The organism is Bacteroidota bacterium, assembly GCA_039821555.1.
In the GTDB taxonomy this organism is placed as follows: Bacteria; Bacteroidota; Rhodothermia; order Rhodothermales; family Rubricoccaceae; genus JBCBEX01.
This window is the reverse complement of record JBCBNX010000016.1, coordinates 1-57,671: the sequence shown is the minus strand read 5'-3', so window position 1 is coordinate 57,671 and position 57,671 is coordinate 1. Positions and strand designations below refer to the sequence as shown.

Annotated in this window: 44 protein-coding genes (1 of these 44 running past the window's edge); 19 read left to right on the top strand and 25 right to left on the bottom strand. The window is 66.3% G+C overall.

The genetic code is table 11. The features are described 5' to 3' along the window. From AAFU51_15095 to AAFU51_15085, 3 genes are all read left to right on the top strand, one after another. Positions 1–1,107: the 3' portion of a hypothetical protein gene (locus AAFU51_15095; GenBank protein MEO1572581.1), read on the top strand. It extends 897 nt beyond the left edge of the window; the window shows 1,107 of its 2,004 coding nt (coding positions 898–2,004); its start codon lies beyond the left edge, outside the window; the stop codon is at positions 1,105–1,107. A 20-nt stretch (positions 1,108–1,127) separates the two neighbouring features. Then, positions 1,128–2,300, top strand: coding sequence for a phosphopentomutase (locus tag AAFU51_15090; GenBank protein MEO1572580.1), 1,173 nt, complete (start codon positions 1,128–1,130; stop codon positions 2,298–2,300). A 222-nt stretch (positions 2,301–2,522) separates the two neighbouring features. Next, on the top strand, positions 2,523–3,566 hold the full coding sequence (locus AAFU51_15085) for a HAMP domain-containing sensor histidine kinase (GenBank protein ID MEO1572579.1): 1,044 nt from the start codon (positions 2,523–2,525) through the stop codon (positions 3,564–3,566). Here the strand turns inward: AAFU51_15085 and AAFU51_15080 are convergent. Then, positions 3,563–4,552, bottom strand: coding sequence for a DUF368 domain-containing protein (locus tag AAFU51_15080; protein MEO1572578.1), 990 nt, complete (start codon positions 4,550–4,552; stop codon positions 3,563–3,565). The genes AAFU51_15085 and AAFU51_15080 overlap by 4 nt on opposite strands. A gap of 345 nt (positions 4,553–4,897) precedes the next feature. Between AAFU51_15080 and ccoN the strand changes: the two genes are divergently transcribed. The 4 genes from ccoN to AAFU51_15060 all read left to right on the top strand — a co-directional run bounded on the left by ccoN (position 4,898) and on the right by AAFU51_15060 (position 8,230). Beyond that, entirely contained in the window at positions 4,898–6,427 is a 1,530-nt protein-coding gene (gene ccoN / locus AAFU51_15075; protein MEO1572577.1) for a cytochrome-c oxidase, cbb3-type subunit I, read from the top strand. Between the two features lie 162 nt (positions 6,428–6,589). Then, positions 6,590–7,324: a cytochrome-c oxidase, cbb3-type subunit II gene (gene ccoO, locus AAFU51_15070; GenBank protein ID MEO1572576.1), complete on the top strand. Its 735-nt coding sequence runs from the start codon at positions 6,590–6,592 to the stop codon at positions 7,322–7,324. Positions 7,325–7,382: 58 nt separating this feature from the next. Further along, entirely contained in the window at positions 7,383–7,583 is a 201-nt protein-coding gene (locus AAFU51_15065) for a hypothetical protein (GenBank protein MEO1572575.1), read from the top strand. After that, entirely contained in the window at positions 7,580–8,230 is a 651-nt protein-coding gene (locus AAFU51_15060) for a cbb3-type cytochrome c oxidase N-terminal domain-containing protein (protein MEO1572574.1), read from the top strand. Before AAFU51_15065 ends, AAFU51_15060 begins: the two co-directional genes overlap by 4 nt. 105 nt (positions 8,231–8,335) lie before the next feature. On the opposite strand, the gene AAFU51_15055 is transcribed toward AAFU51_15060, so the two are convergent. Next, complete coding sequence (locus AAFU51_15055; protein MEO1572573.1) at positions 8,336–10,807, bottom strand: prolyl oligopeptidase family serine peptidase; 2,472 nt, start codon at positions 10,805–10,807, stop codon at positions 8,336–8,338. Positions 10,808–11,077: 270 nt separating this feature from the next. On the opposite strand from AAFU51_15055, the gene AAFU51_15050 reads away from it, so the two are divergent. Together AAFU51_15050 and AAFU51_15045 are read left to right on the top strand one after the other, a co-directional pair. Then, complete coding sequence (locus tag AAFU51_15050) at positions 11,078–11,599, top strand: hypothetical protein (GenBank protein MEO1572572.1); 522 nt, start codon at positions 11,078–11,080, stop codon at positions 11,597–11,599. Between the two features lie 353 nt (positions 11,600–11,952). Further along, positions 11,953–12,474, top strand: coding sequence for a hypothetical protein (locus AAFU51_15045; protein MEO1572571.1), 522 nt, complete (start codon positions 11,953–11,955; stop codon positions 12,472–12,474). Positions 12,475–12,533: 59 nt separating this feature from the next. Here AAFU51_15045 and AAFU51_15040 read toward each other — a convergent pair whose 3' ends face one another. From AAFU51_15040 to AAFU51_15020, 5 genes are all read right to left on the bottom strand, one after another. Next, on the bottom strand, positions 12,534–13,646 hold the full coding sequence (locus tag AAFU51_15040) for a quinone-dependent dihydroorotate dehydrogenase (protein ID MEO1572570.1): 1,113 nt from the start codon (positions 13,644–13,646) through the stop codon (positions 12,534–12,536). A gap of 96 nt (positions 13,647–13,742) precedes the next feature. Continuing rightward, positions 13,743–16,964: a peptidase S9 gene (locus AAFU51_15035; protein ID MEO1572569.1), complete on the bottom strand. Its 3,222-nt coding sequence runs from the start codon at positions 16,962–16,964 to the stop codon at positions 13,743–13,745. A gap of 479 nt (positions 16,965–17,443) precedes the next feature. Then, positions 17,444–19,225: a T9SS type A sorting domain-containing protein gene (locus AAFU51_15030; GenBank protein ID MEO1572568.1), complete on the bottom strand. Its 1,782-nt coding sequence runs from the start codon at positions 19,223–19,225 to the stop codon at positions 17,444–17,446. Between the two features lie 68 nt (positions 19,226–19,293). After that, entirely contained in the window at positions 19,294–19,704 is a 411-nt protein-coding gene (locus AAFU51_15025; protein ID MEO1572567.1) for a response regulator, read from the bottom strand. A 241-nt stretch (positions 19,705–19,945) separates the two neighbouring features. Further along, positions 19,946–24,172 (bottom strand): ATP-binding protein, encoded by a 4,227-nt coding sequence (locus AAFU51_15020; protein ID MEO1572566.1) that lies wholly within the window; start codon positions 24,170–24,172, stop codon positions 19,946–19,948. A 289-nt stretch (positions 24,173–24,461) separates the two neighbouring features. On the opposite strand from AAFU51_15020, the gene mrdA reads away from it, so the two are divergent. From mrdA to rodA, 3 genes are all read left to right on the top strand, one after another. Continuing rightward, positions 24,462–26,300: a penicillin-binding protein 2 gene (mrdA, locus tag AAFU51_15015; GenBank protein ID MEO1572565.1), complete on the top strand. Its 1,839-nt coding sequence runs from the start codon at positions 24,462–24,464 to the stop codon at positions 26,298–26,300. Then, positions 26,301–26,645, top strand: a complete 345-nt coding sequence (locus tag AAFU51_15010) for a hypothetical protein (GenBank protein MEO1572564.1) — start codon at positions 26,301–26,303, stop codon at positions 26,643–26,645. 228 nt (positions 26,646–26,873) lie between these two features. Further along, a complete protein-coding gene (gene rodA / locus AAFU51_15005) occupies positions 26,874–28,130 on the top strand; it encodes a rod shape-determining protein RodA (GenBank protein ID MEO1572563.1) in 1,257 nt (418 codons plus the stop codon). 19 nt (positions 28,131–28,149) lie between these two features. Here rodA and AAFU51_15000 read toward each other — a convergent pair whose 3' ends face one another. The 5 genes from AAFU51_15000 to AAFU51_14980 form a co-directional block, all read right to left on the bottom strand. Then, positions 28,150–28,344 (bottom strand): hypothetical protein, encoded by a 195-nt coding sequence (locus tag AAFU51_15000; protein MEO1572562.1) that lies wholly within the window; start codon positions 28,342–28,344, stop codon positions 28,150–28,152. A gap of 111 nt (positions 28,345–28,455) precedes the next feature. After that, positions 28,456–28,677 carry a hypothetical protein gene (locus AAFU51_14995; protein ID MEO1572561.1) on the bottom strand — a complete coding sequence of 74 codons (222 nt, stop codon included), beginning with the start codon at positions 28,675–28,677 and terminating at the stop codon, positions 28,456–28,458. Positions 28,678–28,869: 192 nt separating this feature from the next. Beyond that, the gene (dnaK, locus tag AAFU51_14990) at positions 28,870–30,804 is read right to left on the bottom strand and encodes a molecular chaperone DnaK (GenBank protein MEO1572560.1); all 1,935 of its coding nucleotides are present in this window, start codon (positions 30,802–30,804) and stop codon (positions 28,870–28,872) included. Positions 30,805–31,018: 214 nt separating this feature from the next. Beyond that, positions 31,019–31,465, bottom strand: coding sequence for a hypothetical protein (locus tag AAFU51_14985; GenBank protein ID MEO1572559.1), 447 nt, complete (start codon positions 31,463–31,465; stop codon positions 31,019–31,021). Between the two features lie 18 nt (positions 31,466–31,483). Further along, entirely contained in the window at positions 31,484–31,765 is a 282-nt protein-coding gene (locus tag AAFU51_14980) for a hypothetical protein (protein ID MEO1572558.1), read from the bottom strand. A 189-nt stretch (positions 31,766–31,954) separates the two neighbouring features. Here AAFU51_14980 and AAFU51_14975 point away from each other — a divergent pair, with 189 nt between their 5' ends. From AAFU51_14975 to AAFU51_14955, 5 genes are all read left to right on the top strand, one after another. Next, on the top strand, positions 31,955–32,836 hold the full coding sequence (locus AAFU51_14975) for a glucose 1-dehydrogenase (GenBank protein ID MEO1572557.1): 882 nt from the start codon (positions 31,955–31,957) through the stop codon (positions 32,834–32,836). A 91-nt stretch (positions 32,837–32,927) separates the two neighbouring features. Then, a complete protein-coding gene (locus AAFU51_14970; GenBank protein ID MEO1572556.1) occupies positions 32,928–35,666 on the top strand; it encodes a glucosidase in 2,739 nt (912 codons plus the stop codon). 47 nt (positions 35,667–35,713) lie between these two features. After that, a complete protein-coding gene (locus AAFU51_14965; GenBank protein ID MEO1572555.1) occupies positions 35,714–35,917 on the top strand; it encodes a type II toxin-antitoxin system HicB family antitoxin in 204 nt (67 codons plus the stop codon). A 1-nt stretch (position 35,918) separates the two neighbouring features. Further along, entirely contained in the window at positions 35,919–36,131 is a 213-nt protein-coding gene (locus AAFU51_14960; protein ID MEO1572554.1) for a type II toxin-antitoxin system HicA family toxin, read from the top strand. A 461-nt stretch (positions 36,132–36,592) separates the two neighbouring features. Beyond that, entirely contained in the window at positions 36,593–36,829 is a 237-nt protein-coding gene (locus tag AAFU51_14955; GenBank protein MEO1572553.1) for a hypothetical protein, read from the top strand. Between the two features lie 154 nt (positions 36,830–36,983). Here AAFU51_14955 and lon read toward each other — a convergent pair whose 3' ends face one another. Continuing rightward, positions 36,984–39,515 (bottom strand): endopeptidase La, encoded by a 2,532-nt coding sequence (lon, locus tag AAFU51_14950; protein MEO1572552.1) that lies wholly within the window; start codon positions 39,513–39,515, stop codon positions 36,984–36,986. 188 nt (positions 39,516–39,703) lie between these two features. Then, entirely contained in the window at positions 39,704–39,964 is a 261-nt protein-coding gene (locus AAFU51_14945) for a hypothetical protein (GenBank protein MEO1572551.1), read from the bottom strand. 150 nt (positions 39,965–40,114) lie between these two features. Here AAFU51_14945 and AAFU51_14940 point away from each other — a divergent pair, with 150 nt between their 5' ends. Both AAFU51_14940 and AAFU51_14935 read left to right on the top strand, forming a co-directional pair. Further along, positions 40,115–40,555 (top strand): hypothetical protein, encoded by a 441-nt coding sequence (locus AAFU51_14940; protein ID MEO1572550.1) that lies wholly within the window; start codon positions 40,115–40,117, stop codon positions 40,553–40,555. Positions 40,556–40,792: 237 nt separating this feature from the next. Beyond that, positions 40,793–41,659, top strand: a complete 867-nt coding sequence (locus AAFU51_14935; GenBank protein MEO1572549.1) for a phasin family protein — start codon at positions 40,793–40,795, stop codon at positions 41,657–41,659. Between the two features lie 162 nt (positions 41,660–41,821). Here the strand turns inward: AAFU51_14935 and AAFU51_14930 are convergent, their stop codons facing one another. The 11 genes from AAFU51_14930 to AAFU51_14880 form a co-directional block, all read right to left on the bottom strand. Next, a complete protein-coding gene (locus AAFU51_14930; GenBank protein ID MEO1572548.1) occupies positions 41,822–43,042 on the bottom strand; it encodes a bifunctional alpha/beta hydrolase/OsmC family protein in 1,221 nt (406 codons plus the stop codon). A 95-nt stretch (positions 43,043–43,137) separates the two neighbouring features. Next, the gene (locus AAFU51_14925; protein MEO1572547.1) at positions 43,138–44,442 is read right to left on the bottom strand and encodes a T9SS type A sorting domain-containing protein; all 1,305 of its coding nucleotides are present in this window, start codon (positions 44,440–44,442) and stop codon (positions 43,138–43,140) included. Between the two features lie 113 nt (positions 44,443–44,555). Continuing rightward, positions 44,556–48,224, bottom strand: a complete 3,669-nt coding sequence (locus tag AAFU51_14920; GenBank protein ID MEO1572546.1) for a S8 family serine peptidase — start codon at positions 48,222–48,224, stop codon at positions 44,556–44,558. A 145-nt stretch (positions 48,225–48,369) separates the two neighbouring features. Continuing rightward, positions 48,370–49,980, bottom strand: a complete 1,611-nt coding sequence (locus tag AAFU51_14915) for a hypothetical protein (GenBank protein ID MEO1572545.1) — start codon at positions 49,978–49,980, stop codon at positions 48,370–48,372. A gap of 30 nt (positions 49,981–50,010) precedes the next feature. Next, complete coding sequence (gene mltG / locus AAFU51_14910) at positions 50,011–51,063, bottom strand: endolytic transglycosylase MltG (GenBank protein MEO1572544.1); 1,053 nt, start codon at positions 51,061–51,063, stop codon at positions 50,011–50,013. Between the two features lie 63 nt (positions 51,064–51,126). Further along, positions 51,127–51,549: a chorismate mutase gene (pheA, locus tag AAFU51_14905; GenBank protein ID MEO1572543.1), complete on the bottom strand. Its 423-nt coding sequence runs from the start codon at positions 51,547–51,549 to the stop codon at positions 51,127–51,129. A gap of 247 nt (positions 51,550–51,796) precedes the next feature. After that, positions 51,797–52,885 carry a tRNA (adenosine(37)-N6)-threonylcarbamoyltransferase complex transferase subunit TsaD gene (tsaD, locus tag AAFU51_14900; GenBank protein MEO1572542.1) on the bottom strand — a complete coding sequence of 363 codons (1,089 nt, stop codon included), beginning with the start codon at positions 52,883–52,885 and terminating at the stop codon, positions 51,797–51,799. Positions 52,886–53,011: 126 nt separating this feature from the next. Then, positions 53,012–53,611 (bottom strand): ribonuclease HII, encoded by a 600-nt coding sequence (locus AAFU51_14895; protein ID MEO1572541.1) that lies wholly within the window; start codon positions 53,609–53,611, stop codon positions 53,012–53,014. A 121-nt stretch (positions 53,612–53,732) separates the two neighbouring features. Further along, a complete protein-coding gene (locus tag AAFU51_14890; protein MEO1572540.1) occupies positions 53,733–54,629 on the bottom strand; it encodes a YARHG domain-containing protein in 897 nt (298 codons plus the stop codon). Between the two features lie 135 nt (positions 54,630–54,764). Further along, a complete protein-coding gene (locus AAFU51_14885) occupies positions 54,765–55,793 on the bottom strand; it encodes a hypothetical protein (protein MEO1572539.1) in 1,029 nt (342 codons plus the stop codon). 170 nt (positions 55,794–55,963) lie between these two features. Next, positions 55,964–57,058 carry an ATP-binding protein gene (locus tag AAFU51_14880; protein ID MEO1572538.1) on the bottom strand — a complete coding sequence of 365 codons (1,095 nt, stop codon included), beginning with the start codon at positions 57,056–57,058 and terminating at the stop codon, positions 55,964–55,966. Positions 57,059–57,671 lie beyond the last annotated feature (613 nt).

The window sequence follows — 57,671 nt, the reverse complement described above, 5'->3', positions numbered from 1 at the left end:
AAAATAGAGGCGCTCAAGAGCGACCACCCCGCCGTGGGCTTCGTCGACGAGTTCGCGTCGGCAGGGAGCGCACTGCGCGGCATTCGGGGGCAGCAGGCCGACCTGCTCCCGATGCTGCTCAAGGGCGCGGCCCTCGACGCGCTGGGCTACTACTCTGACCTGAGCGCTGTGGGGCGCGCCTACGTGCAGCCGCTCACCGAGGCCGCGACCCCCTCGCTATTACTAGTCGTGGACACGGCCCCGGACGCGAAGTCGTACTCGCCTGCGGAGAAGACGCTGCTGCGGCAGTTTGCCAGCATGCTCGCCCACCTCGCGGCGAAGGAGGTGCCGGCCTGGTTCGAGGCAGCCCCGCCGACAAGAGCCCTCACCGACTTGCCCGTGGAGACTGCGTCTGCTGAAACTGCTCTCGACGCAGCGTCCACTGAGACTATCGTAGACGAGCCTGTTGACGTGGAGCCAGGGCACGCCGCACCGGAGAGCATCGCACCGGAGAGCATCGGGCCGGAGAGCATCGGGCCGGAGAGCATCGGGCTGGAGACCGCAGTGGGCGAAGAAGAAGCCCCGGCGGATGAAGCGGTCGAGGAGGAGGCACCCCCGGGTCTCGCTGGGAGGTTGAACCTCGGTGGGAACGCTACCGACGAGACTACGCTGGGGGGAGGGCACGCGCACAGCGTGCCCGTGGCCCGGCGCGTGATCGTGGCGGAAGAGATGGCGCGGTCACGCGTGAAGCAGCACCCGCTCGCGCTTGCGCTCGTCCACCACACCGAGGCCGAGGCCGTCGCCCGCGCGGGGGGCGAGGCCGTCGCGACCACCGAGGCGGTCCTCCAGCAACACCTCGACCACACGCTCGCCCTCGCAGACGGGCGCATCGAGCCGTTCGGCGAGCTGCTCTACGGCGTCTTCTACTACGGGCGCGCCGCCGACGTCGAGGCGTGGGTCGAACTCGTCCGCACGACGCCCGCCTCGACGGGGGAGACGCTCCCGCTGACCATCGGCGTGGCGCTCTACAGGGAGCGGCACACGACCTCGGAGCAACTCCGCGGCGACGCCGTGCAGGCGCTCTCCGACGCGTACGACGCGCAGGTCGGCTGCGTCATCCTGGAATAACCCGCCCCTCCGGCTGCCTCATGGCTCCTCCGCTCTTCGTCACCATCGTGCTCGACGGCGTCGGCATCGGGCGCGCTCCAGACGCGGCGCTCTATGGCGATGCCGGGACGCACACGCTCGCCCACGTGTGCGCCGTGGCCCGGCCCGCGCTTCCGAACCTGACGCGGCTCGGCCTGGGCAACCTCGACCGTCTGCCCGGCGTGCCGCCCGTCGAGGCACCCGCTGCCAGCACCGGCGTGATGGTCGAGACGTCGGCCGGCAAAGACTCCACGACTGGGCACTGGGAACTGGCCGGGCTCCCACTCGACGCGCCGTTCCCGACCTACCCGGAGGGCTTCCCGCCAGCACTCGTCGACGCCTTTCTTCAGGCGACGGGGTGCGCAGGCATCCTTGCTGGCGTGCCCGCCTCCGGCACCGCCATCATCGACCAGCACGGGGCGGAGCACCTGCGCACAGGCCAGCCCATCGTCTACACGTCCGCGGACAGCGTCTTCCAGATCGCCGCGCACACCGATGTGATTCCGCTGGACCGGCTCTACGACCTGTGCCGCATCGCACGGGAAGAGGTCTGCGTAGGTCCACACGCGGTGGGCCGCGTCATCGCGCGTCCATTCGTGGGCCAGCCGGGTGCGTTCGCGCGCATCTCCGAGAAGCGACGTGACTTCGCCCTCGCGCCGCCTACGCCGCCGATCCAGGCGCAACTCCAGGGCACCCAGGTGCGCACCGTCGCCGTCGGCAAGATCGGCGACCTGTTCGCGAACGTCGGCTTTGACACGGTCACGAAGACGAAGGACAACGCCGAGGGGGTCGGGGCCACCCTCGCTGCCATGCGCGAGGCCGCTGGTGGCACGACGCCGACGTTCATCTGGACCAACCTCGTCGATTTCGACCAGGAGTACGGCCACCGCAACAACCCAGAGGGCTTCGCCCGCGCGCTCGACGCGTTCGACGCGGTCCTGCCTACGTTCGAAGCCGCCTTGCCCGCCGGGGCCCGGCTCGTCCTCACGGCCGACCATGGCAACGACCCGACGACGCCCGGGACCGACCACACGCGGGAGCGCGTGCCGCTGCTCGTGCTCGGCGGCTCGCCGCGCGTTCTGGGCACCCGCACCACGTTCGCGGACCACGCTGCCACCGTCGCGGACTACTTCGGCCTAGCCTGGACGGGACCTGGGCAGCGCTGGGCACACTAAAGCGACCAAGCGTAAGCTCGAATTGGCACAAATCCTGTACGTAGGACCAGGCGCGCACTGAATCAAGGACGAGCCGGTAGGTTCGTGGAAGAAACGGGTTCAGGAGTGGAGGAAACCACCAGCGCGCAGACCTCTTCTGCTTGATATAGCTGGTCTATGCCTGCTCTTTTTCGGCGATTGCCTCTGGCCGTGCGGTATGGAGCCGTCGGTTTCGTTGTGGGCATGCTGTTCCCCCTGGCCGGCATGCTGCAGGCCTCGATCATGCTGTGGGGGGACATGTCGCTGGGGCATCTGCTTTCCACGCAGCGGCGCGTGCCCTTGCTTTGGGTGCTCGACGCGGTGCCGTTCGTGCTCGCCCTCATGCTGTGGATGACGGGGCGGCAACGCCAGCAGTACGAGGGCATGGTTGGCGAGCACGAGGCGCGCGACGTGGAGCAAAATGCCGAGTTGCGGGCGCGCATCAAGGAGGTCGAGGAAGCGCTCAAGGCCAAGGATGCGATGCTCTCCGTGGTCAGCCACGAGCTACGCACGCCCTTGACGGTGATCCTAGGCTATGCCGAGATCATCGAGGAGGAGGCCAGTGGGATGGCGCACGAGTCCGCCGTCGCGATCCGCGACGAGGGCAAGCGGCTGCTCGAAACAGTCAACGCGCTCCTCGACCTGGCACGGCTAGAGGTGGGCGAGGTCTCGCTCACGCTCCGACCGCTGCCCGTTGCCGACACGGTATTCGAGGTGGCGAACTCACTGCGGTCGCTCGTGGAGCGCAAGGGGCTCCGGCTAGTGCTGGCCAACCGCGCACCCATGATGATGGCGCGCCTGGACGAGACTGCGCTCCGGCGCGTGCTCACCAACCTGATTGGCAACGCCGTGAAGTTCACGGAACGCGGGCTCGTCACCATCGCCATCGAGCACGATCTCCGGCAGGTTATCGTACGCATCGTCGACACGGGGCGTGGCATCTCCCCCGAGTTCCTCCCGCGTCTCTTCGACCCGTTCACGCAGGAAGACGACTACCTCGACCGCGACCAGGAGGGGACCGGCCTGGGCCTCGCCATCGTCAGGCGTCTCGTGATGCTCATGCACGGCGCCATCCGCGTCGAGTCGGAGGTCGGCGTCGGGACGACGTTTATCCTTCACTTCCCGATCTACTATGACGACAGCACGCTCGGCATCCCGGAGCAGCCTGTCGGTGCCGCAAAGGGCTACGGCCTGACCGCTGAGGTGGAGCCCTGGGACGAGGCGGGCGCTCAGGGTCCGGTGAGCTAGGCGCCGCCGCGGCGTGCGCCCATCCAACTGAGGGCGGTCACGAACGCAAAGCCCGCCAAGCCGAGTGCCAGTGCCACAGCCCATTCAGGGCCGGGGGGGAGCAGGACGCTCGGGTCGGGTACGTATTCCACCACGCCGTCGCTGCCCACGTGTTCGATACGTGGGACCCACGGCCAGAGCGCCCGCAGCGAGCCCGCGAGCAGGCCGACGAGTAGCGTCATGGTGAGGTCGTGGGCGTGGCTCAGGAGCCAGGAGAGCGCCTTCGCTGCCGCGCCCAGCCCGAGGCCTGCCCCAAGCGCAAACACGGCGATATACACGAGGTCAAGGCTCCGGAGGGCCTCCAGCGTGGGGGTGTAGAGCCCAAAGACCTCCAGTAGGAACGCGCCGCTCACGCCGGGCAAAATCATCGCGTTGATGGCGATCGCCGCCGTGAGCGCGACTCGCACGAGCGATGGGTCTGCCGCTTCGGCCCCGCGTGGCAGGCCCACGAGCACGAACGCGAGCACGGCCGCCGCTGCCGCCGCCGCGTAGTGCCACGAGCGCGAGGTGCGCCGCTCCCGCCACGGAATTGCCAAGGATCCGGCGACGAGCCCGAAGAAGAGCGCCCGGCATTGCACCGGATACGTCTGCAGCAACTCCGGGATGAAGAGCGAGCCGAGCGCGATGGCCGTGCCGATGCCGAGCGCGAGTGGGAGAAGTAGCCGCCAGTCGAGCGTCCGGAACGCCTGCATCGCCTCGCCGACGCGGCCGCGCAGGCCGAGCAGCAGCATCGAGACGCCGTCGCTGATGGCGCGGATGAGCCGCTCATAGATGCCAACGATGAGCGCCATCGTGCCGCCGCTGACGCCGGGAATGATGTCGGCGCCCCCCATCAGCAAGCCCTGGAGCACGTGGTGCCACAGCGGCGACCGAGGGGGCTCCGGCTGCGAAGCTGTGTGGGGCGAGGTCTCGGTGCGCGTCTCAGTGAGCGTAGACGAGGAGGCCATGAAGGTAGGAGGTAGGCTGGGCGGTACCTGTATGCTGGGAAGTGGAGCGGCGAGCAAGCTACGTGCCCGGCATCGCCATGGCTGTGCGTTTGCCGTGTCTTCGCGGTAAGCGCGTGGGAGCGGCGCTGGACAGGGTCGTCTGTGGCTCGGCGGAAAACGCGCCGCGACGGCTAGGTGTGAGCACGTGGGGGATTCCCCCACTCGTTGCGACGGGTGGGCCTCACGAGGGTGCCGTGCGGGGCCTTTCAGAGCGCACCCGCGTGGCGCGGTTGATTGGGGGCGTTGTGTGGCTCCGCGTCGATTCGGACCACGCGGTTGAGATCCACCCTACCCCCTCGTCGGCTTATGTCCGCCACCCTTACCGCTCAGCAGCCAGGCGCCCTGCACAGCACTGAAGGCCGCTCGCGCTTCGACGTGTTCAGCTACGACGACGCCATCGTGCGGCTCTTCGTGATCGCCACCATCGTGTGGGGCTTCGTCGGCATGCTCGTGGGCGCGTTGCTCGCCGCGCAGCTTCCGTTCCCACAGGCCAACCTCGGCGAGTACCTCAGCTTCGGCCGCCTGCGCCCGCTGCACACCAACGCGGTCATCTTCGCCTTCGCGGGCAACGGCATCTTTGCCGCGATCTACTACTCCACGCAGCGGCTCTGCAAGGCGCGGATGTTCTCCGATATGCTCTCGAAGGTCCACTTCTGGGGATGGCAGGGCATCATCGTCGCGGCGGCGATCACGCTGCCGCTCGGCATCACGACGTCGAAGGAGTACGCCGAACTGGAGTGGCCGATTGACCTCGCGATCACGCTCGTCTGGGTCGTCTTCGCGGTCAACTTCTTCGGGACGCTAATTCGGCGCCGCGAGAAGCACATGTACGTCGCGCTGTGGTTCTACATCGCCACCATCGTGACGGTCGCGGTGCTGCACATCGGCAACTCGCTGGCGCTCCCAGCGAGCATGCTCAAGAGCTACCCGATCTACAAGGGCGTCCAGGACGCGCTCGTGCAGTGGTGGTACGGCCACAACGCCGTCGCCTTCTTCCTCACGACGCCGTTCCTCGGGCTGATGTACTACTTCCTCCCGAAGGCGGCCGAGCGGCCCGTGTTCTCCTACCGGCTCTCCATCGTTCACTTCTGGAGCCTGGTGTTCATCTACATCTGGGCGGGCCCGCACCACCTCAACTACACCGCGGTCCCCGAGTGGGCGGCGACGCTCGGGATGGTCTTCTCCATCATGCTCTGGATGCCGTCATGGGGCGGCATGATCAACGGCCTCTTTACGCTGCGCGGCGCGTGGCATAAGCTCCGTGACTCGGTGGTGCTCAAGATGTTTGTGGTCGGCATCACGTTCTATGGGATGGCGACCTTCGAGGGCCCGATGCTGTCTGTCAAGAGCGTGAACGCGCTCAGCCACTACACCGACTGGAACATCGCCCACGTCCACTCGGGCGCGCTCGGCTGGAACGGCTTCATGACCTTCGGGATGATCTACTGGCTGCTGCCACGCCTCTGGCGGACGAAACTGTGGAGCAAAGCCCTCGCCACGGCGCACTTCTGGATCGGGACGATCGGCATCCTGATGTACGTCCTCGCGATGTACGTCTCCGGCATCACGCAGGGCCTCATGTGGCGCGCGTTTGACGACGCCGGGCGGCTGATGTACCCCGACTTCATGGAGACGGTGATCCAGGTCGTGCCGATGTACTGGGTGCGCCTGATTGGCGGCTCGATGTACCTCCTGGGTGTAGTCTTCCTGATGGTGAACGCCTATATGACCATCCGCAACGCGCCGAAGAACCTGCCCGACCCGGCCGTCGCGGTCCCGCGCATCTCCGCCTCCACGTCCGAACAGGGACCCGCCAAGCAGTTGACGAATGCTTGACGCCCTCTTTTGTCATCCTGAGCGAAGCCCGCAGGGCGACGTCGAAGGATCTCAGTACCAGCGAGGTGCCTCGCGCTTGGCTTCGGTGCTGGCCCGCAGATCCTTCGGCTCGCTCTGCTCGCTCAGGACGACTCCATTTGGATTCAGACTAGACTCACCCCGATGAAACGCTTCATCCAAGCCCACGGCTTCCACCGTAAGCTCGAAGGCTGGCCCATCATCTTCACCGTGCTCACGGTGCTCGCCATCCTCGTCGGGACGGTGATCGAACTGACGCCGATCCTGCTCGTGCCCGCCGAGGTGGAGCACCTGGAAAACTTCGAGCCGCCGACGCCGCTCGAACTCGCCGGGCGCGACCTCTACATCGCCGAGGGCTGCAACAACTGCCACAGCCAGATGGTGCGGCCGTTCCGCCACGAGGTCGAGCGCTACGGCCCGTATTCGCGCGCCGAGGAGACGATCTACGAGACGCCCCACCTCTGGGGCTCGAAGCGCACCGGTCCCGACCTCGCCCGCGTCGGCGGCAAATACCCGCACCTCTGGCACGTGCGCCACATGGAGAACCCGCGCTCGACGAGCCCTAACTCGATCATGCCGCCCTACGCCCACATGATGCGCAAGCCGCTCCGCATCGACGACCTCCCGGCGAAGCTAAGTACGCTCCAGGCGCTCGGCCTGCCCTACACCGACGAGCAGATCGCGAGCGCCGTCGCGGACGCCGAGACGCAGGCCGCCGAGATCGCCGCCGAGGTGGCGAGCCAGGGCGGCCCGCAGGGCATCGAGCGCAAGCAGATCGTCGCGATGGTGGCCTATCTCCAGAGCCTCGGCGTCGAAGCCAAAGCCACCTTTGACGATAGCCCGAACGCCCCCGACGCCACGGTCGCGCTCGCGGAGTGACGCCCCGACGTGCTGGCTAGACTGACCTGCGACCCATGACCTACGACCCTCGACCGCTATGATGAAAGAAGCCGTGCGTGCCCTCGAAGTGGGCGCGCTCTCCGAGATCGGCCTGATCGCCTTCGTCGTCGCCTTTTTGTGCGGGTGCGCCATCGCCTTCTTCGGCTTCTCGAAGAGCGAGCGTGCCACCTTCAAGAACCTCCCGCTGGACGACGACCACGTCCTCACCCCGACCGAGTATAGCCTAGCTGAGCCATGAGCCAGACGCCTTCTAAACCCAACGCGCCGAAGCACGTCCCGGAGCACGACACCAACCTCGGAGCCTTGTTCTACGGCGGCGGCAACGACGACCAGGTCATCCAAGGCCACAAGTACGACGGCATCCGCGAGTACGACAACCCCATGCCCGGCTGGTGGGTGTGGCTCTTTGTCCTGTGCGTCCTCTTCGCGCCAGCCTACGTGCTCGGGATGTACGTCTTTGACTGGATTCCCACCTACGAGGAAAACCTCGCCGCCTCGCAGGTCGACCTGACCGACACGCGGCTAGCCTACGCCGAAGCCAACCCTGGCTTCCAGACCGATGCCCGTGCCCTCGACGGCTACATCGGCGATGCGACGCTCATTGCCGTCGGTCAGGAGTTGTTCACGGCCAACTGCGCGGCCTGCCACGGTCAGCAGGGCGAGGGGCTCATCGGACCCAACCTCACCGACACTTACGCCATCCACGGCGGCGAGCCGGACGCCATTTTCCGCGTCATCACCGAGGGCGTGATCGAGAAGGGTATGACGCCGTGGGGGGCGATCCTCACCGACGAGGAGCGCGCGGGCGTGATGGCCTACGTGAAGTCGATCGAAGGCACGAACGTGCCTGGCGGCAAGGCACCCGAAGGCGATCCGGTCAACTGACCGGGCCGGGTGGAGAAGGACGAGGCGGCGGCTGACCGTGGTGGGATAGCCGCTGCCTCGTCTGTGTATGACCCAGCCGGCCTGCGCCCTAGTTCATGGCTCGATCTATTCCACGAAGCGCCCCATGAACTCGCGGATGCGGAGCAAGCGGTCGAGGCGCTGGTCGGGGTCGCCGGTGCGCGAGAGGTCGTGGCCCGCGTTCGGGTAGCGGACGTACTCGACGGGGCGCTCCAGCACCTTGAGGCTGCGGTAGAGCATCTCTGACTGCGAGACGCCGGTGCGGAGGTCTTGGCTCGCATGCAGGATCAGCAGCGGCGTGCGGATGTCGGTCACGAACGTCAGCGGCGAGTTGAGCGCGAGCGCGATGCTGGCCTCCTCGTCCCACGGGAAGCCGCCGAAGTGCGACTCCACAAGACGCCATGCGTTGCCTTCGCCGAAAAACGTGTCGAGGTCGTAGACGCCGCGCTGGGCGACGGCCGCCTGGAAGCGGTCCGTCTGCGAGACGATCCACGCCGTCAGGTAGCCGGCATACGAGCCACCCGTGACGACTTGCCGTTGGGGGTCCACCCACGGCAGCGCCGCCGCGAGGTCGGCGGCCTTCAGTACATCGTCCGTTGGCCCCGCGCCCCAGTCCTGGAAGTTGGCCCGGCGGAACGCCGAGCCGTAGCCGCCCGAGCCGCGCGGGTTCGTGAACACAATGCCGTAGCCCTGCGCGGCGAGGTACTGGAACTCGTGCCACATCGTCGCCTCGCCGGGGCCCCACATGGCCATGGGGCCGCCGTGAATCTGTACCATGAGCGGCGCGCGCTGGCCGCTCCGTAAGCCGGGCGGGCGCATCACCCACACGTCCAGCGACGTAGCGATGGTGTCGAGCACGACCTCGTCGGGGCCGAAGCCGAGACCCGGCGTCACGCCTACGGTGTCGGCGATGAACTGTGCGGCGGAGTAGGGCTCGTAGGTCGCCAGTTGCTTGCCCGCGAGCCAGTCGGCGTTGTGGCGGGTGAGGCGGCGGACGCGCTGCCCGCTGAGGCTCGTCGCCACCAACTCGTAGGGGTTCTGCGGCGTCGTCTCCACGTAGGCGATGGTGGCCGGGCCGGCGCCGAAGCTGCGGATGCCGGTGGTGGGCGACGTGAGGCGCTGAATGGCGGTGAGGGCGAGGCTGTCGGCGCGAAAGGTCGAGTCGGCGGCGGCGCGGGCGAGGCTGTCGGCGCGGATGCGCTCCTCGGTGCTGATCTCGACGACCTCGAACTCGCCCTCCAGGCCCGTCGCGTCCTCGTCCTCGAACGGCGAGTCGGGCAGCTCGCCGATGGCGCGAAGCGAGTCGGCGATGGCTGCGCTGTCGGCGGCAGCCTGGTACTCGTCGCCCGTGAACTGGCGTTCGGGGAGCGGCGCGTAGCCCGTCGGGGCGCGGAAGAGCGGGAAGGCGCCCTGGTCCGGCGCGGTGAAATAGAGGAACCATCCGTTGGCCGACCACGCGGCGTCGGTCACGCTGCGGTCGAAGTCGTCGGTGAGCCACACGGGCGGCGAGCCGTCGAGGCGCAGCACGCCAGCCTCGGTCTGGGCATAGCCCGCGTCGGCGAGGCGCTGGCCGAGGAACGCCACCGAGAAGCCGTCGGGCGAGGGGAGCGGACGCGAGAGCTGCCACCCGTCCAGTTCGAGGACCGTGCGGTAGCGGTCGTCGGTGATGCGGCGCATGTAGAGCGCGCGCGTGCGGTCGCGGTCGGGGTGCACGTCTTCGCGCAGGCTCGTCGCGACGAGGATGTGCTGGCCGTCGCGCATCCACACGCCGCCCGAGTGGGATCGGAAGCCACGCGTGACGGCCTGGGCCTCGGCAATCTCGCCATCGGCGCGCACGGGCACGACGAAGTAGTGCGTGTAGCTGGGCGCGGGGTCGAGGCCCTGCTCGCCCTGGAAGTCGAGGCGGCTCGTCACCTCGGCGATGCGGGCGCCATCCGGCGTGAGCGTCCGCGTAGCGGCGGCGTCGAGGTAGGCCTGCACTGCGGCGAGCGAGCCGTCGGGGTCGGCGTCGGTCCGAGGCGTGCCGCTGCGGCCGGGGCGCTCGGCAGGCCACGCCGGGCCGCCGCTCTCCAGCGAGTCGACGGCGTGGTGCGGCAGCGTCGAGGCGACGAGCAGCCGCGTGCCGTCAGGGGACCACTGCGGCCTACGTACCCCATAGGGCAGGCGTGTGGCCTGGCGGGCCTCGCCGCCGGTCAGGGGCAGCACGAACGCCTGCGGCCTGCCGTCCACCACGCGTATGAACGTCAGCGCCGTTTCGTCCGGGGCCCACGCAGGCTGCGAGGCGCTGGTCTCGCCCGAGGTTAGCGCGCGCGGTGGGCGTCCGCCCTCGGTGTCGGCTAGCCAGAGGTGCGTACGGTAGGTGCGGTCGCCATCGGCTTTTTCCACGACCGAGGTGACCGTGTAGACCGCGAAGCGGCCCGACGGCGAGAGCGTCACGTCGCCGAGCTGGCGGAGCTGGAAGAGGTCGGTTGCCTGGATGCGGTCGGACTGAGCCACGGTCGCAGGCGCGAGGAGCAGCAGCCCTACAACGAGGGCGACGAGAAAAGCGCGGTGGCGCATGGAAGACGAGCGTGAGGGGACAGGAGCGGTGTTTGAAAAGATACCGGCCGGGGAAATCCGTGGTGGAGGAAACATGCCAGGCCATGGGACCACTTCACCCAACCTGCCCGTCCAGAGGCGCCGTGCAGGTGCACGAGGGCGGCAATACCTCAATCTGAAGCGTGAGAACAGCACCGAGGTGCCGAACGCGACGGCTAGCAGGGAGAGTGGCATGTGCATTGTGCAACGGCTGAGTGTCCCCCAACCCCTACACCTAACCTCCTCTGACTCATGGGCCAGCAACAACTTCTCCTCCTCGTCCTCGGCATCGTGATCGTCGGCCTCGCGGTCGTCGTCGGCATCGAGAGCTTCACCGAGAACAAGGCCAAGTCTGAAATCGACACCTACGTCGGCATGGGCGTGGAGATGGCCGGTGAGATCATCGCGTGGTACAAGAAGCCCGAGGCGATGGGCGGCGGCGGTGAGGTGACGAGCAACCTGGCAAATCTGGACATGGCCGCTTTGGGCTATGATCTGGATGTGACGGAAGGCTCGGGCGACGGGTCACGCACCGGCACGAGTGCAAACGGTGTCTGGCGCTACGTCTACGGGGACGACACGAATCCCCGCCTGCACATTCACCAAGATCCGATTCAGTCGGGCGCCGTCCGGGTCGAGGTATACGTCTTCGGTCCCTATCCCGAGTGCATCGTCTCCCGGTCCGACTTCTACTTGGAGTCCGTAGCGTGGAGCGACGGGAAGACCGGAAACAACGTGCCGGACAACCCCAACGGGACGCTCTGCTCCTGGTAGCGCGGCTTCCGGCGACAGCGTCATCGTCTTTCGCCCGTGTGCCCCGAGAGCCCTAGTGGTTGGCGGGGCACACGGGCATCCACGCTTTGGGATCGGAGGCGGTGCCAAGGTCCGCGACGGGGTCTTGTCCAGAGCCTGCTACGTTTTTGAAATGGGTACGGGGTCATAGTAGGCCTCGCGTGTTTGCGCAGAGGCAGGGACGTCCGCACGTCACTGTCTCGTCCGACCAAACAGACGCGACAATCGGGGGGTGTTGATGGGCTCTGCGACCGCTACGTGCTCAGAGATCGCTGCGATGGTGCACCTCTTGCAGACCGTCGAGGTGTCTCCCACATCGCACACCGCACCCGGTCATGGGCCAGCAGCAACTCTTGCTCCTCGTTCTCGGCATCGTCGTCGTAGGTCTCGCCGTGGTGACAGGCATCGAGAGCTTCGAAGAGAACCGCTCCAAGTCCGAGCTCGACCGCTACGCCTACATGGGCGTAGAGCTGGCCGCCGAGATCGTCGCGTGGTACCAGAAGCCGGAGGCGATGGGCGGTGCCGGTGAGAACACGGCCCGGCTGGCTAGCCTCTCCATGTCCGACCTGGGGTACCCCCTCGATGTCACAGACACCTACGTCGGGCGGCCACGCACGGCTACGACCGCCAACGGCGTCCGGCGACACATCGTGCAGAACGGAGCGGTGCCCTACATCCACATCCACCAGGTCCCCGTGGAGACAGGCATGACGCGGGTCGAGGTCTACGTCTTCGGACCCCGCCCCGGCTGCCTCGTCCTTCGGACCGACTACTGGCAGGAGTCCGAGACCTGGACCGACGGCAACGACAACAGCACGGCACCTCCGAACCCCGACGCAACGCTCTGCACCTGGTAGCAAGATCTAGGTAGCAAGATCTAGGCGTAGCGCCGGCCGCTAGACGCTGGCGCCGGCCGCTAGACGCTGGCGCCGACCGCCTCGGCAATCGTGCCGAAGCCGTCGCGGTCGAGGAAGCGGACCAGGTCGCGGTTGATGCGCCCCACGAGGCCCGGGCCCTCGTAGACGAGCCCCGTGTAGAGCGCCACCAGCGAGGCCCCGGCGCAGATCTTCTCATAGGCCGCGGCGCTCGAATCCACGCCGCCGACGCCGATAATGGGCACGGCGCCGTCGGTGCATTGGTAGAGGCGGCGCACGAGTGCCGTCGAGCGGGCTTGCAGCGGCGCGCCGCTTAGGCCGCCGCGCCCGATCTCAGCGAGCGTGGCCGCGTCCGTTGTGAGGCCCGCGCGGTCCGAGGCGGTGTTCGTGGCGATGAAGCCGTCCACCCCATGCCGGAGACACAGCGCGACGAGTTCATCCACGCCGCCGAAGTCAGGAGCCCCGTCCGCAAGCGTCGGCGGCGAGAACTTGACGAGGACGGGCGGGCGCACGCCGAGGTCGTCGAGCACGGCCAGCACGCGTGTGAGGAGCCCGTTGAGCGCGTCGGGCTCTTCGAAGGTTTTGCCCTCAGCCGTGTTGGGGCATGAGACGTTGAGCGCGAGGTAGGCCGCGTGCCGCGCGACGTACCGCACGGACGTAGCAAAGTCGTCGAGGGCGGCGTCGCCGAGGATATCCGGGCTGTGGGTCTTGGCGACGTTCACGCCGAGCACGAAGCGGTCGGGAAGCGCCGTCGAGGCTAGCCGCGCGGCGATGGCCGCGGCGCCGTCGTTGTTGAGGCCCATCCGGTTGACGAGGGCACCGTCGTCGGGCAGCCGGAAGGCGCGTGGGGTCGGGTTGCCGTCGCTAGAACGGGCCGTGACCGAACCGACCTCGACGAAGCCGAAGCCGAGCGCGTCCCAGAACGGCACCCGCTCCGCGTTCTTGTCGAAGCCGGCCGCGAGGCCGACGGGGTTGCGGAAGCGCAGGCCGCCGCGCTCAGGCCACAGCGTCTGGGCGAGCCGCGCATCGTCGAACGCGAACAGGCGACGGATCACGCCGGGGACCTGCTGCCCAAGCCCTGCGGCTGCCATGCCAGCATGGTGCGCCCACTCAGCATCGAGGCGGAAGAGGAGAGAGCGGAGGGCGCGATACATGGGGCGGGCGGTGGCTGCTCAAACGAAGCGGCTGCTCAAACGAAGAGGCCGGAAGCTACGTCGAGCCTCCGGCCTCCTGATGGACGTGTCCCGGGCCTACCAGCCTGGTAGGAAGCTCAGGCCCCAGACCGTCTGCCGGTCTCCACGGGAGAAGGGAATGGCGAAGTAGGGCTCCAGGATGATCGCGCCGAGCAGGTTGACGCGGGTGGAAACCCCCGCGCTGAAGAGTGGCTGGATGTCCCCGAAGGCATTGCCGACGGAGGCCGTACCGCCGAGCGTGCTCGGGAACGACTGCCGCCCCCACGAGACCGCCGCGTCGCCGAAGAAGATGAGCGTGGTCGGGATGTACGGGAAGTTGAGCAGGCCGAAGTCCGAGGTGCCCAGCAGCGGGACGCGCACCTCCGCGTTGACGGCTGCCACCCGGTTGCCGAAGAGAGCGTCCTGGAGCCGTCCATACTCGTCGTTGCCCGCGTTGGTGTTGCTGAAGGAGCCCACCGAGTAGCCGCGCACGAGCGGGCCATACCGGAAGTCGAACCCGAGGAAGTAGGGCCGCAGGGCGCCGTTGCCCGCGTCGGCACCGTACCGGCCGAGGTGGAGCCCGCGTACCGCCAGCGTCGTCTGGAGGCTCGACACGTAGAGGTAGCGACGGTAGTCCGCGGTGACGGAGGCAAACTGGAGCGAGCCCGCCGTGCCCTCGGCTCCGAGGAAGTAGCGCCCGCCACGAACGGGGCCGGTGAAGCCGAAGAACGAGTAGTCGCCCACGTAGGCGCCGCCGACCTGGCCGAGGTGGAGCGCGTCGAACCCTGCGAGGCCGAACGCTTCGGTCGCGTCGCGGCGGCGGACGCTGCCGTCTGGCCTGAAGTCGTCGAATTCCAACTCGCGCGCGATCCGGGTGTAGCCGGCCGACGCCTGGAAGCGGCGGGTCGTCGAGAGCGGGTAGGAGGCGAGGCCGCCCACCTGGGTGTAGTAGGTGCGGTCGTAGAGCCGCGTCGGGCGCGGCACGTCGTCGTCGGGGATGATGCCGACGCGCAGGAACGGGATGTGCGAGAGCTGCCCGCCGTAGTTGAGGCGGTTGGCCTGGTTGATGTACTGCACCTGCCCGCCGATGTCCTTGAAGGTGCCGTTGGCAAGCGCTGTGATGCCGAGCTGGTGATTGCCAAGCTGGTCGGTAAAGAGCATGAAGATGCCGCCGCCCACGCCCACGCCGAAGCCGGTGCTGTAGCCGATGCCCACGTTGGGCTGGCTCACATAGTCGAGCGTGAGCTTGGGCGAGTAGCCGCGCGACGGGAATTCGCGCGTGTCAGGGAGGCCGTCGAGCACGTCGGCGAGGTAGCCATCCACCTTGCTCCGGTTCTGCGCGCCCGTGGGGACGAGCAGCGCCGCCATGGGCGGAGCGTCCGTGTCGCTCTCGGTGCGGGCGAAGGGCTCGCCCTGCGTGTCGTCGGCCTCGATCGTGTACACGCTGTAGCCCTGCGCCTCGAAAGCCGAGTACATCAGGCGGCCGGTCTGCTGCGCCACCGTGAGGGCCGGGCTCAGGAAGGTGATCCCGCTGACCCCCGAGACGAGGTTCGTCACGCGGTAGACCGTCGCCTCCGTGGCACTGCCGTCTTCGGCCGTGGCCGTGTCGCCCGAGATGCGGTTCTCGAAGGCATACCGATAGACGTTCGAGACGCCGTCGGGATTGCTGACGAAGTAGATGCTGCGCCCGTCGGGGCTCCACTGTGGGTTGATGTGCTTGGCCCCATCGAAGTGGGGCAGCAGCGTCTGCTCACCCGATTCCACGTCCAGCAGCGCCAGGCGCATCGGGCCAAAGCGCAGCCGCTCGAACGAGGTCTCCGGCACCTCGTCGGTCGCGTAGACCAGGGTCTGGCCGTCGGGGCTCCACTGCGCCTGAAGCTCGGTGTAGCGGTCGTTGGTGAGCTGGCGGGCCTGGCCGCCGTCCACGGTCACAGTGTAGAGGTTCGAGACACCACCCTTGCGGCCCGTGAACGCGATCGTCTCGCCGTCGGGGCCCCACGCCGGGTCCTTGATCGCCGTCACGCCGTCGACCTTGAGGCGTTGCACCACGTCGCGGCTGGCCACGTCGAGGACGGCGATCTCGTTGTCGCCCTCGGCGAAAACCACGTAGGCGAAGCGGGTGCCGTCGGGGCTCCAGGTGCCGGCGGAACTGATGAAGCGGAGCGCGTCGAAGTGGGCGCTCGTGCCGACGGATTCGAGCTTCTTGATGACTTCGCCAGTCTGCGCGTCGCCGAGGTAGAGGTCGATGCCGAAGAGGTCGCGCTCGGAGAGGAAGGCCACGTAGCGGCCGTCGGGTGAGAGCACCGGCGAGACATTGGTGTCGCCGGCGTCGATGTCACGGGCGAGGGTGCGCGCACCGGGAGCGTCGGCGAGCTGGAGCGAGTCGAGGCGCGGATAGCGCTCCGGGTCGATGGCCACGAGGTCCGGTCCGTAAGGGATCGTACGGTCGGCGGCGACAGGGAGGTAGGCCTCGGCGACCTGGTCGGCCCAGCGCGCGGAGAACTCGTCGGGGCCGAGGCCCGTCACGGAGACGAGCGCCGAGTCGAACGGCATCGAGAGGCCGCGCTTGAAGAGGTCCGAGGCGGCCTCGTCGCCGTAGGTGCCGCCGATAAACGCCCAGAAGGCCTGGCCGTAGCGATAGGGGAAGAAGCGCGGGTCGGTGGAGAGCTGCTCCAACGTCGGGAAGTTGTCCCGGACGACGGCGTCGCGCATCCACATCGTCGTGTGGGCGTCCTCGCGGCCGACGGAGAGGTACTCCGCGAAGCCCTCGACCACCCACAGCGGCATGCGGACGAAGTTGCCGAACGTGCCGCCGCGCTGCGCGATGTCGTACTGGAACTGGTGGACGAGTTCGTGCCCGAGGACGTGGTCCGTCTGCGCGTAGCTCGCGCCGAACGGCATCACGATGCGTTGCTTGAGCCCCTCCGTGACGCCAGCGACGCCGTCCGAGATCAGCCCGCCGATGACGTTTGTCTGCCGGAAGTCGGCGTCGTCGGCGTAGAAGATGATCGTCTTGCGCTCGTCGAACTCGTGGTCGAGGATGCCGGAGAGGCGCGTGTACCACCGCTCGGCCATCCGGGCGGCGTCGCGGGCCGCCTGCTCCATGTCGCCGTAGTAGTAGATGTCGAAGTGCTCGGTTTCGAGCACCTGGAAATCGAAGTCGTCGTACTGGACCTTGTTGCGGCCGAAGTACTGCGCGTCGGCGGCCGGGACGAGCGGGAGCGCGCACGCAACGGCGAGGAGCAGCAGCGTGAGCGAGCGCAACGGGACGAGGAGACGGTCAGCGAAAGAGGCAGACATCCGAGCGGTCGGCATGGCGAGAAGGGAAGGAAAGAGCAGCAACGAACGCGGCGCGGCGACCGACAAGGCCGGTCAGGGCGCAAGGCTCATGCCACAGGACACATCAGCGGAGTAACAGTGGAGACAGCGAAGTGACCTCTCGGTAGATGGGAGCGCGACGGCGGTGCAACGGAGCGGGACGGAGAAACGGGAAGGCACAGAGGCACACCGCCCAAAGAAACTGACAGCGGGGCAGTCTGCCTAGCCTACCCGCGAGCAGGAGCGCTTACCTGTCCTGTGCGCGGCTCTGTGCACGACATGAGAACGCAGGAAGGTCCCGCTTTCGCCGCGCCATACGCCCGAGTGGCCCGAAACCCCCGCCGAGCCGCCGACCTCTCGCCTGAACGGTCAACGCTGCTCCAGAGGTAGGCGCATCACACACGCACGCCCCGAGACGCAAGAGCATCCCGGGGCGCGGCTGTGGAAGGGGGAGGCAGCGGCTAGCGCGCCACCACAACACGCTGCGTCCGCGCGCCCGCTTCCGTGGCGAGGCGCACCATGTAGACCCCGCTCGGCAGCCCAGCCGCGTCGAGCGTGGCCTTGTGGGTGCCAGCGGGCTGCAGGCCGTCTGCGAGCACGGCGACCTCCCGGCCGAGCAGGTCGTAGGCGACTAGCCGGGCCTCCTGCGCCGTCGGCAGGGTGTACGTCAGCGTCGTCTGCGTGGCGAACGGATTCGGATAGGCCGTGCTGAGCGCGAGCGCGTCCGGGGTGGTGCCCGTCTCCGTGTTGACGGAGCCCGGCAGGCTCGCGCCTTGGAAGACCCGGATGCCCTGCCGCGGGCTCGATGGATACGTTGCGTTGTCCGCGATAATCACTTCGCCAGCACCGTTCTGACCCCCGACGCGCCCCCCCGGCTCGCCGATGGCGATGTCGTCGCGCCCGTCCCCGTCGAAATCACCCGAGGCCAGAGCGCTCCCGAAGCGGCCGTTGGCGTCCGGCGTCCCCGGCAGGCTATCGAAGTTCGCGGCCAAGGAGATCCCTACGGTAGTGCCAAGCCCGCCTGACGTCCCTTCGAGGGTGTACACCACCCCGGCATCCGTCGTCCCCACGAAAAAGTCTACCCCAGGCGCCCCAACCGCGAGGTCGTCGCGCCCGTCGCCATTGAAGTCGCCGGAGGCCAGGGCAAAGCCGAACTGTCCATTGACATCGGCGCCGCCGGGGAAGTCGTCGAGGCTGAAGGCCCGGGCCGTCGAAAGGAGGAGCCCGCCATTGCTGCCGTTGATCTGCGTGACGTTCCCAGAGTTCTGTACGGTCCCGATGTCCTCGCCCGGCGCACCGATGGCGAGGCCATTGATGTTCGGGTTACCGTTGAAGCTGCCCGTCGCCAGCGCGTGTCCGAACAGGTCGCCTGCCTCGACTATGCCAGGGATGTCCGGTGTGTCCTGGTCGATAAAGAAGGCGCCGTTGAGCGTTCCTGTGCCGTCATTTGTCAGCACCATGACAGCCCCTGCATCCTGAACCGAGCCGATATCCTCAAAGGGAACCCCGATGACCAACTCGTCGGCATTCCCGAAGTCGAAGTTGCCGGCGGCGAGCGAGAAGCCGAACTGGTCACCAGCCTCGTTGCTGCCGGGCAGACCGTCGGAGCCCTGACGAAAGGTCCGGCTGCCGTCAATGGGGAGCGACTCAGCGTCCTGACCAAAGTACACGAAGACACGGCCGGAGTTGTCGGCACTGCCAACCCCATTCCCCGGTGAGCCGACGGCCACATCATCGAAGCCGTCCCCGTTGAAGTCGCCCGAGGCGAGGGCAAAAGCAAAACGGGCTTCGTTCTGATTTACGAAGATGGCACTCCGGATCGCCAGGCCGCTGGCGGAGCCGAATGCAAACCGGACACGCCCTCCTCGGGATGTGCCGTCCGCGTTGAGATCACCCGGCGAGCCGATCGCTAGGTCGTCGAAGCCGTCGTTGTTGAAGTCGCCCGAAGCAAGCGCTCGACCCGTCTGGGCCCCAGCGGCACCCAGCCCCTCAAAGTATTGGTTGCGCTGGTTGGCGAGCCCGACGCCGTCGGAACCGTAGATCACATGCACGGCGCCGACGCCGTCCTCCTCCGGCACGCCAACGGCCAGATCTTCCACGCCGTCGTTGTTGAAGTCGCCCGTCGCGACGGCGCCGCCGAACTGGTCATTCGTTTCGAGCCCCCCGGCGATCTGGGCACGAGCACCCGGGGCGAGATAGATCGTGAGCAGGAAGAAGGTCGCGAGATATGCAATAGGACGCATCATGGAGCCAGGCATTTTGGCGAGACGGCCTGGGCTAGGAAGCAGAGGGCGTACAGAGGTAGCTGAGTTCATGGATGGGTAGAGATGGGTGGAAGGGGAGGGCAGACGTCGGGCAAAAGCGATAGGACCGATGCCATGAGTCGCTTCGCGTTGAAAGGCTTCGTCAGCATCGGCCCGGCCCAGTCGTAGACCGGCTGTCCGGTCACGAGCAGCACCGGCACGTCGGCCCAGCGCGCGTCGGCGTGGAGGACCGCCTCCAGTTCGAGGCCGTCCATGCGCGGCATGACGAGGTCGGCGACGACGAGTGCGACGCCGTCGCACCTGCCGTCCCGCAGCAGCTCCATGGCCTCCTGGCCGTCCGCCGCCTCGACGATGCGGAGCGAGAGCCGGGAAAGGCACGCCCGCATGTAGTCGCGCGTCTGGGCGTCGTCGTCGACGAGCAGCACAGTTGCGGAGATGTCGCGGGGCAGAGCAGGCATCGAAGCCGGGGCAGAGAGGCCACCGAGGGCGCTCCCCGGATGGCTGGCGCCAACCAATGAACGCAGGCCTCCCGAGCCGTTACGAGAGCGTCCTGGATCGTTCGCTCAGCGTCCCTGGGATGCTCGCCAAAGCCTCTGGGACGTTCAGCGAACGGATCTGGCAGGTTTGCTTGGATGCCCCGCGACCGTCTCTCCTACGCCTTTCCTCCTATACCTTCGCTTCCTGTGCCTCGTCTCGCGGTCACTCGGCTTCCAGCGTAGACCCTACCGCGTATGCTGCGGGGGTTTGCCCGTAGGTCTCCTTGAAGCGGGTGCAGAAGTGGCCCACGTTTTTGAAGCCCGTCGCGTAGGCGACCTCGCTGACAGTGCCGATCTGCGTCCGGAGTAGGTCGGCGGCGCGCTCCAGGCGCAGGTGCCAGATCAACTCCATCGGGGAGACCTCCAGTACGCCGCTGAGGCGGCGGTAGAGCGTGCTGCGGCCCATCCCGACAGCCTTCGCCAACGCATCCACGCCGAAGTCCTCGTCGGTGAGGTGGGCCGCGACGACTGCGCGCACCTCGCTAAGCAGCGCGGTGTGTTCTGGTGTCAGCGCCTCGTCGCGGACGTAGCGGTGCAGGGAGGGTGCTGGCATGGGCGGTTCGGCCGAGGCGTAATGGTCGCGGAGCCGCTGGCGCGAGGCGATCAGGTTCTCGATGCGGACGTCCAACTCGCGCACGTTGAACGGCTTGGTGAGATAGTCGTCAGCACCACGCTCCAGCCCGTCGAGCTTGTCCTGCATCGCCGCCCTAGCGGTCAGCAGTACGAGGGGAACGAACGCGAGGTCAGGGTCGGACCTAAGGGCACGGCACAGGCCGATGCCGTCGAGGCCCGGCATCATGACATCGCTCACGATGAGGTCCGGCACGAAAGCGCGGGCATGCGCGAGGGCTTGATGTCCGTCCGCGGCTTCGAGGACGCGGTAGCGGGTGGCCAGGTGCCGCCGGACGTAGGCACGCACCTCGGCGTTGTCGTCCACGACGAGGACGGTCTTGGCCTGCGCGTCCTGCGGTTCGAGACCAGCCTTCGGGGGCGTGTCTTCCCCGAGAACCTCGCCTACGAGCATCTCCTCCCCGAGCACCTCGCTGGTGAGCGCGGGGTCAGTGCCAGCGGCAGGCGCACCAACCGCAAGCGCACCCATCGTGGGGGCGGAGGCGTCGGGAGCGCGCTCGTGGGGCTGCAGGTGCCCCTGCCAGAGCGGAAGGCGCACGACGAAGCGCGTGCCGTCCCCGGGCGTGCTCGTCACGGCGACGCGGCCGTGGTGCAGCTCCACGAGGTGCTTGACGAGCGCTAGTCCGATCCCGGTACCCGGGTGCTGCCGCGTTGAGGAGCCGTCGGCCTGGTAGAAGCGCTCGAAGACGTAGGGCAGGTGCTCGGGCGCGATGCCAGAGCCGCTGTCCTCGACCGTGAGGACGAGGTGGCTGGCGTCCTCCGCATCGGGGGTGCTTCCGTTGGTGGAGGCTGTCCTGTTGGGTCGGGCACCATCGGTGCGGAGCACCACCCGGACGGTCCCGCCTTTGGGCGTGAACTTGAGCGCGTTCGAGAGCAGGTTGCCAAGCACCTTCTCGAGCTGCTCGGGGTCGGCCCAGAGCATCAGGCCGACCGGGACATCGGGGGGCACCTCCAGGTCGAGCGCGATGGCCTTGCGCTCGGCGAGCGGCGCGAACGCTTCCACGGTCTGCGCAACGAAGGCGCGGACGTTGAAAGGCCGAGCGCGCAAGCGCATCGTGCCCGACTCGAGCCGTGACACGTCGAGCAACTGGTTCACGAGGCGAAGCAGCCGTCGCCCGTTGCTCAGCGCCACCTCGACCTGCTGCGCGAGCGGGGTGGGGACGGCTCCGTGGAAGCCCTCCTGGACATCCTCAAGGGGTCCGATGATGAGCGTGAGCGGCGTCCTGAACTCGTGGGAGATGTTGGCAAAGAAGTTGGACTTGGCGCGATCGAGGTCACGGAGGGCATCGGCCTGGACGGCGACGGTGTGCTTCTCGCGCTCCAGGTCCTCGGTGCGCTGCTTGAGGTCGCTGGTGCGCTGGCGCACGAGCACATTGAGCGCCCGCTCCCGCGCACGCGCGCGCCATAGCCGGGCGTAGCCTACCCCGGCGACGAGGCCCACCACGCCCAGCCCGCAGAGCAAGCGGAACCAGAGCGTCTCATAGAAGAAGGGCGCGACGCGTAGCGTGAGCGTGGCCGCCGCCTCACTCCACACCCCCGTGTGCGTGCGGGCCTCGACGCGGAAGGCATAGGTCCCAGGCGGCACGTTGGTGTAGGCCGCACGCCGCTCTGTGCCCGCCTCGACCCAGTCGGCGTCGAGGCCGTCGAGGCGGTAGCGGTAGGCCACCCGCTCGGGGTGGCGCAGGCTCAGGCCGACGTACTCAATGGCGAAGCGCCGCTGGTCGGCCGCGAGACGGATGGGCGAGCCCTCAGCGTGGGCAAGGGTAGTGTCCTGGGTCCTCACCTGCTCGACGTGGACCAGCGGGGGTTCCCGGCCGAGCCGGAGCGCGACCTCGGGCTCGACGACCGCCGCCCCTTCGAAGGTGGGGAACCACAGGCGCCCGTCCGGGCCCTCGAAGGCAGGGACGCCGCTCGTCTCGGGGTTGAGGAGGCCGGACTCGCGCCCGTAGAGCACCGCGGGTATGCGGGCGGCGTTGCCATCGAGGGCGGCGTTGAGGTCGGAGCGCGCCGCGCGCTGGATGCCCCGGTTTCCGCTCATCCAGAAGTAGCCAGCGTCGTCCTCCAGGATCGCCGAAACCACGTTCTCGGCCAGCCCCTCCACCTCGGTGAGGGTCTGGAACTGCCCGTCGCGGAAGCGGACGAGGCCCCCGCCGTAGGTGCCGAGCCACAGCACGCCCTCGGCGTCTTCGTGGACGTAGCGGACGCGGTCGTCGGGGAGGCCGTCGGATTGCGTGTAGCGCGTAACCTCACCGTTCGCGACCTGGTAGAGCCCTCGGTGTGTGCCGACCCACACGGTGCCTTGTCGGTCGCGCAGGAGGTGCCGCACCTGGTGCAGGCTGTCCAGTACCGTCTCCAACCTGGGGTTTGGCCCCCACACATCGGCGATGCGGTGCACCTGGCCTGAGCTGTAAAGCCAGACAACGTCGGGGTCGACCGGGTCGGCGTAGAACTCATGGACGATGCTCCCGTCACTATCCCGCTGTGCGATTGTAGCGATCGCCTGGAGTTGGGTGCGCTGTTGACGGAGGATCTCGCGCGGGAGATCGGGCCAGTCCGGTGGTCGGCGATCGAAAAGCAACCGCTGGTCCCTCGCGACCTCGAACGCGCTGTGGGCGATAAAGGGAGCGCCGTTGAGGAGCAAGGGCGTAGGGCGTGTACCGTCGGCGCGGAAGACTTCTCTGACGCGGTCGATCAGGATGACCGAACCCTCTGCCCCTCTGCTGATGGAGACGATGGGCGCGTTGGAAGCGATCTCCGTGGTCACATAGACCTGGAAGGGGTCGTGTCGCACCCGTACCAGCCCGCGCGTCTGTGTGCCGACCCAGAGCGACCCCTCGCGGTCCTCAAACACGGGTGGGAGTCTGTACCTCCGGAATCCGAGGTCGAGAGCGGCGGTCGGCGTCGCTGCGTCGGGCCCGACAGCGAGGAGGCGTGCACCCTCCTTCACCCAGAGCGTTTCGTCCCGCGCGTGGAGCACAGGGCAGCCGCTGTCAGACAGGGGGTATTGCCCCCGGGCCGTTCCGTCGGGGGAGACGAGCGAAACGGTGCCCGCGGTGGTTGCCCCCGCTAGCGCCTCGCGGCGAGACGGAGAGGGGATGAGGTAGCGGAAGTCGGTGGGTTGGGCAAGCTCCGGTGCGCCGGGCGTGAGGCGAGCCAACAGGTATTGCTCAGCGGGGTCTGCAGGGGTCGTGAGCGCGCATCGGCCGCGCCCCGACGCGCTGGCTGGGGCGCGCGGACCCCGAGCGCGGGCATAGGCCCCCCAAACCTGTCCGTCGGCGTTAACCACCATCCCTTCGCTACCCAGCCCACCTTGGACGTGGTAGTCCATCTTGCGGAAGTGCTCGCCTTCCTGGAGGTAGAGACGGCCGTTCAGCGTACCCCAGAGCTGCCCGCTACGGTCCTGGGCAATGGCGTTGAAGGGAACGCCCTCGGGCACGCTCGCCACGAGGACGAAGCGGCCTGCCTCCAGGCGAAAGACCTGACCGGTGCCGATTGCGACAAAAAGAGTGTCCCCTACGCTGCGGTGGAGGCTGGTGATGCTCGTCAGCGGTGGCATGCCCGGCGCGAGCGGGGCGAATGTGGTGAAGCGGTGGCCGTCGAACCGGGCCAGGCCCCCGTTCGTGGCCACCCAGAGGTAGCCGTCTGCCGTCTGCTCGATGTCGTTGACCTGGTTGCCCGGCAGTCCCGCCTCCGTCGCGAAGAAGTCGGCGCGGTAGGGCGAGGTGACGCGCGGCTGTGCCCAGAGGGAAGGAAGGCTCAATCCTAGACTCCCAAGCAGCAGCCAGATCCCGACACGTAGGTAAGCCTGCAGGCGTGAGCGCCCGAGGGTGGGAGACAAGCACGGACGCGGGAGGCAGATGGACATGCGTCGCGAACATAGGCGTCAGGCACCCGGCACGCAATAAAGTGTGCGCCTGCTTGGCGTCTCAGTGGGACTGCGTGGTAGAACAGCCCCTCGCCGGTGCGGTATACTCGAAGCCGCGCACGACCCGCCCGGCCCGGTCCACGGCTGCGACCGGCGACCCTCGACCCAGGATCCCTCGTTCCGCATGTCTGCCTTCTCCACCAACGATGGCTCCACGCTGCGCCTCCGCATCTTCGCGGGGACGGTGCTGCTGCTCTTCGGCCTGCTCGGGGCGCGGCTCGTGCAGATGCAGATCCTCGACCAGAGCCAGTACACGGACGAGGCCGAGGACAACGCCATCGAGCAGAAGCTGGTGCTCCCGGCGCGGGGCTACGTCTACGACCGCAACGGCGAACTGCTTGTCGACAACGTTACCACCTACGACCTCACGGTCACGCCGCGCCGCTTCGAGACGGAGCACCTCCCCGACCTCGCGCGCCTGCTCGGCGTCTCAGATTCGCTCATGCAGGTGCGCTACGACCGCGTGGTGGCGTACTCCCGCTTCAAGGAGTCGGTGCTGATGGAGAACATCCCGTTCGGGGCGTTCGTGCGGCTGCGCGAGAATCAGTACCGCATCCCCGGCATCGGCTTCGAACTGCGGCAGCAGCGGCGCTACCACGGCGAGGCCGAGCTGTCGCACGCGCTCGGCTACGTCCGCGAGATCAGCGAGGACCAGCTCGAAGCGATGCGCGCCGAGGGCTACCGTCAGGGCGACAAGGTGGGCATCGCTGGCATCGAGTCGCACTACGAGAACGTGCTGCGGGGCCGCGTCGGGCGCGAGTTCGTGCTCGTCAACACGCACGGCATGGAGGTGGCGCGCTACAAGGACGGCGACGACGACCTCGACCCGCAGGCGGGCTGGGAACTCCACCTGTCGATCGACGCGCGCGTGCAGGCGCTCGCCGAGAGCCTCTTCGTGGGCAAGCGCGGCGGGGCCGTCGCCATCAGCCCCAAGACGGGCGAACTCATCGCGATGGTGTCCGCGCCGGACTACGACCTCGACCGCTGGCGTGGACGCCTCTCGCAGGACTTCGTCGACTACGTCTACCGCAACCCCGACCGGCCGCTCTTCAACCGCGCCACGCAGAGCTTCCAGCCGCCCGGCTCGACGTGGAAGCCGTTCATGTCGCTCGTCGCGCTGGAGGAGGGTATGATCACGCGCGACACCCGGCTCTTCTGCGGTGGCGGCTACCTCCTCGGCGGACGCTTCTTCAAGTGCCTCGGCGGCACCCACGGCCCCATCGCTGTGGAGCGTGCCATCCAGGTCTCGTGCAACACGTTCTTCTACCGCCTGATGAACGACGAGATCAACGGCAAGCGTATGGACCTCACGACGTGGAGTACGTGGGCCAACCGCTTCGGCTTTGGCACGCGCGCGCCCATCGACTTCCCCGACCAGCACCCCGGCCTTATCCCTGACTCGTCCTACTTCGACGAGCTTTTCCCGCGTGGGTGGGGGCCGGGCTTCACGATCAACCTCGGTATCGGGCAGGGCAACATGGGCACGACGCCGCTGCAACTGGCGCGCTACACCGCCGCCATCGCCAACGGCGGCGAGTTGCCATGGCCGCACCTCCTCAAACACCAGATCAACTCGACCGCAGGCGACACGCTACGCCCGCGCTGGGAGTCAGACCCGCTGCCCGTCTCGCCGGAAAACGTCGACATCATCCGGCGTGGGATGGAGCTCGTTGTGGAAGCCGGGACGGCCCGCATCGCACAGATCGACAGCGTCTCGGTCGCGGGCAAGACGGGCACCGCGCAAAACCCGCGCGGCGACGACCACTCGGTGTTCATCGGCTACGCACCCGTGGACGATCCCGAGATCGCCGTCGGCATCCTCGTCGAGAACGCGGGCTACGGTTCCACCGCCGCCGCGCCCATCGCGAGCCTGATGATGGAGCAATACCTCAAAGGCCGCGTCGACCGCATCGGGCTCATCCAGGTGGTGATGAACCGCCGCAGCGGCCAGGATAGGGGCTAGATGCACAATTTCGAGGAGTTCATCGAGCAAGTACGGAAGCGGCCTGGGATGTACCTCGGGGACGAGTCCAAGCGCTACCTCTACGGGCTAGAGTACCTCATTCTGGGAATTAATCTGGCGGAGCATATGTATGGCCTGCCAGCTGAGGAGGCCGTTCCCATGAGCGGCTACAACGGTTTCGAACGATGGATTGAGAAGAACAAGCTGCCCAAACAGCGAAGCATCAAATCGTTTGCAAAGGCGGCCTGGGAGGCTGGCTCCGACGAAGCTGCCTTCGACCTCTGGGTTTCGTGGTGGGACGAGTTCCAGCGCGAGCGCTTGCAGCACTCAGAGGCCGAAGGCTAGGGGCATGCTGATGAACCTTCCACCTTGTCACCCCCCGCTTGCACGCCTGCGACGGCGCGCAAGCTGTCCCCCTCGTAGGCGAGGGGACAGTCCGAGGAGCGGAGTGCGCAGCACGGAGGCGACGCCGGACAGGGGGTGCCGACACGGGCAAAACCTCACACAACCGCTACACAGGTACGTGGGATCTTGCGCCCAACAACGCCAACAGCCAACCGCTGACAGCCCCGCATGAACCGCAACTGGACCCGCAACCTTGACTGGACGGTCATCGGTACCTGGGCGGCGCTCGTGAGCGTCGGCCTCGTGGCGATCTACAGCGCGACGCACGGCCCGGCGTCCGAGTTCTTGCTCGACACCGTGCAGCGCAACTTCGCGCGGCAGGCGCAGTGGTTCTTTATCGCGAGTGTCGCCTTCGCCATCATCCTCCTCATCCCGGCGACGACCATTCGGCGGCTCGCCTACGTCGGCTACGCGGTCACGTTCGCGCTGCTCGTGCTCACGCTTCTCTTCGGGCGCGAGATCAACGGCGCGCGGTCGTGGCTCTACATCGGCCCCATCGGCCTCCAGACGTCGGAGTTGATGAAAGTGGGTGTGGTGCTGGCCGTGGCGCGGCTGCTCTCGGCGAAGGAGGCGCGCGCGGGGCAGTGGCCCTACCTCGCCGGGGCGATCGCGCTCATCGCGGTGCCGATGGTGCTTATCGCGCTCAGCGACATGGGCACGGCGCTCGTGGTGGCGGCGCTCATCCCGGTGATGCTCTTCTGGACCGGCCTTGTGCCTCTGCCGGTGATGGCGCTGCTCGCGGGGATCGCCGTGGCGGGCTATCTCGCGATCATCAGCCCGATCTGGGGGCTCCTCTTCGGTCTGGCGTTCACGGCCACGATGGGCTTCTGGGTGAAGCGGCGCTGGTTCACGGTCGTCGCGGGCGTGTGCTCGGTCGGCGTGGCGCTCGTGACCAACTTCGCGCTGTACCGCGTGCTCAAGCCGCACCAGCGCGGGCGCCTTACCGCGTTCGTAGAGCCCGAGGCGTATCGCCTCACCGAGGGCTACCACCTGATCCAGGCAAAGGCGGCCGTCGGCTCCGGCGGGCTCTTCGGCAAGGGCTTTATGAGCGGCACGCAGACGCAGCTCGCGTTCATCCCGGAGCAGTCCACCGACTTCATCTTCAGCGTGATCGGCGAGGAGTTCGGCTTTATCGGCGCGATGCTCGTACTCGGGCTCTTCGCACTGCTGCTCGTGCGCATGACATGGCTCGGGACCTACGCGGGCTACTCGATGACGCGCCTCGTCGCGGGCGGAGCGACGGGCATCTTCCTCGTCCACGTGCTCATCAACATCGGGATGAACCTCGGCGTGATGCCGGTCATCGGCATTCCGCTGCCGTTCGTGTCCTACGGCGGTTCGGCGCTCCTGGCCAACACGGTGCTGGTGGCCATCGCGCTCAACCTCCACGCGCGACGGGAAGAGTTCTCGATCTACGGGGCGTAGACCGCACCCAGGATCGCGTCTACCAACTCGATGGGCAGGACGCCGGAACGGTGCTCGCGTCCGCCCACGTGGACTCCAGACTCGTCCAGCGGCGCCCGTACGTCGTGCCGCGTCCGGGAGGGGCCGTCATCGGGATGAGTTGGATGCAGTCGGTCGTGTCGCCGTAGAACCGGAGCTCGACGCCGACGCCATACTCGGGATGGAGGATGCGCATAGGAGCGCCGTTGGTACCGAGGTTGAACGGCGGGTAGTAGAGCCAGATGCCTTCGGGGTCGAGGCGGATTTGGTTGACCGTGTCGTACGTCTCTCCGTAGCCGAGGCCTTGTCAGGTGAAGCCGTTCAGGAAGGACCGGGTCTGACCTCCAGCGAGCGCGCCGGGCTTCGCCTTCCACGCGGTCACGTCGGCCATCGTCTGCGCTGCGAGGGCATACACACGGTCCGCTGTGCTCTTGCGCCGGTTCTCCTGGAAGGACTCGATGCCGCTCGTGACCGAGAGGCCGACGATGACGATGCCGAGGACGAGGAGCAGGAGTTGTTGCTGGCCCATGAGACTGGAGGAAATGGAAGCGGGCTGAGTAGGTGGGTGCCCGCACTGGCAGGGCAATGCGTAGGATGCAGGACGAACCAACTCCTGTACCGCCGCGCTCAGAAACGCGACTGCCCCGGCAGCGGGTAGCTACCGGGGCGGTCAAGCGGTCGGAATGGAACGCCATGCCGACGGCACAGCGCTGGGGACGCGCTACTTAGGCTCGTCGCCGTCGACGACCTCGAAGTCGGCGTCCTGGACAGGTTCGGCGGCGGGCTCGGCCGGGTCGCCCGCGGCGCCGTCGCCCTGGGCCGTGTCGCCCTGGGCCGTGTCGCCCTGAGCGTCGGCGTCGGCCTGCTGCATGTCCGCGTAGGCCTCGGACCACGCGGCGTTGAGCTGCTCCACGGCGGAGTCGACCTCCTCGATGTTCTGCGCGCTGTGCACCTCCTTGAGGCGGCCGAGCGCGGCCTCGATCTTGGCCTTCTTCTCGTCGGGGAGCTTGTCGCCATACTCCGTGAGGTTTTTCTCCGAGGAGAAGATGAGCGAGTCGGCGCTGTTGAGCTTGTCGACCTTTTCCTTGCGCTGCTTGTCTTCCGCGGCGTGTTCGCGGGCGGCGCGGCGCATGGCCTCGATCTCGGCATCGGTGAGCCCCGACGATGCCTCGATGCGGATCGACTGCTCCTTGCCCGTGGCCTTGTCCTTAGCCGAGACGTTCAGGATGCCGTCCGCGTCGATGTCGAAGGTGACCTCGATCTGCGGCAGGCCGCGCGGGGCTGGGGGGATGCCGTCGAGGTGGAACTTGCCGATGGTGCGGTTGTCGATCGCCATCGAGCGGTCGCCCTGGAGGACGTGGATCTCGACCGACGGCTGGTTGTCGCTCGCGGTCGAGAACGTCTCCGACTTCCGCGTCGGGATGGTCGTGTTGGCCGTGATGAGCGCCGTCATCACGCCGCCGAGCGTCTCGATGCCGAGGTTGAGCGGCGTCACGTCGAGGAGGAGCACGTCCGTCACGTCGCCCGAGAGGACGCCGCCCTGGATCGCCGCGCCGATGGCCACGACCTCATCAGGGTTAACCGAGCGGTTCGGCTTCTTGCCGAAGAACTGCTCCACGACCTCCTGAATCTTCGGGATGCGCGTCGAGCCGCCCACGAGGATCACCTCGTCGATGTCGGACTTCGAGAGGCCCGCGTCCTGGAGCGCCTTCTGCATCGGCGGGGTGGTGCGCTGGACGAGGTCGTCCACGAGCTGCTCGAACTTCGCGCGCGTGAGGTCGAGGTTGAGGTGCTTCGGGCCGTCCTGCGTGGCCGTGATGAACGGCAGGTTGACCGTCGTGGACGCGCTCGACGAGAGCTCGATCTTGGCCTTCTCGGCGGCCTCCTTCAGACGCTGGAGCGCCATCGGGTCGGTGCGCAGGTCGATGCCTTCGTCAGCCTTGAAGGTGTCGGCGAAGAAGTTGATGAGGCGCTGGTCGAAGTCGTCGCCGCCGAGGTGGGTGTCGCCGTTGGTGGACTTCACCTCGAAAACGCCGTCGCCGAGTTCGAGAATCGAGATGTCGTAGGTGCCGCCGCCGAGGTCATAGACGGCTACAGTCTGCTCGGCGTCCTTCTTGTCGAGGCCGTAGGCGAGCGCCGCCGCGGTCGGCTCGTTGAGGATGCGCTTGACTTCGAGCCCGGCGATAGTGCCAGCTTCTTTGGTGGCCTTGCGCTGGGCGTCGTTGAAGTAGGCCGGGACCGTCACGACGGCCTCCGTGACGCGCTCGCCGAGATAGTCTTCGGCGGTCTGCTTGAGCTTCTGCAGCACCATCGCGGAGATCTCCTGCGGGGTGAACTGCTTGCCGTCGATGTTGACGCGGGCGACGCCGCCGTCGCCGCGCTCGACGGTGTAGGGGACGGTCTTGATCTCGCCCTGGACCTCGTCGAACTGACGGCCCATGAAGCGCTTGACCGACGCGATGGTCTTGTCCGGGTTGGTGACGGCCTGGCGCTTGGCCGGGGCGCCCACGAGGCGCTCGCCGTCTTTCTTGAACGCGACGACGGACGGCGTGGTGCGTCCGCCCTCGGCGTTGGGGATGACGACGGGCTCGCCGCCTTCCATCACGGCCACGACGGAGTTCGTCGTGCCGAGGTCGATACCGATGATCTTACCCATGAGGAGGAGTTGGTTCTAGTGTTCGTGCTGTCGGAGAGGGGGAGGCGCGCGCTAGCGAGTCTCGGGCGAGACCCATGAAGCGGGGAGCGTCTGCCAAAACGTGACCCTGGCGCTGCAGGCCTCACGAAATCTGTAGCACAAACCGTAGTACCAACCCCGTGCCAGCGACCACGATGCTGACAGGGTGGCAGGGTGTATGAGAGTCTAGCGAAGGCTAAACAGACTCTGCTTCGACGAGACGCTGCCTTTCTTCGGCTTGGATACGCTGTCCATGCTCAACTAAAGGCATCAGCGAAGAGATAATTTTTGTACCAGCATCAGGGTCGCTCATAATTGCTTGCATAACCATCATTCCAATCTCTTCACCAGAATCAGACCTCTTGGGAATTACTGTCTCGTTTATGATCGTGGTGAGAGTCGTGAGCATTTTAGTCTGAGAATCACTGACAGTCCGTTCGACTATGCTCGCTCGCTTGTCTATCTCAGATAAAACATCCTTGGTTCGATCGTATTGCTGGTTCATGATCTCCTGAGTACGATCAAAGTTCGCCCTGCTATCGCGCTCGCTTGACCTTGCCATCAGAATCGCTACAACCGCCAATACGAGCGAAGCAACGCTCGAAAGAAGTGAAAAGACTTCAACGATAGTTAGGTCTAGCATAGCTGGGATAGCAATATGTCACGCAGCCAGCGCCAGCGTAGCGCTCGGAAGCTGCGCCTCGGCGACGAAGACGCGGTCGTCTTCGCTACGAACGACCTCGCCCGTGAGCAGCCCGCTCTCGATGAGCTGCGCCGCGAAAACGTGACCCAACTGCGACGCCGACTGACCCGGACGCAGCGCTGTGCTGTCGAGGTAGCGCGCCGCGAGGTCGTTGATCGTGCACCAGTCGAGCATGCCGTGTGTGCGGGCGTGCGTGACGAGGCGGCGCAGGAAGGCGGGTGCGTGGTGGTAGGTCAGCATGGCGGCGCGGGTGAGGTGCGGAGGGTTGCGCAGGTGGTACACGCCCAACATCGCCGTTGGGAGTGACAGGATGTGTCATAGGGGTCGCAGAAAGATTCAGATTTCTGTCTACGTCCCGATGCCTGCGGCCGCCCAGCAAGTCGGCGCGGCTCCCTATTTTCAGGCCCGTTTCCATCTGCCTGTCTCCGTATGACCTCGCCCTACCCCCGCGACCCCGCCTTCTCCACGTTTCGCGGCCTCGTCGGCAAGAATGTGCTCGTGACCGGCGGTAGCTCTGGCATCGGCCAAGCCATCGCCATCCGCTTCGGCTACGAGGGCGCCAACGTGGCGATCAACTACCTCCGCGACCGCGACGAGGCTGAGGCCACCGAGGACCGCATCCGCGAGGCGCGCGCCGGACACGTCGCCGCGTTCCAGAGCTGCGCCGAGCAGGTCCGGGCCGAGGACGTGCAGGTGTGTCTCCACCAGGCCGACGTCTCCGACGCCCACGAGGTCCGCGACATGTTCGAGCGCGCCATCGCCCACCTCGGCGGCATCGACGTGCTCGTGAACAACGCTGGCATCCAGATCCCGAGCGACTCCCACGACACGACCGCGGCCGAGTTCGACAAGGTACTCGGCGTCAACCTGCGCGGGGCGTTTCTGTGCGCGAAGGAAGCCATCGAGCACTTCCTGGAGGCGGAGAAGCCCGGCGTCATCATCAACGTGTCGAGCGTGCACCAGATCATCCCGAAGCCGCGCTTCGTGGGCTACTCGGTGAGCAAGGGCGGCATGCAGAACCTCACGCGTACGCTCGCGCTAGAGTATGCCGCGCAGGGCATCCGCGTCAACGCCATCGGCCCCGGCGCGACGGTCACCCCTATCAACTCAGCCTGGGTGGACGACCCCGAGAAGAAGGCGATGGTGGAGGGCCACATCCCGCTCGGCCGTGCCGGCTCCTCCAAGGAGATGGCCGCCGTGACCGCCTTCCTCGCCTCCGAGGAGGCCGCCTACATCACCGGCCAGACGCTCTACGTGGACGGCGGCCTGACGCTCTACCCCGACTTCCGCACGGCGTGGTCGAGCGAGTGATTTATGATTGTCGATGGGCGACTTTCGATTTGTGGTTGAGTGTCGCTTCTAGTATCGAATCGTAAATCAAAAATCATCAATCAAAAATACTATGACGAAGGAGCAAGCCCGTCTCGACGATGCTCAAACCGACTGGCGCCGGTGGGGGACCTACCTCTCGGACCGCGCCTGGGGCACCGTCCGCGAAGACTACAGCGCCGACGGCGACGCCTGGGCCTATTTCCCTTTCGACCATGCGCGCAGCCGCACCTACCGCTGGAACGAGGACGGCCTCGCGGGCTTCTGCGACCGCGACCAGCGGCTGTGCCTCGCCGTCGCGCTCTGGAACGAGCAGGACGCCATCCTGAAGGAGCGCTTCTTCGGGCTCTCCGGCCACGAGGGCAACCACGGCGAGGACGTCAAGGAACTGTATTCACACCTCGACGCGACGCCAACCTACTCCTACGCCAAGCTCGCCTACCTCTACCCACAGGCGGCCTTTCCCTACCAACGCCTCCACGACGAGAACCGCCGTCGGGGCCGCATGGACGTCGAGTTTGAACTGCTCGACGCGCTGGAAGGCGACCTCGCCGCGGAGCGCTACTTCGACGTGACGGTGGAATATGCGAAGGCGGGTCCCGAGGACATCCTGTGCCGCATCCGCGCGACGAACAAAGGACCAGACGCCGCGCCGATCCACCTCCTGCCGCACGTCTGGTTTCGGAACACGTGGGCCTGGGACGAGGACAGCACGACGCCGCTCCTCGAACTCGTCGAGCCTTCTGGAAAAAGCGCTGCGCCGGACAGCGTCGTCGCGCTGCACCTCCGCCCGGACCCTGACGGTCCGACGGTGATGGGGCCGGCGCTAGAAGAGCGCTGGTGGTACGCCCGTGCGCTCGATCCCGACGGCACGATGATGGCCGAGGCGCCTGCGCTGCTCGTCACGGAGAACGAGACCAACACGGAGCGGCTCTACGACGTGCCGAACCAGACGCCCTACGTCAAAGACGGCATTCACCGCGCTGTGGTCCAGGGCGACGAGCGCGCCGTCAACTCCGATCAGGTCGGAACCAAAGCCGCCGCGCACGTCCGCGCGACGCTGGAGCCGGGTGAGACGCTCGAAGTGCAGGTCCGCCTCGCCGACCGCGCGCAGGCGCAGCCGTTCCGCGGCTTTGCCAAGCGCTTCGGCGAGCGCATCGCCGAGGCGGATGCGTTCTACGACGACGTGCATCGCCAGTCGCCGGGCCTCACCGACGACGCGAAGCTCGTGCAGCGGCAGGCGCTCGCGGGGCTGCTCTGGACGCAGCAGTTCTACCACTACGACGTCCAGCGCTGGATGGCGGGCGACCCGGCCATGCCACCGCCGCCCGAGGAGCGCCGCCCGCGCAACCGCCACTGGCCGCACCTGCTCAACCACCACGTCATCTCGATGCCGGACAAGTGGGAGTACCCGTGGTACGCCGCGTGGGACCTCGCCTTCCACATGCTCCCGATGGCGCTCATCGACCCGGAGGAGGCGAAGCGGCAACTGGTGCTCTTCACGTCCGAGGGCTTTCTCCACCCAAACGGCCAGATCCCCGCCTACGAGTGGGCCTTCTCCGACGTCAACCCGCCGGTCCACGCCTGGGCCGCGCTACGGGTCTACCAGCACGACCGCGCCCGCACCGGCACGCCGGACGTGGCGTTCCTGAAGACCGTCTTCAACAAGCTGCTGCTCAATTTCACCTGGTGGGTCAACCGCAAGGACGTCGACGGCAACAACGTCTTCGAGGGTGGCTTCCTCGGGCTCGACAACATCGGCGTCTTCGACCGAAGCGCACCGCTCCCCGACGGCGTGCGGCTGGAGCAGGCCGACGGCACGGCGTGGATGGGGATGTACTGCCTCAACATGCTCACCATCGCCATCGAGCTGTCGGAGCACGACCCCGTCTACGAAGACCTCGCGGCGAAATTCTTCGAGCACTTCGTCTACATCGCGCGCGCTATCAACAAGGCGTGCGCCGGGACCGGCCTGTGGGACGACGCCGACGGCTTCTACTACGACGTGCTGCACATCGAAGGCGCGAACTACGGTGCCGACCGGCATATCCCGCTCAAAGTGCAGTCGTTCGTGGGGCTGACGCCGCTCTTCGCCACGGAGACGCTCAGCGCCGATACGCTCGCCCGCCTGCCGAAGCTGGCCGCCCGGGTGGCGTGGTTCCAGGAACACCGCACGGGTGTCGTGCACGACCTCGGCCTGCACCTGCAGCCCGGCGCGAAAGGCGACATCCTGCTCTCGATCGTCAACCGCGCCAAGCTCGAACGCCTCCTCGACCGGATGCTCGACCCCGCGCAGTTCCTCAGCCCGCACGGCCTGCGCTCGCTCTCGAAGCACCACGAACGCGAGCCCTACCACTTCAACCTCGCCGGGCAAACCTACGAGGTGCGCTACGTCCCTGGGGCGTCGCCCGTGCCGCTCTTCGGCGGCAACTCGAACTGGCGCGGGCCGGTGTGGATGCCCGTCAACCACCTGATGGTGGAGGCCCTGCAACGCTTCGGCGACTACTTCGGCGAGTCGCTCACGGTCTCGCTGCCCGGCCGCAATGGCGAAGGCGTCACGACCGGGCACACCCTCTGCGATGTCGCCGAACACCTCGCCCGCCGCCTCGACTCGCTCTTCCTACTGAAGGACGACGTGCGGGTCTACCGCAAGGAGAAACCGTTTTTGCAAACCACCGAATGGCGGCAGCGACTGCTCTTCCACGAGTACTTCCACGGCGACACCGGGCGCGGCCTCGGCGCGAGCCACCAGACGGGGTGGACGGCTGTCGTGGCGTGGCTGCTGCACGGGTATGGGAGCGCGGCGTCCTGAAACAGCCGAACGGGGGTGACGTTAGCTCGCAAACAACCTCGACTACCATGACCTACCGCGTTGCGCTCCACAAGACAGATGAAGGCTACGCGGTCTCGTGCCCCGGACTTCCCGGTTGCTGGTCGGAAGGCCAAACCGAGGAGGAAGCACTAGCGAACATCCGCGACGCGATCACGGAGTATCTCGACGTGGCGCGGGAGCTTGCCGAGCAAGACGAGGCTGAGGTCCGGGAAGTCGAAGTCCTCGCTTGACATGCCGAAGATTCCTGGCGTCAACCACAAGAACGCGATCCGTGCGCTCCGCAAAGCAGGGTTCGAGGTTGTGCGACAGGGTAAGCACACGATCGTGAGCGACGGTCGGCGCATTCTCACGATTCCTCGCTCGAATCCCATCAACGCTTTTACGATGGGCGGGATCGTCCGCGATGCCGGTTTGACCGTGGAAGAGTTCAGGGCATTGCTATAGCGAAGACGGTCGTGACAGACGTACAAGATCTCCTAGATGCTCTTGAGCCTCGTCAAGCCCATCCTGATTTCCAAAGATGCTGGCGTGGTTTCTTGCGAAGCGTCTCTGCACACATCAAAGACTCATTTCCTGAATTTGCTCAAGACTGGAAGCGATCGGCAGACGAGTAGGAGCAGGGGATTCTTAGTGCCAAATAGCTTGAGGGCGTCAGGATCGAGGCATGGCGCTTCCATGACAGGCTACGTGATTCGGCAACGAACGAAGAGTTGGCACATATACGCTTAGCACTGAGTCGACTATGGCCTGTAGATTGGCCTGATAACTGGTATATGTCAGCGATACCGCATCTGGAAGCATTCGAGGAGGCGGGGTACACGGAAGGCACTTGGGCGCGAATGCGATAGCTTTGCCCCAGTGCTCTCCTCAAAAAGCGACCCGTGGTGGAGATTTCTATTTGGATCATGAGCCGTTCCTGGAAAAAGACGCTGATCTCCGGCATCACGACGGCCACGTCGGAGAAGCACGACAAGCGCCTCGCCAATCGGCGCTTACGGCGCAACGTACGTCAGCGCCTCGCTACGGGGCACGACGGTACCGACCTGCCGCTGCTCCGCGAGGTGAGCAACGTCTGGGCCATGGACAAAGACGGAAAGCTCTACTTCGATCCCGCCACGCATCCCAAGCGGCTGCGGAAGTAGCCATCGGAATCGTCCCGGCGGTCCGGCTCCCCCTGTTTTTCGTGACGGTCGCAGGCTCTCGCGTCACAAAAAACTGTCCCCCTCAAACACGAGGGGGACAGTCTGAGGAGCGGAGCGCGTCAGCGCGGAGGCGACGCAAGACGGGGGGAGCCCGCTAGTTCATCACCGCCGCCTCGGCGAGGGCACCGTCGGTGGGTGTGCCGTTGGCGTGCGTCTGCTCGCGCTCGGGGACGGCGAACTTCTCGGCGGGGTCCGCGACGGGATCCGGGCAGAGCACCTGGTCGATCAGGTCCGTAATGCGGCCGACGTAGTTCACCGTCAGGCCCTCGATAGCCTCGGTCTTGATCTCCTTGATGTCCTTCTCGTTCTTCTCCGGCAGGAACACCGTCGTGATGCCCGCGCGCTTGGCGGCGAGCACCTTCTCCTTGATCCCGCCGACCGGCAGCACGAGGCCGCGCAGCGTGATCTCGCCGGTCATTGCGATGGTGTGCTTGACGCAGCGCTGCGTGTAGATGCTCGTCAGCGCCGAGATCATCGCCACGCCGGCGGAGGGGCCGTCCTTCGGGATCGCGCCCGCTGGGACGTGCACGTGGACGTCCCAGTGCTTGAAGGCGCCGTGCGGGATGCCGAGCTCCTCGGCGTGGGCCTTCACCCAGGAGAACGCGGCCTGCGCTGACTCCTTCATCACGTCGCCGAGTTTGCCGGTCAGGATCATGCGCCCTGAGCCGCGGCTCACGCTCGCCTCGATGAACAGGATGTCGCCGCCGACAGGCGTCCAGGCCAGCCCGGTCGCCACGCCCGGCACCTCGGTGCGCTCGGCGATGTCGTTGAAGAACTTCCGTGCGCCGAGGTAGCCCTCCACGTCGGTCTGCTCCACGTTCGCGCCGTCGGCGTTCTCCATCGCCACGTCCTTGGCCACGCCGCGCACGACCGAGCCGATGGTGCGTTCGAGCTGACGGACGCCCGACTCGCGCGTGTAGCCCTCGATGAGGTACATCAGCGCGTTGTCGGTGATCGAGAACTGCTCGTCGGTGAGGCCGTTGCGCTCGATCTGGCGGGGGACGAGGTACTGCTTCGCGATCTGGAGCTTCTCGCCGGGCGTGTAGCCGTTGATCTCGATGATCTCCATGCGGTCGCGCAGCGGGGCCGGGATGTTCTCCAGGTAGTTCGCCGTCGCGATGAAGAGGACCTTCGAGAGGTCGTAGTCCAGTTCGAGGTAGTGGTCGTTGAACGTGTCGTTCTGCTCGGGGTCGAGGACTTCGAGGAGCGCACTGGAGGGATCGCCGCGGAAGTCGGAGCCGAGCTTGTCGACCTCGTCGAGCATGAACACGGGGTTCGAGGTGCCTGACTTCTTGAGGCCTTGCAGGATGCGGCCCGGCAGCGCGCCGATGTAGGTGCGTCGGTGGCCGCGGATCTCGGCCTCGTCGCGGACGCCGCCGAGCGACATCCGGTGGAACTCGCGTCCGGTCGCCTTCGCAATCGACTTGCCGAGCGACGTCTTGCCGACGCCGGGCGGGCCGTAGAAGCACAGGATGGGCGCCTTCATGTCGCCCTTGAGCTTCAGCACGGCGAGGTATTCGAGGATGCGCTTCTTGGGATCCTCCAGGCCGAAGTGGTCGGCTTCGAGCACTTCCTGGGCGCGGTTCACGTCGAGGTTGCCGTCGGAGACGGTGCCCCACGGCAGGTCGAGGATCGTCTCGACGTAGTTGCGCACGACGGAGAACTCCGGGGACGCCGGGTTCGTGCGGCCGAGCTTGCGCAGTTCCTTCTCGACCGTCTCGATGACGTGGTCGGGCAGGGCCTCGCGGCGCTCGTCGAGCTTCTCGCGCAGCTCGTCGGCCTCGGCACCGCCGGGGTCGGTCTCGCCGAGCTCGTCCTGGATGGCCTTCATCTGCTGGCGCAGCAGGAACTCGCGCTGCTGCTGGTCCACGTCGGACTTCACCTTCGTGCGGATCTCCTCGCTGATTTCCAGCACGCGGATCTCCTGTTCGAGGTGGTCGAGCACGAGCGCGGCGCGCTCCAGGATCGGGCGCGTCTCCAGCAGCCCTTGCTTCTTCTCAACGTCGATCTGGAGGTTCGACGCGATGAAGTGGATGAGGAAGCTCGCCGACTCGATGTTCTGGATCGCGTAGGCCGCCTCCGACGGGAGGTTCGGCGACATGTTCACGATCTGAACCGCCAACTCCTTGATCGAGCGAACGCGCGCGGCAAGCTCGGCATCGTCGGCTGCCTCTTCTGCCTCGGGGATCGGCTCGACCGAGGCCCGGAAGTACGGTTCCTCTTGGGTGTACTCGCCGACGGCGAAGCGGCGCTTGCCCTGGATCACGATGGAGACGGAGCCGTCCGGCATCTTGATCAGCTTCAGGATGTTGGCGGCCGTGCCAACGGGGTAGAGGTCGTCGGTGGCGGGGTCTTCCACGTCGGCGCTCTTCTGCGCGACGACGCCAATGAGCTTGTCGCCTGCGTAGGCGTCTTTGACGAGCTTGAGCGATGCGTCGCGCCCAACCGTGATCGGCAGGACGACGCCGGGGAAGAGGACCGTGTTGCGCAGGGCGAGGATGGCGAGGTCGTCCGGGAGGATCGACTCGGCCATCTCCTTCTCCTCGTCCGGCGTGAGGAGCGGGATCGACTGCTCGCCGTCCGAGGCGAGGCGGTAGGGGAAGGCGTGCGGGGAATCGAAAGGCACGAAGATGGGGGCTGGGATGGCGCGGCCTATTCGCGGACCGCGTGGGAATAGTACCCTGGCGACAAAGTCAAGAACTAGGCCAACTCGATAGGCATGCCAGAGTGGCAGAGGGTCGCGTGTCGAGGGTCGCGTGTCGAGAATGGCCTTGCAGGTTGGCGAGAAGGCCGACACCGTCTACGACCTAGGACCTAGCCCTTTCGCTTCCCGAAGAGCTTGTCGAGCACCTTCTCGTTGGTCAGCAGTGCGGTCAGCCCGGCGAGCACGAGTTCGCCGACGAGCTTGCGGCCGGTGCTGAACTTGAAGAGCCCAACGAACGCCTTGCCGAGGCCTTTGCCCACGCCCTTGACGAGCGCGCCGCCGAGCTTGAGCGTGAGCGGGATCAGGATCGCCGCGCCGAGAAACCCGATGACAGAGTTGACGGCGGCGGTGCGGACAGGCTTGGTAGACATGGGGCGCAGAGCAAGGTGGGGCGGTCGGCGACGGAGCAGGTCGAGGTGCGTGGGACGAGGCGCGTAGGACGGGCACCGATTGCGACAGGTTAGCGCGCCGCCCTATTCTGTAGACCTACGATCCCACAACCCCAACAGGTCCCCCCACCTATGGCCGACGCCCCCCACTACTGGACGCCCGCGTTCATCGAAGCCTTCGTCGAAGCGATCAACGACGACGAGGACTTCCAGCACACCGCGCGCAAGTTTTCGGACACCATCATCTTCCGCTGCCTCGACACGCCCGACGGCAAGGACATCGAGGCGACCTACGAGTTCGACGAGGGCGAGATCGTGAGCGTCGAGATCTGGGAAGAGGACGCGCCGTCCGCCGATCTGCGTGACGACCCGTTCAACAAGAAGACGACGATGGCGCGCGCCACAGCGCCCTATCCCGTATGGGTCAAGCTCGACAAGGGTGAGATGAACGCGCTGCAGGCGATCACATCGCCCGACTACGAGGTCGAAGGGCCGAAGCTCAAGATCATGGCGAACATCGGCGTGCTCAACGGCATGGGCGACGTCGCGGCGAAGGTTGAGAAGACCTACTAGCGCGGTGCCCCAGCGAGCTCAGCGCTGATGCGCTGGGGCGGTCCGGACGGCCCTGCAACCTAGATCGCCTCGCTGACGAAGGCGCTGTGCACGCGTCGCGAAGGAACAAAGGAGAATGCCGCATTGCGTCATTAACGCTGTTTACCTCTGAACTTTCCGGCGCTTACCCAATAGGACCTGTACGCGGGCTCGACCTCTGAGCGCGCTAGCCTCCCTCAAACCAGACTCATCCCGACCATGGCTAAGAAGAAAAAGAAAGTCGTCATCTCGAAGAAGAAGTCGAAGAAGTCGGGCAGCGCCCCGAAGGCAGCTCCGAAGTCGTCGTCGTCGCTGTTCACGATCCCGAACAACCTCGCCGACCAGGCGCGCGACATCTGGATGGCGGGCCTCGGCGCGCTGTCCGCGGTGGAGGAGGAGGGCGCGAAGCTCTTCAACACGCTCGTGCAGCGCGGCGAAGAGTGGGAGCGCACCGGCCAGAAACAGCTCCAGGCCGCTGCCAGCTCCGCTAAGAAGCAGGCCGACGACGCGACCGACGCGGCCAAGGAAACCGTCAAGGAGATGACGGCCGCCACAGCTAGGATCATCGACGACCTCGAAGAGCGCATCGAGAGCGCCGTCGAGCCGGTGCTGGAGCGCATGGGCGTCCCGAACAAGCAGGACCTCGCCGCGCTGACCTCGCAGATCGAGATGCTGACCGAGAAGCTCGAACGCATCGCCAAGGACGACCGCACGAAGGTATCCACGAAGGCGAAGAAGGCGGCTGAAGCCGTCTCGGACGCGGTGAAAGGCTCCGCCGAAACCGTCAAGAAGGCGGCTAACAAGAAGGCGGCCAAGAAGAGCGCCGCGAAGAAAGCCACGGCCAACAAGGCCGCGCCGAAGAAGACCGCCAAGGAAGTGGTGGCCAGCGTCTACGCCGTCGAGAAGCACGCCGACGGCTGGGCCGTGATGAAGGAGGGCAACGAGCGCGCCACGAGCGTTCACGGCACCAAGGCCGCGGCCGTGAAGGAGGCCCGCGAGATCGCCCGGACGCACGCGCCGAGCATGCTCGTCATCCTGAAAGCCGACGGCTCGGAGCAGGAGCGCAACACCTACGAGGTCGAGTGACCTCGCGCTCCGGCTGACCTACTCCCACAGCGGGCACCCCAGCATCACGCTCGGGTGCCCGTTTTTTTGTCGAAGGTCGAAGAGGTGCGGCGACGGAGCCACACGGGTGTCATCCTGAGCTTGACTCAGGATCTCTGACGACCACAGTGCTCCAGGATATCGCTATTCCGCGAGTGTCTTCTCGAAGGTGAACGGCGCCTCGAGGGCGCGGTGGACGGGGCAGCGGTCGGCGATCTCCATGAGGCGTACGCGCTGCTCGTCGTCGAGGTCGCCCTCGATCTCGATGGTGAGGTGCATCAGGTTCTTCGGCGCCTGGCGTGTGCCAGTGTTCTCATGGGCGACGTGCACGCGGACGCGCTCCAGCGGCCAGCCCTTGTGGTCGGCGTACATCCGCAGCGTCATCGCCGTGCACGTGCCGAGCGCGCTCGTGAGGTAGTCGAACGGCGTGGGGCCGAGTTCGCCGCCGCCCACCTTCGCGGGCTCGTCGGCGAGGAGCGCGAAGCCGCGCGTGGTCACCTCGACGCGGTAGGGCGTCTTTGCGATCTCGGAGACGGAGCCGGAGGCGTCGTACGGGCCGACCTTGCGGAGCACGTCGTCGTGCTCGCCGTGCGAGTGACGGGTCGGGACGTAGCGCGCGGCCCAGCCGGCCACGACGCGGGCGGCGTACTCGGCGTCGCGCGGGTCCGAGAGCAGGTGGTCGGCGTCGTCCAGCGAGACGAAGCTCTTCGGGTGCTTGGCCGCCTCGAAGATGGACCGCGCGTTGTCGATGCCGACGGTACGATCGTTGGGAGCGTGCAGGACGAGGAGCGCCTTGCGGAGGTCGCGAATGGCGTCCTTCATCATACGGGGCGTGCGGAGGTCGTCGACGAAGTCGCGCTTGATGCGGAACGGGCGGCCCCCGATGGCGACGGTCGCCTCGCCCTCGGCCTCGATGGTGTCGGCCTCGTCCATGATGAGGTGCAGCACGTGCTCCGGCTCGCACGGCGCGCCAATCGTCACGACGGCGTCCGCGCTCGGGATCTGCGCGGCGGCGGCCAGCACGGCGGCCCCGCCGAGCGAGTGCCCAATGAGCAGCTTCGGCCCGTCGTGTTGCGCGGCGAGGTGCGCTGCCGCTGCCACGAGGTCCGCGACGTTGTGCGAGAACGTGGTGTCGGCGAACTCGCCCTCGCTCATCCCGAGTCCGGTGAAGTCGAACGACAGCACGGCGATGCCCTCGTCGGTGAGCGCGTTGCCGATGCGGCGGACGGCGCGGAGGTCCTTCGAGCAGGTGAAGCAGTGCGCGAAGAGCGCGTAGGCCGTCGGCGCGGCGTCCGGGAGCACGAGGCGCGCGGCGAGCGCGTGGCCGTCGGCGTTGGGGAAGGTGAACGTCTCGGAGCGGGGCATGGCAGCAGGGGAGCGGGTCGAGGGTCGTACGGCCAAGGTAGGAGGCCGCCACCACAGCGTGCCTTACGAATCCGCCACTCAACGCCCTCGGCGGGTCACCGCGCTACGGTCACCCGCTGCGTCTCGGTCACGCCGCCGACCGCAGCGCGCACCACATAGACGCCCGCAGGTAGCCCCGCTGTTTCGAACGTGAGCGCGTACGTGCCCGCCGTGCGGGTGCCCTCGGCCAGCACGGCCACCTCGCGGCCGAGCAAGTCCACCACCGCCACGCGTACCTCCGCAGGCGCAGCGAGCACGAGCGGCACGGTCATCGCGCCCGTCGTGGGGTTCGGGTACGGCGCGCCGAGCACCGCCTCACTTGGCTTTCCCGGCTCCTCCACCGATGCCGTGATCGCTTCCACCGTCCGCATCACCGCTCCGTTCGTGCGACGCCCCGGCTGCCCCTGGCTGCACCCTACCCACACGCGACCCTCCCAGTCGATCACGATGTCCTCCACCTGTAGCGGTGCGCCCACGATCTCCTCGCCGAGAAAGCGGCTCACTTCCTCCCACGTCACGCCTCCGTCTAGCGAGCGGTAGACGCCTCCGCTCTCCGTGAAGTCCTCCGCGCTCGAGAGCACGCCCCACAGGCTCCCATCGGCGCCTGCTGCCAGCCGACCCACGAGTTGCCGCCCCGCGGCAGGCAAGCGCCCTACTGTCTCCCACATCCGCCCGTCGGTACTGGTGCGCACCACGCCGTTGGTCGGCCCGTCGTCGTCCACAGGGCCGTTCATGAGGGTGAAGAACGCGCCGCGCGCGTCTGAGTAGACGACGTGCTCGGCGTCGTAGCCGAAGAACGCCACGAGGTTGGTCGCAGCCCACGAGAGGCCGTCGTCTTCGGAGACGGCCGCGCCGCCGAGGCCGACGACGACGAGGCGTCCGTGGGGGAGTTCGGGTGTGGGCGGGCTCTGGGCAAAGAAGCGCCCGAAGACGCTCTGGAAGACGGGGTCGGTGCGTCCGATGACCGTCCAGGAGTCGCCGCCGTCGGTGGAGCGCTCAACGCCGAGGTTGTCGGTGGCAGCGACGAGAGCCCCGGAGCGGGTCTGGATGATGGCCTCGCCTCGGTCAACGACGACAGGAGTAGATTGGCCGTAGTCGGTGGACATACGGAGGTCGCGGTCCGAAAAGAAGAAGCGCCCGTTGGATGCCATGAGAATGACATCGTAAGGAGTGCTCCCGTCCTTGACGACGTGGAAGGTGCCTGGATCGGAGCGCCGCCAAACGTGAAGGCCGTCCCCTCCAACGAGATAGATGGTGGAGTCGCCAGAGACCGCGAGGTCCCGCGTCCGGAGTGAGTCTTCAAGGACCTCCCAGAGGATGTCACCACCATAAGTCTGCTGCGCGTGTACAGGCAAACTCATGAGTACGGGACTCATGAATGCAAGCCATAGCTTAGCCAGGTATCGAGCTAAACAGACGCGATATTGAGCGTCCAGACTGTACGGTGCAGACATAAGCCGTCAGGGGTTGGTGACTAGCGCACCACGGTAAGCGTGCGGTGGAACTGCTGAGTTCCCCTCGCTCCCGTCACTGACACTTGCACCACATACACGCCCGCCGCCAGCGCTACCGTGTCCACGTCGTAGGCATGCACCCCCGCCGCTTCCTGCTGAGGGGTGTGTGAACGCACTCGCTGACCCAGCGTGTTGACGAGCGTGAGCGTTACCTCAGCCTCTTCAGCCAGCGCTAGCGGTACCGTGAAGCGCCCCGTCGTTGGGTTTGGATAAGGTGCCTGGAGCTCGGTCATCATAGGCAGTGCTGTCTCAGAGGCGACCTTCGGTCGTGGCTGCGCTGTGCGAGGAGACCCCACAGGGCGATCCGTCTCGCTTAGCTGGGACGTTTCGGCAACCTGGAGCATGTACCGCAGGTCCGCGAACCCGTCTCCTTCCGGCCATCTAGCTTCGAGCGTTTGGACAGCCGCTCTTGCCGACTCTACGTCGCCAGCGTCTACCGCGAGCGCGAAGCGCGAAGTCCAGCCCCGCCGCGCGTGATCTGTGCCTGCAAACTCCGTTGTGAGCGCTAGTGCTGCTTCTTGCGCCTCGTCTGCCCGACCTATGCCGTAGTAGATCGAGGCGAGGGCACTGAGCGCAAGCGGACGATGCTTCGATATGCGGCTCTGTTCAACGAGGAAGCCCTCTAGGCCTGGATGAGGCGTGTTTCGACCGAGTTGAGTAGCCACCTCAAACGCTCGCCGTTCTTCATCTGGGGTACGGGCACGCTGGATGGCATTGATCGCATGACTGATGCCCACACCTCTGTCTGGGTTCTCGGCCCCCTGGACGATGGCAAACCAGCGCTCCGGTGCCATGCCCTTCGGTGGCCCCCCTACATCCAGTCGTGGGAATTCCTCCAGTCCTGGAACACTCTTCCCGCTCCGCGCTGCTGCGGTGGTGTTTCCAGTCCTCATGTAGCTGGTAGGGTCGTCCTCGCTGGTAATGCCAATCGAGGAGCAGGAGACGGAGGGACCAGGCGGACTCGACAGGAACGGGTCTGGATCGAAGACGCCGCCGTTGGAAATTTGGATATGAGCAGGATCGGGGCCGAGCGTGCGATCCCAGTAGTTGCACTCGGCCACGATGTCGGAGCCATCGGCGCGGATGTGCTTCTCGTTAGGGCTAGGTCCGTTGCGCCGAAACCAGTTGTTGCGAAAGCTATTGCTAAAGATCGACCCAGCTCCCCCCGCATAGATCGTGGAGCCTAGTAGACCAAACAGAGTGCCGGTGCCACTCTCCTGCAAGAGGTTGTTTTGTCCAGAAGGTGCATTGGAGTCCTCGAAGCCAAAGAGGACACGTCCTTGGTCGTAGGCACGGGCCGCCCACTGGTCGCTCCCATTGATCTCAGAGAGGCGGATGAAAATATCGGCGTCCTTGGCGTAGATCCCAACGCTTCCTGTATTGTCAGAGGCCAATCGATCCAGGTAGACATCAGCCCCGTTCGCCGAGACAACGCTGCGATGTGGTAGGTCTCTGATTTCCGACAGCCGATTTGCGCTGTCACGAATGTGGACATCAGCTTGACTACCGTTCACGATAACACCCTCGCCAAAGCCTCCGTCGATGAACAAGCCCTCGAAGATTGGGTCGGCGTTGTGGACATAGATGGTCGCGCCTGGATGGTTAACCCCGGGGCTGTTTACCTCGCGGACATCGACATCGGTGAAGAGCCCTGCACTCCCCTGTAGGAAGCGGATGCCGCCCCAGCCCTGCGCGGGGTCAGCGGCTGCGAAAGTGGCCCCATCCGCGTTGAGCGTGCCTTGGACAAGGAGTCGCGCTCCAGGTGCGAAGGTGACGGTAACGCCAGGTTGGATGTCCCACGTTTCGCCTATCGGGATAGTGAAGTCCTGGGGCAGCGTCCCGCCGAAGTGTTCGAGCACGTACTTCACGGCAGCGTAGGCGTCGATGCGGCCCGCGCCGTAGAAATTGTCTTTGATGGGGTGTGTCTCCTGAGTCTGACCGGGGAGGTGGTTCGGGTGGATGGCACTCATTTGAATGGCCTCTGCCACTTCTGCAGGAGAGAGGTCCGGCTTCACCTGGTTCATCAGCAGTACAACGCCCGCAACGTGTGGTGTGGCGGCTGATGTACCGCCAAAGGTCTCGTAAGGATCAGAGCAGAGCGATCCTTGCAGAGCACCAGTGGGGGATGTACACAGACCAGTGGTGTGTAGTGTGGAGCCAGCTAGAGGATCAGAGGGGCCAACCACATCTGGCTTGAGGAGCGGAGCCGTGGCCTGAGGGAAGTCTCGGAAAGCAGGGGGCATATCGTCCTGGCATGAATGGGTAGCCCGAATATCTTCCCAAGCAGACGGTCCTCTGCTAGAATAGCTCCAGCGTTGATCTGACTGATCGACAGCTCCTACAGCCAATACTGCACTGACATGCGGACCTGACCCGGCAGGAGTAGGCTGATTTGGGTGAAGCCAAGGCGGAGGGACGTTCGCAGGAGCCTGGATATTGTAGGGAATGGGATTAGAGCTGTCTGTTAACCTACTACAGTCCCCACCTGTCTCTGTACCTGTGTCGCCTCCTGCAGCGACGAACAGAACGCCTTCTGAAAGAAGCCTGTCTGATATCGTGCGCCATCCAGCGTAATCTGGTATACCGGCAAATAGTGAGCCTGCTGACATGTTGACGACATCCGGCATCTCGAAGTCAGAAAGCCACTGCGCTTTCATTCGAAGTAGGAAGTCAACAGCTTCCATCATGTCTGCCTGGGTACCTCCGCCATCGGGTATGCCCCGAATGCAGAGAAGTCGGGCATCAGGGGCAACACCTGTAGCTTTTCCCTCTGCACCATTGCCGACTATTATTCCAGCGACGTTCTGGCCGTGCGTATTGGTATTTGTGCCGCAATTCGTGCAGGGCTTGTTGTTGTCTTCGACCGTATTCCAGCCTGGCTGGACAAGGGTTTCACCGACGTTCTGGGTACCGTCGTTGTTGACGTCGAACCACAACGTATTTCCGTTTTGGTCAACTGGGTCCCAGAGCTGGTTTGCGATGTCAGGGTGTCCGAAATCGCAACCCGAGTCGATGACTGCAACGAGCGTACCGTCCCCTCGGATACCACGATTCCACAGCTGTGGCGCATTGATTTTCGCTACGCCCCACTCTGGCAGACTTCCTGTAATAGGCCATAGTGGAGTAGCATGAAGCCTGGAGACATCAAGTAGCGTCTGACTGTCAAGAGGAATCACCGCATTGTCAGAGGACAAGGCTTCAGACTGTGGGCCATCATGGTCGATCCGTCGAATGCCCTGAAGTAGCTCGATCTCTTCTACAACGCTTCGCGTCACGCGCGCCGAGATCACGTTGGCGATGGCAATGCTTCGAATGTCGTCTGCATGGCCCTGCCGCTCCGCACGCCGGAGTACTCGCAGGACGTGCTGCTGGCTCTGCTCCGCGTGAGCAATCACCTCCTGCGCCACAAACACCTGGCGCTCGGCCAGCCTCATCGAAGCAACCTCACTGCTGCTGAACGTCCGCTGGCTATCCATGCCGATCAGCACGCGGAAAAGCTCATCCGGTGCGGCGGTTGCTATCTTCGTGTCTAGGTTAACCGTTCTGACGGAGGGCTGTGCCACCGCGTTGAGCGAAAACGTGCTGGTAAAGAGGAGCGCTAAGAATAGCTGGGCAAGGCGCTTAGGCATAGTGGTGGAGGACTTGAGAACGAATGGTTTCCCCCACTAGTACGGCGCACTCATAGACACTTCCAAATTGTTTCTAGATCACGGAGGTTTTAGCCTCGCCTCGTGTGCCTGGAAACCGTATTGGCTTCCCCGATGAATGATAGGCCTAGACCCGCTCCGGTACCACCGCGGGTTCGGGCGTCGCGAGCACGGGCGCGGCGGCGCGCTTGCGCTCGGCGAGCCACCCCGCGAACGCTACGAGCCACGCCGAGGCGAGCAGCATCACCGTGATCACCTGCGCGGCCAGCACCACGTCGCGGAAGGCGAACGCCTGCAGGAGCACGAACACGATCGCGCCAGGGATCGAGAGGAAGAGCGGCACGAAGCGCTCGGCGGCGCTGAAGCGGTCGGCGCGGCGCGAAAACGGCGCCGTGCGGTAGAAGAACACCTGGAGGCGCGTCATCAGCAGCGCGACGGCGTACCAGTAGCCCGCGTGCAGGAGTGCGTGGCCGACGGGCATGCCGAGCGCGAGCACGAGCGCGAGCACGCCGTGGAGCGGGAGCAGCACCTGGTAGGCGAGCGCCTGCTGCGCGCCCATCTGGAGCGTCCGTGCCGAGCCGACCGGCAGCGCGTCGAAGAGCCACGCGGCGTCGGCGTCGTCGGAGAACTGCAGCGACTGCACGAGCGTCTGGCAGCAGAAGAGCAGCACGATCAGCACCGAGAGGTGCATCTGCACGGCCTGGTCGAGGAAGCGGCCCTCGGCGCTGTAGACGAAGAGGTCACCGAGGCCGCCCTGCCACCAGCCGAAGAGTGCGAAGCCGAGCGGGAGGAGCGCCGCCGTCCACACGCGCCCGCGCACGATGCGGTCGTTGGCGAAGGCCGCCTGCGCGAAGCCATACGCCGCGCGCGACTCGGGCGTCCGCAGCGTGAGACGCTCCACGAGCCGCGCGATCCTGCCGGACTGCTGCGTGACCGTGCGCTCGCGCATCCGCTGCTCGCCGTCGTGCATCGCCCGGAGCAGCGCGAAATAGCGCCGCGGGAAGACGAACCCGAACGCGATCGCCCCGATACCGACCGTCGCGAGGAGCACGGCGAGGCCGGGCGTCATCGTGCCGCTGAGCGCGTCCGCGAACCACTGCGCGGGCCACCACGGCGTAGCTACGGGCGTCACGCCCGAGCGCGTCGCCACGTCGAGGTTGCCGATCCACTGGTAGCCGAGCACGAGCGCGCCGATGAGCGCCACGCGGACCGCCGTGAGCACCGGCTTGAGCACGCGGTAGGGCAGAACCAGCGTGAGCGTCCAGAGCACGCCCAGCATCGCGAGCGCCGTCCACACCGTCCCGCCCGCGATCAGCGCCGCGATCTCCAGCCCGACGACCACGCCGTGCGTCCACATCGCGTGCCCCGCCACCGGCACCACCATCGACCCAGCGATGAGCAGCAGGAACACGCCGATGCCGCCCAGACGGGCCACGTACTGCGTCGCCTGCGCGGCGGGGAGCGTGAGCATCCAGGCATTCTCGCGCGGGCGGCCCATCAGTTCGTCGTAGCTACCCACGATGCCGAACGCGGCGAGCACCATCCCAAAGCTCGTCGCCACGAAGCAGAGCGTCGCCGGGACCGCCGCGCCGAGCGAGAGCGCCAGCACGAGGCCCGAGAAGCCGTACGACACCGCCGTCATCGCCATGCGCGAGGCGCGCACGGTGCCCGTCTTCGGGTGCCGCAGGTCTTGCTTCACCTGCGCAGCGATCAGCAGTCGGGCTTGGGTCCAGTTCATGGAGGGAAACGAGCGGAGAGAAAGAGAGCGCTAGTCGGCGGCTTGCTGGGCGCGGCGGACGCGCATCAGCGCGCGGTACTGGTCGGCGGCGCGGTTGTGCTCGCGCAGCGTCCGCGAGAAGACGTGCGCGCCGCTGCCGTCGGCCACGAAGTAGAGGTAGGCGTGCTCCTCGTTGTCCAGCACGCCGTCGATGGACGACTCCGACGGGTTGTTGATCGGCCCCGGCGGGAGGCCCGCGTACTTGTACGTGTTGTACGGGTGGTCGAGGGCGTAGTCGGCGAAGAGGAGGCGGCGCATCCGGCCGCCGTCCTGCTGCATGAGCGCGTATTGCACCGTCGGGTCAGCCTGGAGCGGCATGCGGCCCGCCGACGTGCGGCCGAGCAGGCGGTTGAGGTAGACGCCCGCCACGCGGGGGCGCTCCTCGGGCAGCCGCGCTTCCCATTCCACGATGGAGGCGATCGTGACGACCTCGTCTGGCGTCAGGCCGAGCGCCTGGGCTTTGGCCTCGCGCTCGTCGGTCCAGAAGCGCTCGTACCACGTGTGGATGCGGCGGACGACCTCGGCGGCGTCCTGCGTCCAGTAGATGTCGAACGTGTTGGCGCGCATGCGGCCGAAGAGGTGCGTCGTGTCGGTGCCCAGCTCGGCCGCGAGGTCGGTGTTGCGGAGCGCCTGCCGGAACTCCGTCGAGTCGATGGCGAGATCGCGGCGGAGCACGGCGGCGAGCACGCCGGGGCGCACGCCGGGCGGCACCGTGACGCGGATCGGGTCGACAAGGCCCTTGCGGATTTTGTCGAGGAGCGCCCAGTTGGTTGCGCCCGTCTCGAAGGTGTAGTAGCCCGGCTTGACCTGGTCGGCCCACCCCGTGAGGTCGCCGAAGAGCCGGAACGTGCCCGCGTTGGCGAGGAGGTCGGCGCTGTTGAGCGAGTCCACGAGCGCGTCGAAGTCGCTGCCGCGCGGGACCATCACGCTGCGCGCGTCCTCGAAGGCGGGCGTGTTGGGGCTGAAGCCGAGCCACCACGCCGCTCCGCCCCCGGCAAGGCCGAGTACGAGCGCGAGGACAAAGAGCCAGCGGAGCAGTTTCATGCGGGGTTAAGGCGATGTGAAGGCCGAAAGGTCACAAATCCTGCCGCTGGACACAACGCCGGTTCACGTGCCGGAATTGTCTGGGCTCCGATCCGATGCACAGCGCTCGTCCTGGTTTGAGCCCCCCGAGACGGGCGCGGCTGGCCGCTCGCTGAGACGGCGTTCGAGCGAGCGCGTCTCATCGATAACGCGCTCGTAGAGCCGGCGCACGGCCTCGTCGGGCAGCGGGCCAGGGTTGGCCGCCATCACGTTGTCGAGCACCTCTTCTTCGCGGGTCGGGACGTAGACGGGCAGCCCCATCTGCCGCTTCAGGTCGCCGATCTCGGCGGCGCACACTGCGCGCTGGTTGAGCAGGTAGATCACCACCGTGTCGATTGCGTCGATGCGGTCGCGCCAGGGCCGAAGGGCGCCCAGGTCCACCTCCTCCGGCGGCTCCACGCGCGCCGCGAGCAGGGCAGTCAGGGCTTCGAGCGAGGGCGCAGGCATCGTGGACGTTGAGGCTGGGAGATGCCAGAGTCGCTAGTACAGCCGCTTTGGTGTCATCCTGCCCCCTGTAGTCCACAGGGCGTTTCAGGATCTCTGCCGACTGCGGTTACGCGGAACTCTGCTGAGATGCTGAATCAAGTTCAGCATGACAAGTTGGAAAGTGTGTAACTGGGTTCTTTGTGCTGTGCAATAGTAGGGAAATCAATTGATGCAGCGCGATGTCGCAGGCACCTTTTCACTGCGACACTCACACCTTCAAGTTCGGCACCGCCGTGAGGTCGAGCGGCGACGTGTGCCCGGCGGCGAGCTGGAAGTGGCCCGTGACCGCGATCATCGCGGCGTTGTCGATCGAGTAGGTGATGCGTGGGACGAACAGGTCGAAGCCGTCCGCGTCGGCGGCGGTCTGAGCGTCGGCGCGGAGGCGCGAGTTGGCCGAGACGCCGCCCACGATGGCCACGGCGCGGATGCCCGTTGCGGCGACGGCGTCGCGGATCGCCCCGACGAGCGCATCGACGACGGTTTGCTGGAACGAGGCGCAGAGGTCGGCGAGGGACTGGCCCTGCATCGCTGCGTCGCGCTCGGCGTCGGAGAGGCCGCGCAGGTGGTAGAGCACCGCCGTCTTGAGGCCGCTGAACGAGAAGCCATAGGGCTCGTCGGGGTACTTCCGCCGGTCGAGGCGCGGGTCGGGCCACGTGTGCGCCGCCGGGTCGCCCTCGCGCGCGAGCTTGTCCACGACCGGCCCGCCGGGATAGCCGAGGCTGAGCATCTTCGCGACCTTATCGAACGCCTCGCCTGCCGCGTCGTCGCGCGTGGTGCCGAGGACCGTGTGCTGGAAGCCCTCGTCGACGCGTACAAGCTGTGTGTGCCCGCCCGAAACGGTGAGGCAGAGGTAGGGGAACGGCGGCACGCGCGCCGCGCTGCTGTCCTGAGTGGCGTCCTCCTCCGTGACGAACACGGAATAGATGTGCCCGTCGAGGTGGTTGACGCCTACGAGCGGCACGTCGAGCCCGAAGGCGAGCGCTTTGCCGAACGAGAGCCCCACGAGCAGCGACCCCGCCAGCCCCGGCCCGTAGGTCACCGCCACCGCGTCGAGGTCGTCGCGGGTCACGCCCGCCTCCTCCAGCGCCGCCTCCACGGTCGGCACGATGAGCCGCTGGTGCGCCCGGCTCGCCAACTCCGGCACCACACCGCCGAACCCCGCATGGACCCGCTGCGACGCGATCACGCTCGACGCCAGCCGCCCGCCTCGCAGCACCGCTGCCGCCGTGTCGTCGCACGATGTCTCGATGCCGAGGATGGTTGGGGTGGAGGGGATAGGGGACGGGGAATGGGGCATGGGGGAAAGAGCGAATAGGGACTGGCGAATAGAGAAGGGAAGCGGGGTTGCCAAATTCACTCGCGGCAACATGAAGTCACAGACGCCATTTCACGGCGACACCGCCGCACCGCGACACCGCCGCACTCATCCGCCTCGCCGCAGCTTGAACGAGCGCCGGTGGTGCGGGCTCGGGCCGTGGGCGGCGAGTGCGTCGTAGTGCGCTTTCGTGGGATAGCCCTTGTGACCGGACCAGCCATACATCGGATAGGCGGCGTGGAGTTCCACCATCAGCCGGTCGCGTGTCTCCTTCGCCACCACCGACGCCGCGGCGATGCTGAGGCTCCGCGCGTCGCCCTTCACGAGCGGCGTCTGCGGCCACGGCGCATCGGGGATGCCGCGGTTGCCGTCCACCAACAGCGCGTCGCAGCAGCAGGGCAGCGCGGCCACGGCGCGTCGCATCGCCTCCAGCGACGCCCACAGGATATTGAGGTCGTCGATCTCGGCGGGGCTGCACAGCCCGACGCCCACGCCGAGCGCCCGCCGTTCGATCTGGGGTAGCAACGCCGCACGCTGCTCAGGCGAGAGCTTCTTGCTGTCGGTCAGCCCAGCCCAGTCGTCGTCCTCGGTGTCGGGAGCGAGCACCACCGCCGCCGCTACGACCGGCCCCGCGAGGCACCCACGCCCCGCCTCGTCAGTCCCCGCTACAAACCGCCGGCCGGCGTCCCAGTGGCGGCGTTCGATCATCAGGTCGGGCACAGGGCAAAGGTGCGAACGTGTGGGGGTATGGACCTAGGAAGGTAGGCACAGCCATGCGTGAGCCCGCACGAGGCGCGCACGTCCACCCCTACAGTCATCCACACTGTGCTCAGCGCGTGTCGCCGGTGGCGCACGGAGGGCCGTCCTCCTGGGCCTGTAGGTAGCCGTACGCCGGGTCGATCTGCCCGGTGTTCGTCATCGAGCAGGTCCGCAGGCGCTCGCCTGTTTCTGCGCGGTAGAGCGTCGTCTCCCACGCCTGTTCGAGCGCCAGGGTCGGCGTCACAACCACCTCGCCGGTCGCCTCCTCGACATCGCTGCCAGTGTAGCGCATCACCTGCGCGACGTCGATCTGCTCGCCGTCGGGCGTGAACGTGACGAGGTAGTAGCGGACGTCGTAGCCGCCGCTGAACGCCTCGTGCTTGACGAGGGCCGGGACGAAGTCGCCCGTCACCGGCAACACCGCGAGCGCGTAGTAGCGGCCGGGCTCGTCCATCGCAAGAAAGCGCCGCATGGGCGAGGTCTCTTGCGGCGGAGCTTCGCCGATCTCTTCGATCAGCGCGAGGTCGTTCTCGGGGGCTTGTTGCAGCGAAAAGGGCAGTTCTACGACCGGAAAGAGCGCGACGAACTCGTAGAACGGCAGCGCGGGGGCCTCCCGCTCCGCGAGGGCGTCTTCCAGTTCGTGCAGCAGGTGCAGGTTGGCGATGTCCACGTCGGTCGGCGCCGACGGACCGTCCTTCGCGGGGCGATACCAGGGCTGGGCCTCGAAGAAGGCGACCGTCTCTTTGTCCTCGAAGACGTGCCCGTGGCGAGCGTAGATGGCGTGGCGGAGCAGCCGCACGTCGCCCCGGTCCATCAGCCGGAGCAGGCTGAACGCGTGGCCGACCTCGTCGAGCGGCGTCTCCGCTTCCACAACGATCGGGAGGAGCGTACCGAGCGGGTCAAGCTGCGCGTGTGCAACGGGCAGTGCACTGGCGATGAGCAGAGCAAGGAAGAGCAAGCGAGGCATAGCGGCGACGGTAAGGTGGAGATAGAGCCACCTCCGAACGCGCAAGTTGCCTATCGGAAAGCGCACAGCGATACGACAGCGGATGCATCTCGTACGAGTCTCGGCCATGGGTGCTCCGCCAAGCTCATCGCAACCTTATTGCCCACCCAGGTTGCCAATAATTTTACCGAAGGCCTGTGCTGCCGCCCCGGCATCGATGGAGACTCCAAATGCGAATGCGGGCTTCCAGACAGACTCTGTCGCGACTACGAAGCCGTCAGGTAAGACCGGGAGAGTCCCTTGGGCATCTGGAACTAGGAACGCCTCCTGTGCCTCAACGAGCCGGTCGACCTTGCCAAAGCGTACACCTACACTGCCAACGAAGACGGTTCCTAAGTCGAAAGACACGCCTGCATAGGCATTGGCTCCGAAGGTTCCTGAGACGGGAAGGGCGAGGAAGACGCCTGGATTCAGTGACGTGCCGCGCGTTCGAGGTCCAAACAGGTAGTAGGTCAGAAGGAGCGCGTACTGAACCTCATACTCGCCTCCCTCGGAGCGGGTCAGTCTCGACGCTCCGTCCTGGCTAGTCGCTGCCACGTAGGCTCGGTTGGGCAACAACGACGCGAGTGGGCCAAAGGAGATACCCCCACGAAAAAGAGTGCGCACGGAAAAGGTGTACTCCGCTCCGACCTGCTTCGTCTCGTTGCTATCCGTTACATCCGTCATCTCCATGACGATCTTCCCCTCCGGTGCATCAAAGTCCGACACAGGAATCGCGATGATTCCACACGTATCCTCGTCGCGAATGGAATCCAACAAGTCAGAGGCGCCACGATCCAGGACTTCAATGCCGTTTCCTGACGAAGCAAGGTCCAACTCGTCGGCATTACGCGTGGCAGAGGTTCGCCGCACGTTGAGCTTGCGGATCGTCGTAGACTTCCCGTAGATGTAGACGTTCAGTGTTTGCCCTTCGTCCATCGGGAGGCCGCCTCGCTCGCGTACAGCCCCAAGGGTAGACATGGCGACATAGGGCTCCTGGAAGTTCGACGCATAGTTGGTTCGCGCCTCATCGAGTTGGCAGTGGGCAGCGAGCAATTCCGCAGCGCCAAGAACGCCTTGGCCAAAGGCCGTGCTCGTCAGCGATGCAGACAGCAGTAGAGAGATGAGGAAGAGGAGTCGAAACATGGCAGTGGGGTGCGAGGTGCTGGGGTTCGCGCGTGCTGATTAGCGGGATCGGTCAAGCAACACTACGCCACTGGAATGCAGGGCTGGTGTCGCGTAATCACAGGAGTTTGAGCTGACAGGGTGCTCAAAACGTCCGCTGTGCGCAGCACGAGCCTGTAGCCTCTTTGGAATCACCCGAGCGCCGTCTCGAAGCGCACCGTCGTACCTGCTCCCGGCGTGCTCTCTACGTTGAGCGTGCCACCGAGGGCCTCGGCGCGGCGGCGCATTGTCTCCAAGCCCCGGCCCCGCCGCACGGTCGCGAGATCGAAGCCTACCCCATCGTCCTGGACCGTGAGCTGGAAGCGAGTGTTCTCGTAGGCGACGTGCACCTCGACTGTGTCGGCGCCGCCGTGGCGAACCGCGTTGTGGATGCTTTCCTTGAAAAGGAGATACAGGTGCCGCCGCGCGTCCATGGTGAGCGGGACCGGCGGTAGGGCGTCAGGGCGCGTGAAGCGCAGGCGCCGCCCGCGCGTCATGCTGTCGGCGAACTGCTCCATGCGTGTGACCACTGCGGCGAGGTCGTCGTGCCCCGCGTCCACGATCCAGACGGCGTCCCGGAGATCGTCCACGACCGTGCGCGCCGTTTGCGCGAGGTCAGCGAGGTGAGAGCGGTCGCCTTCGGGCAAGGCCGGATTGCGCCCGGCTAGGTCGAGCCGGAGCGCGACGTTTGATACCTTGCTTCCGATGTCGTCGTGGAGGTCGTCCGCGATGCGCCGCCGCGTTCGCTCGACCCGCACGAGTTGCTGGATGCGGTATTGGTAGCCTGCGACTACGACGCCCAGCACTGCCAGTGCCGCGAGCGTCCAGAACCACCACGTCTGCCACGCCGGGGGGCGGATGATGATCGGAAGTGAAGCGGCCTCGCTACTCCAGATACCGTCTCGGTTGGTACCGCGCACGTGGAGGGTGTGTCGACCAAATGGGGCAACTGGGTAGCGAGCAGACGCCTGGGTACCCAGCTGACGCCACGCGGGCTCGGCGCCTTCGAGCCAGACGGCGTAGCGGTTCTTCCCGGGCTGTCGTAGGTCGAGTGCCGCAAACTCGACGGCAATGTCGCGCTGCGTGTGGGCGAGTTCGACAGGGGCATACCCGTCCGCCGTCTCTTGAAGGGGATAGGACTCGCCGTCCACGTAGAGACTGGTGATTGCAACGCGCGGCGGTGTTTCGTCGACAGCGATACGATCTGGGTAGAATTGGTTGAAGCCGTCGGTTCCGCCGAGGAGCATGGCTCCGCGTGCAGTCAACTGGTGAGCTGAGACGGTGAAAATGTCTCCTTGAAGGCCGTCTTCGTGAGAGAAGGTGGTAAACGACCGCGCTCCAGGATCGAAAAGGGTGAGACCGTTGCTCGACCCAATCCAAAGCCGGCCTAGAGGATCGGGAAGAAGGCTCACCGCATCGACGTGAGAAAGGCCGTGCGCGGGTGTGAAGCGCTCACAAGTCTGCCCAGTAGAGTCGAAGCGGGCGATGCCCCCGTCGGTGGAACCAAGCCAAAGAGCCCCGTCGGGTGTGCTCGCTATGGCTGGTAGATCGTTGCCAGGTACACAGGTGGGGTGGTCAGTGGCGCTCCAGTGAGCTACCGTGCCCGTGGGCAGATCGAGCCGGTTGAGACCGCCTCCTCGCGTGGCAATCCAGAGACCGTCGCGGTCAGTTGGTACGGTATGGACCCGCCAAAGGTCGTCGGTGCTCAAGGCCTGTGCGGCGTCGCCCGCGCTATCGTAGCGGCGCAGAATCTGAGTGCGTTCTGCATCAAACTCGATGAGGCCTAGGTAGCGTTGACATTTGAGTCGGACGGCCGATGGTCGATACCGGCAGTAACCAACCTCTGCTGCCCGTGCCCGC

What these genes read in the sequence shown, in the direction of transcription:
- AAFU51_15090 (MEO1572580.1), top strand. Translation starts at nt 1,128, where the DNA reads ATGGCTCCTCCGCTCTTCGTCACCATCGTGCTCGACGGCGTCGGCATC.
- AAFU51_15085 (MEO1572579.1), top strand. Translation starts at nt 2,523, where the DNA reads ATGCTGTTCCCCCTGGCCGGCATGCTGCAGGCCTCGATCATGCTGTGG.
- AAFU51_15080 (MEO1572578.1), bottom strand. Translation starts at nt 4,552, where the DNA reads ATGGCCTCCTCGTCTACGCTCACTGAGACGCGCACCGAGACCTCGCCC.
- ccoN (MEO1572577.1), top strand. Translation starts at nt 4,898, where the DNA reads ATGTCCGCCACCCTTACCGCTCAGCAGCCAGGCGCCCTGCACAGCACT.
- ccoO (MEO1572576.1), top strand. Translation starts at nt 6,590, where the DNA reads ATGAAACGCTTCATCCAAGCCCACGGCTTCCACCGTAAGCTCGAAGGC.
- AAFU51_15065 (MEO1572575.1), top strand. Translation starts at nt 7,383, where the DNA reads ATGATGAAAGAAGCCGTGCGTGCCCTCGAAGTGGGCGCGCTCTCCGAG.
- AAFU51_15060 (MEO1572574.1), top strand. Translation starts at nt 7,580, where the DNA reads ATGAGCCAGACGCCTTCTAAACCCAACGCGCCGAAGCACGTCCCGGAG.
- AAFU51_15055 (MEO1572573.1), bottom strand. Translation starts at nt 10,807, where the DNA reads ATGCGCCACCGCGCTTTTCTCGTCGCCCTCGTTGTAGGGCTGCTGCTC.
- AAFU51_15050 (MEO1572572.1), top strand. Translation starts at nt 11,078, where the DNA reads ATGGGCCAGCAACAACTTCTCCTCCTCGTCCTCGGCATCGTGATCGTC.
- AAFU51_15045 (MEO1572571.1), top strand. Translation starts at nt 11,953, where the DNA reads ATGGGCCAGCAGCAACTCTTGCTCCTCGTTCTCGGCATCGTCGTCGTA.
- AAFU51_15040 (MEO1572570.1), bottom strand. Translation starts at nt 13,646, where the DNA reads ATGTATCGCGCCCTCCGCTCTCTCCTCTTCCGCCTCGATGCTGAGTGG.
- AAFU51_15035 (MEO1572569.1), bottom strand. Translation starts at nt 16,964, where the DNA reads ATGTCTGCCTCTTTCGCTGACCGTCTCCTCGTCCCGTTGCGCTCGCTC.
- AAFU51_15030 (MEO1572568.1), bottom strand. Translation starts at nt 19,225, where the DNA reads ATGCGTCCTATTGCATATCTCGCGACCTTCTTCCTGCTCACGATCTAT.
- AAFU51_15025 (MEO1572567.1), bottom strand. Translation starts at nt 19,704, where the DNA reads ATGCCTGCTCTGCCCCGCGACATCTCCGCAACTGTGCTGCTCGTCGAC.
- mrdA (MEO1572565.1), top strand. Translation starts at nt 24,462, where the DNA reads ATGTCTGCCTTCTCCACCAACGATGGCTCCACGCTGCGCCTCCGCATC.
- AAFU51_15010 (MEO1572564.1), top strand. Translation starts at nt 26,301, where the DNA reads ATGCACAATTTCGAGGAGTTCATCGAGCAAGTACGGAAGCGGCCTGGG.
- rodA (MEO1572563.1), top strand. Translation starts at nt 26,874, where the DNA reads ATGAACCGCAACTGGACCCGCAACCTTGACTGGACGGTCATCGGTACC.
- AAFU51_15000 (MEO1572562.1), bottom strand. Translation starts at nt 28,344, where the DNA reads ATGCGCATCCTCCATCCCGAGTATGGCGTCGGCGTCGAGCTCCGGTTC.
- AAFU51_14995 (MEO1572561.1), bottom strand. Translation starts at nt 28,677, where the DNA reads ATGGGCCAGCAACAACTCCTGCTCCTCGTCCTCGGCATCGTCATCGTC.
- dnaK (MEO1572560.1), bottom strand. Translation starts at nt 30,804, where the DNA reads ATGGGTAAGATCATCGGTATCGACCTCGGCACGACGAACTCCGTCGTG.
- AAFU51_14985 (MEO1572559.1), bottom strand. Translation starts at nt 31,465, where the DNA reads ATGCTAGACCTAACTATCGTTGAAGTCTTTTCACTTCTTTCGAGCGTT.
- AAFU51_14980 (MEO1572558.1), bottom strand. Translation starts at nt 31,765, where the DNA reads ATGCTGACCTACCACCACGCACCCGCCTTCCTGCGCCGCCTCGTCACG.
- AAFU51_14975 (MEO1572557.1), top strand. Translation starts at nt 31,955, where the DNA reads ATGACCTCGCCCTACCCCCGCGACCCCGCCTTCTCCACGTTTCGCGGC.
- AAFU51_14970 (MEO1572556.1), top strand. Translation starts at nt 32,928, where the DNA reads ATGACGAAGGAGCAAGCCCGTCTCGACGATGCTCAAACCGACTGGCGC.
- AAFU51_14965 (MEO1572555.1), top strand. Translation starts at nt 35,714, where the DNA reads ATGACCTACCGCGTTGCGCTCCACAAGACAGATGAAGGCTACGCGGTC.
- AAFU51_14960 (MEO1572554.1), top strand. Translation starts at nt 35,919, where the DNA reads ATGCCGAAGATTCCTGGCGTCAACCACAAGAACGCGATCCGTGCGCTC.
- AAFU51_14955 (MEO1572553.1), top strand. Translation starts at nt 36,593, where the DNA reads ATGAGCCGTTCCTGGAAAAAGACGCTGATCTCCGGCATCACGACGGCC.
- AAFU51_14945 (MEO1572551.1), bottom strand. Translation starts at nt 39,964, where the DNA reads ATGTCTACCAAGCCTGTCCGCACCGCCGCCGTCAACTCTGTCATCGGG.
- AAFU51_14940 (MEO1572550.1), top strand. Translation starts at nt 40,115, where the DNA reads ATGGCCGACGCCCCCCACTACTGGACGCCCGCGTTCATCGAAGCCTTC.
- AAFU51_14935 (MEO1572549.1), top strand. Translation starts at nt 40,793, where the DNA reads ATGGCTAAGAAGAAAAAGAAAGTCGTCATCTCGAAGAAGAAGTCGAAG.
- AAFU51_14930 (MEO1572548.1), bottom strand. Translation starts at nt 43,042, where the DNA reads ATGCCCCGCTCCGAGACGTTCACCTTCCCCAACGCCGACGGCCACGCG.
- AAFU51_14925 (MEO1572547.1), bottom strand. Translation starts at nt 44,442, where the DNA reads ATGAGTTTGCCTGTACACGCGCAGCAGACTTATGGTGGTGACATCCTC.
- AAFU51_14920 (MEO1572546.1), bottom strand. Translation starts at nt 48,224, where the DNA reads ATGCCTAAGCGCCTTGCCCAGCTATTCTTAGCGCTCCTCTTTACCAGC.
- AAFU51_14915 (MEO1572545.1), bottom strand. Translation starts at nt 49,980, where the DNA reads ATGAACTGGACCCAAGCCCGACTGCTGATCGCTGCGCAGGTGAAGCAA.
- mltG (MEO1572544.1), bottom strand. Translation starts at nt 51,063, where the DNA reads ATGAAACTGCTCCGCTGGCTCTTTGTCCTCGCGCTCGTACTCGGCCTT.
- pheA (MEO1572543.1), bottom strand. Translation starts at nt 51,549, where the DNA reads ATGCCTGCGCCCTCGCTCGAAGCCCTGACTGCCCTGCTCGCGGCGCGC.
- tsaD (MEO1572542.1), bottom strand. Translation starts at nt 52,885, where the DNA reads ATGCCCCATTCCCCGTCCCCTATCCCCTCCACCCCAACCATCCTCGGC.
- AAFU51_14895 (MEO1572541.1), bottom strand. Translation starts at nt 53,611, where the DNA reads ATGATCGAACGCCGCCACTGGGACGCCGGCCGGCGGTTTGTAGCGGGG.
- AAFU51_14890 (MEO1572540.1), bottom strand. Translation starts at nt 54,629, where the DNA reads ATGCCTCGCTTGCTCTTCCTTGCTCTGCTCATCGCCAGTGCACTGCCC.
- AAFU51_14885 (MEO1572539.1), bottom strand. Translation starts at nt 55,793, where the DNA reads ATGTTTCGACTCCTCTTCCTCATCTCTCTACTGCTGTCTGCATCGCTG.
- AAFU51_14880 (MEO1572538.1), bottom strand. Translation starts at nt 57,058, where the DNA reads ATGCTCCTCGGCGGAACCGACGGCTTCAACCAATTCTACCCAGATCGT.